Genomic DNA, 55,231 nt, shown 5'->3' with positions numbered 1-55,231 from the left:
TGATCGCACGATCTGCGGCGTCGGAACCCTCGGTCGATGCCCGCATCGGCCTTCGGCGTCCTCCTTGCAGCTCGCACGACCAGGCCGTGCTCGCGACGGCGATCTCTTGTTCGACAGGCCCTAGCTCTCGGCCTCGGCTGCTCGGGGCCTCACGTCCCGCAGAGCCTGGAGGACCAGGGTCCGCGCCGGGCTGCCCCGGCTCGAGCGGCGCCAGGCCGCCGACACGACCCGCGTCGAGACCGGATCCACGGCGGGCACGGCGACCACCGCCTCCGGCAGCGGCTCGCGGCCGAGGCGCGGCACGAGCGCCACGGCCGCCCCCGCCTCGACGAGTGCGATGTGGGTGCTGAAGTCCTCGTCGTAGTAGGCGATGTCGGGCAGGCGGCCGGTGCCGGCGAAGGTGCGCAGCAGCCAGGCGTGGCAGATGGCGCCCGCCGGGATGCTCACCCACGTCTCGTCGGCGAGGCGGCTCGGAGCGAGCGCCGGACTCGAGGCCAGCGGGTGCTCCCGGTGGATCAGGACGTCGGCCCGGTCCTCCAGCAGCGTCTCGGTCTCGATCGACGAGGGGAGATCGAGCGAGAGGCCCGGCCAGTCGTGCAGAACCGCGAGATCCGCGGCGCCGCGCTCGAGCCGCTGCGCCGCCTCCCACGGGTCGAGCTCGTCGAGCGTGATCCGCAGTCCGGGCGCGCGCCTGCGTATCACGGCCAGCGCGGGCACGAGCAGCCCGCGCATCGCGGTCGAGAACGCGGCGATGCGCAGCGTGCCGGTCACCTCCTCGGCGGGCGCGGCCCCCAGGTGCTCGAGCGCCTCGAGCTCGGCCAGGAGGCGCTCGCCGCGGTCGGCCAGCGAGCGACCGTGCTCGGTGAGGAACACCGAGCGCCCCGCCCGCTGAGCGACCGCGCCGCCCGACTGCCGTTCGAGCCGCTTGAGCTGCTGCGACACGGCGGACGGAGTGAATCCCAGCGCCTCCGCCGCTGCGGCGACGGTCCCGCAGTCGCGCACGGCGATCAGTGCACGGAGGGCGGAGGGCTCGATCATGAACGCACGCTACCGGGTCGGCGGTAGCGACCTGCGCTGGTGCTGTCGGTTCGCGTCGGACAGTCTCGAGGCATGTCCCGTCGCCACAGCCTCCTCGCCCTCGTCGTCGTCCTGCTGTGGGGGCTCAACTTCGTCGTGATCGACGTCGGTCTCGCGGACGTGCCGCCACTGCTGTTCCTGGCGATGCGCTTCACGGTGGTGGCGGTACCGGCCGTCTTCTTCGTGCCGCGCCCCGAGGCTCCGCTCCGGACCGTCCTCGTCATCGGCGCCTTCATGAGCCTGGGGCAGTTCGCCCTGCTCTACCTGGCGCTCGCCCTCGGCATGCCCGCGGGACTCGCCTCGCTCGTGGTCCAGGCGCAGATCGTGCTGACGGTGCTGATCGCTGCCGTCGTCCTGCGCGAGCGCCCGACCCCCCGTCAGCTCGCGGGTCTCGCCGTCGGAGTGGCGGGCCTGGTGATCGTCGGCATCGCCCACGGCACGACCGCGCCGTGGCTCCCGTTCGTCGTCTGCCTCGGCGGGGCACTGTCGTGGGCGATCGGCAACGTGCTCACCCGCCGCGCGAAGGGCGCCTCCGGACTCTCGCTCGTCGTGTGGTCGGCGCTCGTCGTCCCGGTGCCGGCGCTGCTGCTCTCGCTCCTCGTCGACGGCGGGCCTGCGATGGCGAGCGCGCTGTCGGGACTCTCGACGGCGGCGGTGCTCAGCACCCTCTACACGGCGGTCTTCGCCTCGCTCGTCGGCTACGGCATCTGGAACTCGCTCCTCGCCCGCTACCCGGCGGCGTCGGTCGTGCCGTTCACCCTCCTGGTGCCCGTCGTCGGGGTCCTGTCGGCCTGGGCTCTGCTGGGCGAGGCGCCCTCGGCAGGCGAGCTGATCGGAGGAGCGGTGATGGTCGCGGGGCTCGCCGTCGCGACGATCCGCCGGGTGCGCCCCGACCCCCTGCTGGCCGCTGTCGCCCCTCGGGCGTAGCGTTCCTCCCATGTGCGGCCGCTTCGCGATGGACTCCGAGACCGATGAGCTGATCCGCGAGTTCGTCGCGGCGGGCGGGAGGGCCGCCGACTGGGCGCCGGACTTCAGCGTCGCCCCCACCGACTCCGCGCCGATCGTGCGCGAGCGCCTCCACGACGGAGCGCTCGAACGCGAGATCGAACTGGCTTCGTGGGGCTTCACCCCCTCGTGGGCGAAGGGGAAGGGCCCGTCCCCCATCAACGCGCGACTCGAGTCGGTCGCCTCGAACGGGCTCTTCCGCGGCGCCTTCGCCAAGCAGCGCGCGATCGTGCCGATGCGCGGCTACTACGAGTGGGAGGCGCGCGCCGATGGCAAGCAGCCGTGGTTCCTGCACGGGGAGGAGCCGATCCTGGCGGCGGCCGGCCTCTACACGGCGCGCAAGGAGGGGGAGGCGTGGCGGGTCTCGTTCACGATCATCACCCGCGAGGCGCGCGACGCCTCGGGCGAGGTGCACGACCGGATGCCGGTCTTCCTCACCCCCGACGTCCGCGACGAGTGGCTGCGTCCCGAGCCGCTCGACTCCGCGGAGGAGATGCTCGCGACCCTCGATCGGGCCTCGGTCGCCGTGGCCTCCACCATCACGGCGTACCCGGTCGACCGGCGGGTCAACAACTCCCGCACGGTCGACCGTCACGACCCGTCGGTGCTGGAGCCGGTCGAGCTCTAGCGGGTCGGGGACTCAGGCCTCAGTCTTCATGCCGTTCCGGCACGACCCCGCGGCGCAGCCGCTGAAAGAGGATTTCCGGGTCGTGTCGGATCATGCCGTTCCGGCATGACCCCGCGGCGCAGCCGCTGAAAGAGGATTTCCGGGTCGTGTCGGATCATGCCGTTCCGGCATGACCCCGCGGCGCAGCCGCTGAAAGAGGATGTCCGGGTCGTGTCGGATCATGCCGTTCCGGCATGACCCCGCGGCGCAGCCGCTGAAAGAGGATTTCCGGGTCGTGTCGGATCATGCCGTTCCGGCATGACCCGGAAACGGCTTGCCGTTCAGGTGCACCTCGCCCGGGGGCACCTCGACGTCTCCGACGTCGTCCGGTCCGCCCGTGCCGGGCACGGCCTTGACCTCGGCCTCGCCCGAGACCTCGGTCGCGCTCTGGTCCGGAGCGCTGTCCTGCTTCGCCGCGGTCTCGCGCTCGCTGCCGGGCGACTCCGTCATGTCCTTCTCGATGGTCTCGCTCTCGCTCGACGTCGGCGCCGCGGCTCCGTCGGGCTTCCCGATGGTCGACCCCTGGTCCTCGAGGGTCGATCCGTGGTCGTCGTCGTGCGTCGATCCCTGGCCGTCGTGGTGCGTCATGCTGTTCCCTCCGTTGGATGGTCTCGACGTTACGTCCGCCCCCGGAGGCGGGGCACCCGCTTGACAGCGTCCCGTGGCCCCTACGGCCCACAGGCGCGACGTACTACCCTGGAACGACGGTCGCACCGGGGGGGCGCGGCAGAAGCCGCAGCACCCACCGCGCGAGGAGGAACCCCGTGGCATCGCACCGAACGGGCGAGACCCGTGTCGTCGGAACGACGGTCGGCGACCGGTACACGATCGAGGAGCTGATCGGCCGCGGCGGCATGGCCACCGTCTACCGCGCGCGGGACGAGATCCTCGGCCGCTCGGTGGCCCTGAAGATGTTCGCGGCCGGCATCGACGACGCGCAGGACCTGCAGCGCAAGTCCTCCGAGATCCGGCTGCTCGCGGCTCTCAACCATCCGGCGCTGGTCACCCTCTACGACGCGCACGACGGCGGCGACGACACCGGGGGCCAGGCCTACATGGTCATGGAGCTCGCCGAGGGGCCGAGCCTGTCCGAGCGCCTCGCCACCGGCCCGGTCGCTCCCAACGACGTCGCCGCGATGGCCGCCGACCTCGGTGAGGCGCTGCACACGGTGCACGCCGCCGGAGTGGTCCACCGCGACGTGAAGCCGTCGAACGTCCTGCTCGTGCCGAGCCCGCTCACGAGCCGCGAGTTCCGGCCCAAGCTCGCCGACTTCGGCATCGCCTACCTGATCGATGCGACCCGCATCACCTCGCCGGGCACCCTCATCGGCACCGCCGCCTACCTCAGCCCGGAGCAGGCCCACGGGCAGCCGCTCACCGCGGCGAGCGACATCTACTCCCTCGGACTCGTGCTGCTCGAGTCGCTCACCGGCAAGCGCCCCTTCACGGGCACCGCGATCGAGGTCACCCTCGCCCGCCTGCTGCGCGACCCCGAGGTGTCGGCGTCGCTGGGCAGCGGCTGGTCGGGGCTCCTGGGTGCGATGACGCGACGCGAGCCCGACGAGCGCCCGACCGCGCTCGAGGTGGCCGAGTCGGCGCGCAAGCTCATCGACCCCCGCCGTGACGGGCCGCCGACGGCGATCGTCCTGCCCGATGTGCCGCCGACCGCGGTGCGCACCGAGCCGGTCGGCACCACCGAGGTCATCGGCACCACCGAGCTGATCGGCACGACGGAGCTGATCGGCACGACGCCTGACGCCACCGCGGTCTACCCGGTGCACGAGGGGGCAGACGGAGCGACGTCCGTGCTGCCCGTCGGCACGGGGACGACCCCGGCGCCCGTCGCAGGTCCTCCGGCGACCGCCGCCGTCCCGCTCCGCCGCGCCCCGCAGCGCCGGGGCGGACCCAATCCGTGGCTGCTCGTGCTGGTGCTGGCCCTGGTGGCGATCGCCGTGGGCCTCGCCGTCGTGCTGCTCGGCGGCGACCAGCAGACGCCGCTCCCCGCCGTCGACGGCGAGCTCGGCGAGCACCTGCAGCGCCTGCGCGAGAGCATCCGCTCGTGATCGCGCGCCGCTCCTGGCCCGCCGCCGTCCTGGCCGCGGTCCTCGTCCTCTCGGGCTGCTCCGCGTCCGACTCCTCGATCGACGACGCCACCGCGCAGACGCTCGACGACGCGGTCGTCGCCGTCGCGGAGCGGGCCTCCGTCGACGACTTCGCCGGCGCCCTGAGCGAGCTCGAGGCCCTGCAGGCCGCTCTGAACGCCGCTCTCGAGGCGGGCAGCGTGACCGCCGAGCGCGCCTCGGCCGTGCAGGCCGAGATCGAGGTCGTGCGGAGCGACCTCGCGGCCGCGATCGCCGCGGTCCCGACTCCCGCGCCCTCTCCCGAGGAGACCCAGGAGGAGGAGCCCGCCGAGGAGGCTCCCGTGGAGGAGGCTCCCGTCGAGGAGGAGCCCGCGCCGGTCGAGACCGAGGAGGCGCCCGCCCCTGTGCCCGAGGAGACCGCTCCTGTCGAGGAGGAGTCCCCCGAGGAGGAGGCTCCGGAACCCGCGGAGTCGGAGCCCGCCGAGGAGCCGCCGGCCGAGGAGCCGCCCGCCGGCGAGACGCCGGGGAACGGCAACGGCAGCAACGGCGGCGGCAACGGCAACGGGAACAGCGGCAGCAACGGGAACGGGAACAGCGGAAGCAACGGGAACGGGAACGGCTGATCACCCCCGCCCGCTCCGGCGTCAGTCGTTCGTCGCGACCACCGCGAAGTCGGTGCCGAGGTCGACGTCCACGTCGGTGCCGTCCTCGCGCGTGACCTCGACGTCGTAGGCGTGGTCGGCGTCGTCGCTCCGCTCGGCCTCGGTCACGGTGCCCGTGCCGACGGCTGCGAGCGCGGCCTCGGAGGCGCGGGCCAGCTCGTCGCCGGTGAGGTCGTCGGCGTCGACGGCTCCCACGGCGGGTGCGTCGGGTGCGTCGGAGGCGTCCGCGCCGGTGCCCGCGGCGCCGCCCGTGACGGCGCGGCCGTCGTCGTCCGCGTCCGCGTCCGCGGACAGCACCTCGAACGAGTCGTCGAGCCGCACGTCGTACTCGAGTCCGTCCTCGCCGCGCAGCTCCAGCTCGTAGCCCGAGGCGCCGTCGTCCTCGCGCTCGGCCGACGTCACTGTGCCGCCGCCGATCTCGGCGAGCGCGGCCTCGCTCGCCCGGTCCAGGTCCGCTCCGGTCAGCCGGTCGGACCCCTCGAAGCCGTCGGTCGCGGCGTAGGCGATCCCGGTGCCGGCTCCGAGGAGCACGAGGACTCCGGCCGCTCCGGCGATGATCGTGGTCTTCTTCTGCATGATGATCGGCTCCTTCTCCGGCGCCGTTCCTCGACGCCGTGACCACTCTCGCGAGCCGCCGCTGAAGCCAGCCTGAAGCGCGGGACCGTCCGCGAGCGCCTCGGATCCCCCGAGGTGCCGTGGATCGTCCGCCGGATCCTCGATCCGCGTCCTCCTGCGAGCGCGAGTGCGAACGGACTCGAGACGGGCCCTGCCAGCACCTCGAAACCCTTTCCGCGTCGACTCGGGCCCCCGAGCCGGACCGAGTGGCCGCGGGACGGGGTCCGGCGGCACTCCCGACCCCGTTCCGCGCCCACCCGCGGACGGGCGCGACCACGTGAGCGAGCGGGCAGGCGCCGCCGCCCGCGCCGGCGCAGCCGCGACGGGCCCGAGCTCAGCGCTCCCGGGGCACCCGCACCGCCACGCGCGCCCCGCCCAGCGGCGCGTCCTCGATCGTCACGGTCCCGCCGTGCGCCCCCGCGATCTCCGCCACGATCGCGAGCCCCAGCCCCGATCCTCCGGCGTCGCGTGCGCGCCCCTCGTCGAGCCGCACGAACCGCCCGAGCACCCGCGAGCGCTCGGCCGCGGGGATCCCCGGGCCGTCGTCGTCCACCACGATCAGGGCCCCGTCGCCGTCGACCCGCGTCGCGAGAGCGATCCGCTCCGAGCGGTGCCGCACCGCGTTGTCGACCAGGTTCCGCAGCGCCCTCGAGAGCAGGACCTCGTCGGCGACGACCTGAACGGGCGAGACGCCGCTCGCGTCCACCTCGACGCCGGAGTCGCGCAGCCGCCGCACCTCGCGCAGCGCCAGGTCGTCGAGGTCGACCGGCGCACCGGCGATCGCGAGCCTCGCCTCGTCGGCCCGGGCGAGCAGCAGCAGTCCCTCGATCAGCCCGCCCATCCGCACCGACTCCTCGGCGACGGTCGTGGCGAGCCGGGCGGAGTCGAGGCGGTCGGGATGCGCGAGCGCCACCTCCGCGGTCTGCCGCAGCGCCGCGACGGGGGAGCGCAGCTCGTGCGAGGCGTCCGAGACGAAGCGGCGCTGCCGCTCCTGGGCGCTCTCGAGACGCTCGAGCATGCGGTTCAGGGTGCGCGCGAGCCGATCGATCTCGTCGCCCGAGCCGGGTTCCGCGACCCGGCGGTCGAGCTCTGCGGCGGTGACCGCCTCGGCCTCGGCGCGCATCCGGTCGACGGGGCGCAGCGCCCTCCCGACGACCACCCAGCAGAGTGCCGCGACGAAGGCGACGAGCAGCGGGACCGCCACGGCGAGCAGCGCGATCGTGGTCGCGACCGCCTCCGCCCGGCCCTCGTCCGGCACGCCGACCACCACCAGCGACCCGTCGTCGAGCTCCTGTGCGGCGACGACCAGGGGATCCTCGTCGTCGACGGCCACGGTGACGGGGTCCTCGCCCTCCTCGGTCGCCAGCGCCGGCAGGTCCTCCGCGTCCTCGCCCGCCGCGACCACCCGGCCGGCGACGACGAGCTGCAGCATTCCCTCCGACGCGCGGACCGCCTCCGCTCCGCCGCTCTCGACCAGGGAGACCGCGCGCTCGGCCTCCGTCTCGGCCGCGGTCGAGGCGCTCGACGCGAGGACCCAGGAGAGCACCAGGGTGAACACGACGCCGCCCAGCACGCCTGCGAGCGCGACCACGGCGGCGGCCGCGAGCGTGATCCGGGTGCGCACGCGCCTCACGGCGCGACCAGCGAGTAGCCGGCGCCGCGCTGCGTCCGGATGGTCTCGACTCCGAACGGCCGGTCGATCTTGTTGCGGAGCGTGCGGACGTAGACCTCGACGATGTTGGGGTCGCCGTCGAAGTCGAAGTCCCACACGGCGCCGAGGACGTCGCGCTTGGAGACCACGTCGCCGACGCGCGAGACGAGGTACTCGAGCACGCTGAACTCCCGCGCGGTCAGCGGGATCGGAACGCCGCCCCGCTCCACGCGCCGCGAGGCCGGATCGAGCACCAGATCGCCCACCACCCGGACGACGGGCCGCTCGGCCGCGCCCCGGCGGATGAGCGCCCGCAGCCGGGCGACGAGCACGGGGAACGAGAAGGGCTTGGTGAGGTAGTCGTCGGCGCCGGTGTCCAGCGCCTCGACCTGGTCCAGGTCGCCGTCCTTGGCGGTGAGCATCAGGACGGGCGTCCAGTCCTCGGCGGCGCGCAGGCGCTCGCAGACGCGGAACCCGCTGACATCGGGGAGCATCAGGTCGAGCACGATCGCCGCGTACTCCGCCTCCTGCGCGAGCCAGAGGGCGTCCGTGCCGGTGGTGGCCGTGTCGACCGCGAAGCCCTCGGCCTCGAGGCCCGTCTCGAGAGCGCGCAGCAGGTTGATCTCGTCGTCGACGACCAGGATGCGGATGGCGTCCTCCGAGCACGTCCCGCGACGCAGCGCGGCTCGGGCCAGGCTACGGCCGCTGCGCTGAAGCCCGGCTGAAGCGCGATCGGAGAGGCCGCGACACCTCCCGTTCCCCTCGGTGCTGTAGAAGTGTCCGGTGACTCCGCCCGCCTCCCTCGCCCGCCGCCTCGGAACCGGTGACGCCGTCGTCATCGGGCTCGGCTCGATGATCGGAGCCGGCGTCTTCGCCGCCTTCGCCCCGGCCGCCGCGGCCGCCGGACCGTGGCTGCTGGCGGGCCTCGCCCTCGCGGCGCTCGTGGCCTTCGCGAACGCGTCCTCGTCGGCGCAGCTCGCCGCGCAGTACCCGCGCTCGGGCGGCACCTACGTCTACGGCCGCGAGCGCCTGGGCGAGTGGCCGGGGTTCCTCGCCGGCTGGGGGTTCGTCATCGGCAAGACCGCCAGCTGCGCGGCGATGGCGCTGACCTTCGCGGCCTACGCGGCTCCGACCGGCTGGGAGCGCCTCGTCGCGGTGCTGGCCGTCGCCGCGCTCGTCGGCGTCAACGCGCTCGGCGTGACCCGCACCGCCCTCGCCACCCGGATCATCGTCACGATCGTCCTGGCGGTGCTCGCGCTCGTGGTCGTCGCCGCCCTCGCCTCCCCGCCCTCGACGGCGCCCGTGCCCGCTGGAGTCGGCACGATCGGTCCGCTCGGAGTGCTGCAGTCGGCGGGCCTGCTCTTCTTCGCCTTCGCCGGCTACGCGCGCCTGGCCACCATGGGGGAGGAGGTGCGCGACCCGGCGCGGACGATCCCGCGCGCGATCCTCGGCGCTCTCGCCCTCGCCGTCGTGGTCTACGCCGTCGTCGGCGCCGCACTGCTGCTGACGCTCGGACCGGAGCGCCTCGCGAGCTCGACCGAGCCCCTCGCCGAGGCCGCCGCGATCTGGCCGTGGACCGGACCGGTCGTCCGCATCGGCGCCGCCGCCGCATCCCTCGGAGCCCTGCTCGCCCTGATCGCCGGCATCGGCCGGACGAGCCTGGCCATGGCCCGCGAGGGAGACCTGCCCCGGATGCTCGCGCACGTGGACCCGGTGCGGCAGGTGCCCCGCCGGGCCGAGATCGTGCTCGGCGCCGTGGTGATCGTGCTCGTCCTCGTCGCCGATCTGCGCTCGGCGATCGGCTTCTCGTCCTTCGGCGTGCTGCTCTACTACCTGGTCGCCAACGTCTCGGCGCTCACGCAGGAGCGCGGATTCCGTCTCTACCCCCGCGTCGTCGCGATCGGAGGGGCGCTCGGCTGCGTCCTGCTCGTCGCGACCCTGCCGCTGCCGTCGATCCTGGCGGGCGCGGCCGTCTTCGCGGTCGGAGCGGCGTATCGGCTGGTCCGGCTCGGGATCGCCGGGCGGGCCCGCGCGGCCGGGGAGTGACTCCCGGCCGCCGCGCGCTCACTCGTCGCGGTCGGTGTACTCGCCCTCGGCGTCGGAGTCGGGCCCCGCGGTGTCGGAGTCGACGTAGCTGCCCTCGTCGGTCGACGTCTCCTCGTGCACCGAGGTGTCCACGTAGCTGCCGCGGTCGTCGGTGGCGGTGTGCGAGACGCCGTCGGTCGAGGTGTACTCGCCGTCGGGGGTCTCGGTCGTGTTCGCGGACTCGGCCGCGTGGCGGCCCCGTCGCGCCTCGGTGGCGGTGCCGGGGGTCTCGTCGTCGTGTGCCATGGCGGTTCCTCGCTTCGTCGCGTCCGAGGCGCACCGAACGGCCGCCTCGAGTCGAGGGAACTCCATCCCGCCGCGCGGTGCAAGGCGTTGCGCCTGCACATCCGTGCCGGTGCGCGCCGACCGCTCCGGCCGCACGACGACTCCGCCGTCCGGCGCAACTCCTATCCGCCCCCGGATCGCGCGCCTAGCGTGACGGGCATGAGCATCCCCACCCGCACCCGCTGGAGCGTCATCGGCCAGCTCGGCCCGCTGTTCGACGACGGCGGCCCGATGCTGCTCGTCGAGGCGCGGTCGGCCTTCGGGCGCCGGCCGATGCACCGCGCGAAGGCGCAACTGTGGCTCTCGGCGCTGCGGCACCGCGCCCGCGAGCTGGGCGACCGCGTCGAGTACGTGCGCGCCGGGACGTTCGCCGAGGCGCTCGAGGGCCGCGACGACCTCGAGGTGATCGATCCGCCCACCCGCGGCGGCCGCCGCCTGGCCCGGCGCCTGGGCATGAGCGTGCTGCCCAGCCGCGGCTTCGTGACCGAGGAGGAGGACTTCCGCGAGTGGGCGCTCGCGCGGGCCGGCTCCCGGCTCCTGCTCGAGGACTTCTACCGCTGGAGCCGCGAGCGCACCGGCGTGCTGATGCGCGGCGACCAGCCGGAGGGCGGCACGTGGAACTACGACCACGACAACCGCCAGCCGCCGCCCAAGGGCGCGGCCCGGCTCGGGCTCCCCGATCCGTGGTGGCCGGTGGAGGACGACATCGACGAGGAGGTCCGCGCCGACCTCGCCCGCTGGGAGCGCGAGGGCGCCGTGCACCTCGTCGGCGAGGACGGCCCGCGGCGCTTCGCCGCGACGCCCGCCGAGGCGCAGGAGGCGCTCGCCGACTTCGCCTCGTCGCGCCTGCAGGACTTCGGTCCGTACGAGGACGCCATGCTCTCGGGCGACTGGACGATGGCGCACTCGCTCCTGAGCGCCCCGATGAACCTGGGCCTCCTGGACCCCCGCGAGGTGATCGACACCGTCGTCGCCGAGCACGCCGCCGGAGGCGCTCCGCTCGCAGGCGTCGAGGGCTTCGTCCGGCAGATCATGGGCTGGCGCGACTACGTCTGGCACCTCTACTGGCACCTGGGCCCGGAGTACCGCACGCGCAGCAGGGCCCTCGGCGCGTCCACCCCGCTGCCCGCCGCGCTGCTCGAGCTCGACCCGTCCGGCATCGAGGCCAACTGCCTGCACGAGACGCTGGACGACGTCCGGCGCCACGGCTGGGCGCACCACATCCAGCGCCTGATGGTGCTCGGCAACTGGGGCCTCCAGCGCGGCTGGGATCCGGCGGAGCTGAACGACTGGTTCGTCGACGTCTTCGTCGACGGCACCGAGTGGGTCATGCCGGCGAACGTGATCGGCATGTCGCAGCACGCCGACGGCGGAGTGGTCGCCACCAAGCCCTACGCCTCGGGCGGCGCCTACATCAACCGCATGTCGGACTACTGCGGCCGCTGCCGGTTCGACCCGAAGGTGCGGCTCGGCGAGAACGCCTGCCCGGTGACGGCCGGCTACTGGGCGTTCCTCGACCGCGTCGAGCCGGTGCTGCGCACCAACCACCGCATGGCGCAGCCGCTGGCCGGGCTCCGCCGGCTCTCGGACCGCGCGGCCGTCGTCGATCAGGAGCGCCTGCGCGAGTCGTACTGACTCTCATCCCCGGAGGAACACCGACAGCGTCACCGCGACGGTCACCTCCGTGGGCCCCTCGAGCTCGGCCAGTACCGCGTCGAGCACCGCCGCGTCCACGTGGTGCGCGCTGGGGCCCATCAGCACCTCGGCCCGCAGCTCGGCCGGCGACATCGCCACCTCGTAGTCGAGCTCGCGGCGCTCGGCGAGCGCGAATCCGGCGAGCTGCTCGTCGAGCCGCTCGGCCTTGCCCGCGTCGATCCCGAGCATCCCGAAGACCGGGCGGATCTCGTGCAGGTGCCGCTCGCGCGGCGTGACGACGACGGCGGTCCCTCCCGGCCGCAGCACGCGGAGCATCTCGGGGGCGTTGCGCGGGGCGAAGACGGTGAGCAGCGCATCGGCGCAGCCGTCGACCAAGGGGAGGGGCTGCCAGAGGTCCGCGGTCGCGATCGCGGCGCGGGGGTGCGCCCGAGCGGCGCGGCGGGCGGCCGGCGCCGAGAGGTCGAGTCCGAGTCCGCTCGCCTCCGGATGCGCGTCGAGGACCGCCGCGAGGTACGCGCCCGTCCCGCAGCCGAGGTCGACGACGAGCCGCCCACCGCCCGGCACCGCCGCCGCGACGGCGTCCTGGATCCCCCGGTAGTGCCCGGAGGCGAGCAGCTCCTCCCGCGCCTGCACCATCGCGGCGGTGTCGCCGGACGTCGCGTGCTTCCCGCGCAGGAGCGAGACGTAGCCCTGCCGGGCGATGTCCGCGCTGTGCCCGTTCGCGCAGCGCAGGAGCGAGGGCCTGGGCAGCGCATCGGGCGCGAGTCCCGCCCCGCACACTGGGCACGCGAGCGCGGGCAGCACCGCCGATCCGGGGGTCGCGGCCGGATCGAGGGGGTGGGCGCTCACGCCGCGGTCCGCTCGCGCAGAGCGGCCGACCGGTCCCGCATCGCCGTGACCCCGGAGTTGACCGTGGCGATCACCGGCACCGCGAAGAGCGCGCCGGCCAGCCCCGCCACCTCGAGCCCGGTGGCCACGCCGAGGACGACGGCGAGCGGATGCACCTTCACCGCCGAGCCGAGGATCAGCGGCTGCAGCACGTGCCCCTCGAGCAGGTGCACCACGATCACCACGCCGACCATGACGAGCGCCGCCACCGGCCCGATGAACAGCAGCGCGACCAGCGCCGCGAGCGCTCCGGTCACGATCGCGCCGAGGAACGGCACGAACGAGCCCAGGAACACCGTCACCATGATCGGCACGACGAGGGGGAGCTGCAGGGCGAGCGCTCCGATGCCGATGCCGGTCGCGTTGATCGCGGCGACGGCGAGCTGCGCCCGCACGAACTGGGTGAGCGCCTCGAAGCCGGCCGCGGCGCCCGTGAGCAGCGGTGCCCGGGCCGGGAGCGGCAGCAGGCGCAGGGCCCACGACCAGATCCGCCGCCCGTCCAGCAGCAGGAAGATCAGCGAGAAGAGGGTGAGCAGGGTGCCGGCGAAGACCTCGGCGACCTGCGAGCCGACGGCGAGGGCTCCGGAGGCGAGCGTCGCGGCCTGCGCATCGGCCCAGGTGATCCCGCTCTGCGCCCAGTCGCTCAGCTGCACCTGCGTGAATCCGAGCTCCCGCACCCACTCCTCGACGTCGTCCACCGCGTCGAGGGTGCGCTGACCGATGCCGCCGAAGCCGGCGCGGGCCTGCACGACGACGAGGGAGATCAGGCCGGCGAGCGCCAGCAGCAGCGTGAGGATCGAGACGAGCACGGCGAGCCCGCGCGGCAGGCGCAGGCTCTCGAGCCGGTCGCGCAGAGGGGTCAGCAGCGCGGTGAGCAGCAGCGCGACGAGCACCGGCACGACGACGACCGGCACCAGCGAGACCAGCTTCACGACGAGCCAGAGGACCGCGGCGACCGCGAGCACGCGCCAGGACCAGGCGGCGGCGATGCGCAGGCCCGGGGTGACGTCGTCGGCGTCGGAGCGATCGGGTGCGGCGTCGACGGCCGGAGCCGTCGCGGACGAACCGAGACTCGGCTCGTTCCTCCGGCGTCCTCGCATGACCCCTCCCCGTTCCCTCGCAGTGTACGGCGGGGCGCGCGGGCGGGGCAGGGAGAGAGCCGAGGGCACCGCGGCGACGGGCTGATTCGACGGATCCGGTTGCAGAACCGGGTGATCACTGACTGAATGGGAGCATCATGCCCCGATCGACAACCGTTTTCGAACGCGATGCCCCCTCCTTCTCCGCGATCGACTCCTCCCTCTCCGGCTCCCGTCACGGCGTCTACTGGCTCGAGGACGCCCCGGCGTCCCGTCCGCGCCTGACCGGCGCGAGCCGCGCCGACCTCGTGATCGTCGGCGGCGGCTACACCGGCCTCTGGAGCGCGCTGCGGGCGAAGGAGCGCGAGCCCGACCGCCGCGTCGTCCTGCTCGAGGCGCGCTCGATCGGCTGGGCCGCCTCCGGCCGCAACGGCGGCTTCGTCGAGTCGAGCCTCACCCACGGACGCGAGAACGGCCTGGCCCGCTGGCCCGAGGAGGCCGAGGAGCTCGAGCGTCTGGGCGTCGAGAACCTCGACGGGATGCAGGAGACGATCCGCAGCCGCGGCATGGACTGCGACTTCGAGCGCACCGGCTCGCTCTCGGTCGCGACCGAGGAGTACCAGGTCGCCGGGCTGGCCGAGGCCGACGGGGTCGCGGGTGCGCACTTCCTCGACGCCGCCGGCATCCGCTCCCTCGTCGACTCGCCCACCTACCTCGCGGGACTGGTGGTCCCCGCCGAGCAGTGCGCGCTCGTGCACCCGGGGAAGCTCGTGCGCGAGCTGGCCCGCGTGGCCGAGGAGCTCGGTGTCGAGGTCCACGAGGACAGCCGGGTCCTGGGCCTCGAGCGGACCTCGACGGGCGTGCGGGTGCGCACCGCGGAGGGATCGGTCGACGCGGCCCGCGCGATCCTCGGCACCAGCGCCTTCCCCTCCCTTCTCGCGCGCACGCGCCTGATGACGGTGCCGGTCTACGACCACGTCCTGATGACCGAGCCGCTCGACGCCGCGGCGCTCGACGCGATCGGCTGGCGGGGACGCGAGGGCGTCAGCGATGTGGCGAACCAGTTCCACTACTACCGCCGCACCGCCGACCACCGGATCCTGTGGGGCGGCTACGACGCGGTCTACCACCCGGGCGGGCGCATCCGCTCGCGCTACGAGGACCGCCCCGAGACCTACCGCGCCCTCGCCTCGCACTTCCTCACGACGTTCCCGCAGCTCGAGGGGGTCCGCTTCAGCCACCGCTGGGGCGGGGTCATCGACACCAGCACGCGGTTCGCGGCGTTCTACGGCACGGCACTGGGCGGCCGGGTCGCCTACGCGGCGGGCTACACGGGGCTCGGAGTCGGCACGACGGCCTTCGCGGCGGACGTGCTGCTCGACCTCCTGACGGGGCGGCCGACCGCTCGGACCGAGCTCGAGATGGTGCGCTCGCGCCCGCTGCCCTTCCCGCCCGAGCCGTTCGCCACGGTGGGGATCCAGGCGACCCGCTGGTCGCTCGACCGCGCCGACCACGACGGAGGGCGCCGCAACGTGCTCCTGCGCTCGCTCGACGCGCTCGGCCTCGGCTTCGACTCCTGAGGCCCGGCCCCCGGATCCGTCGTTCCGCGACAGCACCGCGCCTGGCGCACCGCGTCGGGTAGCGTCCCGTGCGGAGCACCGGCGGCCGGTGCACGAGGAGGACGGATGCTCGCGGTGCTGCTCGCGCTGGCCGGCTGGTGCGCCGGCACCGTCCTCGTCGTCAGCGGAGCGCTCAAGCTCGGCCGGACCGAGCGGTTCCGCGACTCGCTCCGGGCCCTCGGACTGCCCGCTCTCTTCTCGCGCTCCCCGCTGTTCGCGCGCGCGGTCCCGGTCGCCGAGATCGCCCTGGGCCTGGCCGTCGTGCTGCTCCCCGCGCCGCTGCACCGCGCCGCCCTCGCCGCCGCACTCGTCCTCTACGGCGCGTTCCTCGTCGTGGCGATCCGCGCCGCTCGGGCGCCGGAGCCCGTCGAGTGCGAGTGCTTCGGCGGCCTGGGCGAGTCGCGGATGAGCGGGCGCACCGTCGCACGCAACTCCGCTCTCGCCGCCCTCGCCCTCGCGGGCCTCCTCGGTCCCCTCGCGCCCGGCACCGTGCCGGTGGTCGGCATCCCGGCCGTTGTCTCGGCGGCGCTGGCCGTCGCGCTCGTCCTGGTGCGCGACCGGCGCGCGGCCGCCTCCGTCCCGATCGACGCCTCCTCCCGGCTCGCGCTCCTCACCGCCTCGGGGGAGCGGATCCCGCTCGCCGAGTTCGCGTCACCGCCCACCCATCTCGTCGTCTTCTCGCCCTCCTGCATCTCCTGCCACGAGCTGGTCGAGCGCTTCCGCTGGTGGCCCAACGGGCTGCGCGAGGGCGAGGAGCTCGTGCCCGTCTTCCTGGGCCGTCCCGAGGACTTCGCCGCCCACGAGGTGTTCGCCCCGCTCGTCGAGCATGCGCTGTACGACCCCGACCGCTCGGTGGCGGCGGCCCTCGGGCGCGGCGCCACTCCGGGGCACGTGCTCCTCGACGCCGAGAACCCGCTCGGCTCGGGCTGGACCTCGGGCTGGTTCGAGATCGAGCGGAGCGTGCTGAGCGCGGAGTTCTTCACCGGCGTGCACCAGGGCCGCATCGTGCCGGACCCCGCGGCGCTCGAGCGCGAGGCCTCCGAGCGCGCCGCGCAGCAGGGCGATCCGGCCGCGCTCTGAACCGCGGCGACGCGTCGCTCCGGTGCCACCATGGGTGCGACCCGTCCTCGACCCAGGGAGTCCCCATGACCGCCGCCCTCGGCTCGCTCCTCCCCCTTTCCGCCTCCGAGCACTCCGAGCTGCTCCCCGCACTCGTCCTCGCCGCCGCTCGCCGCGACGGCGTGCTCGCCGACCTCGGAGTCGTCGGGATCGACCCGGCGCTCTCGGACACCGCGGCGACGAAGGCGCACTACGGCCTCGACGACGCCGATCTCGCCAACTGCGTCCTGGTCGCCGGTTCCCGGGCCGGGCAGGAGCGGATCGCCGCCTGCGTCGTGCTCGCCGACTCGCGAGTGGATGTCAACGGAGCCGTGCGGCGCCTCCTCGACGTCCGCAAGGCCTCGTTCCTGCCGATGGACCGCGCTGTCGAGGAGTCGGGGATGGAGTACGGCGGGATCACCCCCGTCGGCCTCCCCGTCGGATGGAGGGTGCTCGTGGACGCCCGCGTGCTCCTGCGCCCGCTCGTCGTGATCGGCAGCGGAATGCGCCGCTCCAAGATCGTCCTCCCGGGCTCCGCGCTCGAGCGACTGGCCGGCGCCGAGGTCGTCGAGGGGCTCGGCCTGCCGACGGCCGTCTGACACCCCCCCCCCGCACCTCCGCCGCCTCCGGGCAACCCGTACCTCCCCGAAACATGAGCGCCGTACGGTGGGCGCATGCGCGCAGAACTCACACTCGGCGCGGAGGAAGAGCTCCACCTGATCGACCTCGAGACGAAGCAGCTCTCCGCGCACGCACCCCAGGTGCTGGCGCGCCTGCCGAAGGACAACTTCTCGGCGGAGCTGCAGCGGACCACGGTCGAGACGAACACGCCGGTCGTCGACTCGCTCGACGGACTGCGCGAGCAGCTCCTCTCCCTCCGCAGGGCCGTCATCGACGCCGCCGCCCCCGACGGCATCGGCATCGCCGCCGTCGGAACGGCCCCCCGCTCCGAGCACACGGACTTCGAGCTCACGAGCACCGGCCGCTACGGCCGCATGCAGGAGCAGTACCGGATGCTCGTGGACGAGCAGCTGATCTGCGGCACGCAGATCCACGTCGGCGTCTCCGATCGCGAGCTCGCCGTGCAGATCGCGCAGCGGATCGGCCGCGACCTGCCCGTGCTGCTGTCGGCGAGCGCGAGCAGTCCGTACTGGAACGGCCAGGACACCGGCTACGCCAGCATCCGCACGATCATCTGGCAGCGCTGGCCGAGCGCCGGGGCCACCGGCCCTCTCGCCTCCGCCGCCGAGTACGACCGCCTCCTCGACGACCTGATCGCGACCGGCGTGATCGCCGACTCGAAGATGGCCTACTTCGACGTGCGCCCCTCCTCCCACGCGCCGACCCTCGAGCTGCGGGTCTGCGACGCCATGCCGCTCGTCGACGACGCGGTCCTGATCGCGGGTCTCTTCCGCGGACTCGTCCGCTCGGCCGAGCTCGACATCGAGGCGGGCCGGCCGTTCCGCTCGACCCCGCCGCCGATCCAGCGGGCCGCGACCTGGCAGGCCGCGCGCGGAGGGCTCGCCGGCCAGCTCCTGGACCACACCGAGCACCCGCGCCCCGTGCCCGCCGCGGAGGCGCTGCGCAGCCTGATCGCGCGGCTCCAGCCCGCGCTCGACGAGCTCGGCGACCTCGAGCAGGTGCGCGCGCTCGCCGAGGCGCTGATCGCCCGCGGCAACTCGGCCGACCGCCAGCGCGCGGTCTTCGCCGAGCACGGCACGCTCGAGTCGGTCGTCGACTCCGTGGTCGCCGAGACCCACGGGCCCTCCAGCGGTCCCACCCTCCCCGCGCCGAGCCTGCGCACCTACCGCGTCCGCGCGGGCGACGAGGCCGTGGCGACCGGCGGGCGTCCGCGCACGGCCTACCAGCCGATCCTCGAGCACTTCCGCGGTCTCGGGCCGGAGCGGCTCGTCGAGCTGCACGGGGCGCGCGATCAGCGCGTGCTCGACGCGGGCATCACCTTCCGCCTCGGCGACGAGGACCGCCCCTTCCCCGTCGACCTCGTCCCGCGCGTGCTGCAGGCGCACGAGTGGAACGAGCTGGCCGCCGGCCTGGAGCAGCGCGCCCGCGCCCTCGAGTGCTTCCTGCAGGACGTCTACGGCGAGGGCCGCGCCGTCCGCGACGGCGTCGTGCGCCGACCCGCGGGCACCGCGGGCTGGCGCGAGGAGGCGACCCGGCTGCCGCGCGGCGCGGTGCGCGCACCGGTCATGGGCTTCGACCTGGTGCGCAACGAGTTCGGCGGTTGGCGCGTGCTGGAGGACAACCTCCGCAACCCCAGCGGACTGGCCTACGCGATGGGCATCCGCTCCCTGCTGGACGACCTCGTGCCCGATCTGCCCCGTCCCGCCGGACTCGTCGATCCCGCCGGCGCGCTCGACGACCTGCGCCGCACCCTCGCGGCCGGATCCCGGCGCTCCGACGGCCGCGACAGCGTCCTCGCGCTGCTCTCGAGCGGCCCCGGGAGCGCGGCGTGGTTCGAGCACCGGCGCCTCGCCGAGGGTGCCGGCATGCTCCTGCTGGAGCTCGGCGATCTGGACGTGGTGGACGGCCGCGTCGTCGCCTCCGGCACGCAGGTCGACGTGCTCTACCTGCGCCTGGACGACGAGCTCGCCGACCTCGCCCTGGGCGGCCGGCCGCTCGGCCGCGAGATCGTCGACGTCGCGGCCGCGGGCGGGGTGTTCCTCGCGAACGCGCCCGGCAACGGCATCGCCGACGACAAGGCGCTGTACTGCGCGGTCCCCGAGCTCATCGGCTACTACCTCGACGAGCGCCCCCTGCTCGAGTCGGTCCCGACCTACCGGCCGGAGGACGAGGCCGAGCGCCGCATCGTCCTCGAGCGCGTCGGCGAGCTGGTCACCAAGCCGGTCGACGGCTACGGCGGTCGCGGCGTGATGATCGGCCCCTCCGCTCCCGCGGCCCGCGTCGCGGAGCGCCGAGCGGCGATCGCCGCGGATCCCGGCGGGTGGGTCGCGCAGGAGGTCGTGCGGCTCTCGTCGCTGCCGTCCTTCTCGGGCACCGAGCTGCAGCCCCGCCACGTCGACCTGCGCGCGTTCGTCTTCGTCACGGGCACCGGAGCCGCCGACGTGCGTCTCGCGGACCTGGCCCTGACCCGCGTCGCGGCCGAGGGCAGCATGATCGTCAACTCGTCCCGCGGCGGCGGCGCGAAGGACACCTGGATCGTGAGGGCCTGACATGTGCGGACTCGCGGGCGAGATCCGGCTCGACGGCCGCCGGGCCGAGGTGGCCGCGGTCGACCGGATGAGCGGATGCCTGACCCATCGCGGTCCGGACGGCGACGGCGTCTGGGCGCGCGGCCCGGTCGCCCTCGCGCACCGACGGCTGTCGATCATCGACCTGTCGGTCGCCGGCTCCCAGCCGATGGTCGACGCGGCGCTCGGGCTCTCGATCGTCTTCAACGGCTGCATCTACAACCACCGGCAGCTGCGCGCCGAGCTGGAGGCGAAGGGGCACCGCTTCTTCTCCCACTCCGACACCGAGGTGATCGGCAAGGCCTACGCGCAGTGGGGCGAGGACTGCGTCGACCGGTTCCTCGGCATGTTCGCCTTCGTGATCGTCGAGCACGAGTCGGGGCGCGTCGTGATGGCCCGCGACCGGCTCGGCATCAAGCCGCTCTACCTCGACGAGACGCGGGAGCGGATCCGCTTCGCCTCCACGGTGCAGGCGCTGCTCGCGGGTGGCGTCGCCGACACCTCGATCGACCGCACCGCCCTGATGCTCTACCTGAGCTTCCACTCGGTCGTGCCGGCTCCGCGCACGATCCTCGCCGGAGTGACGAAGCTGCCCCCCGCGACCGTCCGCGTGATCGAGCCCGACGGCACGAGCCGCGAGCACGTCTACTGGGAGCCCGTCTTCACCCGCGATCCCGAGCGCGCCGACTGGTCGGAGCGCGACTGGCAGGACGCGCTGATCGCCTCGTTCCGCACGGCGGTCGAGCGGCGGATGGTCGCCGACGTGCCCGTGGGCGTGCTGCTCTCGGGCGGCATCGACTCGAGCCTCGTGGTCGCCCTCCTGGCTGAGGCGGGGCAGTCCGGACTGCAGACCTTCTCCATCGGCTTCGACTCCGCGGGCGGCGAGTCCGGCGACGAGTTCGAGTACTCGACGCTCGTCGCCCAGCGCTTCGGCACCGATCACCACCGCATCCGGATCGACTCGTCGAGGCTCCTGCCCGGCATCGACGGAGCCGTCCGCGCGATGAGCGAGCCGATGGTGTCGCACGACGCGGTCGCGTTCTACCTGCTCAGCCAGGACGTGGCGCAGCACGTGAAGGTGGTGCAGTCCGGCCAGGGCGCCGACGAGGTGCTCGGCGGCTACGACTGGTATCCGCCGCTCGCCGGCGTCCCGCGCGCCGAGGCGGCCGAGGCCTACGCCTCGGTGTTCTTCGATCGCCGCTTCCCCGAGTTGCAGGCGCTGCTGCGGCCGGAGTGGCGGGGCGAGGACGCGGCGACCGCCTTCGTCGCCGAGCGGTTCGGCCGCCCCGGTGCCGACACCTCCGTCGACGCCGCGCTGCGCAACGACACCACCGTGATGCTGGTCGACGACCCCGTGAAGCGCGTCGACAACATGACGATGGCCTCGGGACTCGAGGGCCGCGTGCCGTTCCTCGATCACGAGTTCGTCGAGCTGGTCGGGCGGATCCCTCCGGAGCTCAAGCTCGCCGATGGCGGCAAGGGCGTGCTCAAGCGCGCCGTCCGCGGCATCGTCCCGGACGAGGTGATCGACCGCCGGAAGGGCTACTTCCCGGTGCCCGCGATCCGGCAGCTCGAGGGCCCGTACCTCGAGCGCGTCCGCGCCGCCCTCACCGATCCGTCGGCCCGTGCGCGGGGGATCTTCGACCCGGCCGTCGTCGAGGCGCGCCTGGCCGCGCCGAACGAGACCCGCACCCGGCTGGGCTCGAACGAGCTCTGGCAGCTCGCCCTCCTCGAGATGTGGCTGCAGGAGCACGGCGTCGGCTGACCCGCGCGCCGTCGACGCAGTGTTCGCGCGGCGTTCGCCCCTCGCGGAACACCCGTCGCCGCCCGTGCCGGAGGATGGAGGCCATGACCTCCACCGCGACATCCCGGCTCGTCGCCGCAGAGCACCTCGGTCTCGACCTCGTCCACGCCTGGGGCAGCTGGGGCCCGACGATGACCCCGGACGCCGCCCGCACCGCGTTCATCAGCGATCGCGGCGGCTCCCCCGAGGTCTGGGTGCAGGACGTCGTGATCGACGGCGAGCCTCCGGAGGCGCACTGCATCCGCTTCACGGAGGACCCGGTGCTCGAGGTCTCGTGGTCGGCCGACTCCGCCTGGCTCGCCTGCCTGGTCGCCACCGACGGCGGCGTGCGCACGCAGGTCTGGGTGGTCCGCCCCGACGGCTCCGACGCCAAGCGCATCGCGGGCTCGCGCGACGCTCACGCCGAGCTCGGGCCCTGGACCAGGAGCGGGCACCACGTCGTCGTGACCGTGCCGTCCGCCGAGCCGGAGCAGCCGACCCGGTCCTTCCTCGTCGATCCGGTCACCGCCGACCGCCGCCCGCTCGTCGACGGCGACCTCATCTCGGTCCTCGACCTCTCGACGGAGGAGCGGCTCGTCGTGGTCCGTGACGGCCAGCGCGGCCATCAGCGCTGCTCCGTCGTCGACCGCCTGACCGACGAGAACCACCCGCTGCTGCCCGATTCCGGCACCGGATCCACGGACGTCGCGTTCCTGCGCCCCGCTCCGCTGAACGACAACGAGAGCCCGATCGTGGCGTACCTCGCGACCGACGTCGACCTGCCGCGGCGCCAGCTCGTCGCGATGCCGCTGGGGCCCGACGGCTGGCGCGGGCGCATCCGCCGCCTCGCCGCCCGCGACGACGCCGAGCTCGAGGGCCTGGATGCGGACGACGCCGGGCACCTGCTGATGCTCGTGTGGAACGTGGCCGGGTCCAGCGAGATCGAGCTGTTCGACACCCTGACCGGTGAGCGCGTCCCCGTCTCGGGTCTGCCCGGCCTGGTCGCGACCACTCCGGTCCTCTCGCGCGACGGCAGCTCGGTGGTCCTCGGCGTCGAGGGTCCGGAGCGACCGCGCGAGCTGTGGCGGATGGACACCGCGACCCACGAGTGGTCGCGCATCACCCGGGTGCCGCCGCTCCCGGCCGCGGCGCTCGTCGTGCCCACCCTCGAGCGGTTCACCGGCCGCGACGGACTCGAGCTGTCGGGCTGGCTGTACCGCGCACCCGGTGCCGAGGGCCCCGGTCCCGCGATGCTGAGCCTGCACGGAGGACCGGAGTCGCAGGAGCGGCCGACCTTCTCGGCGCAGCACCAGGCGGTCGCCGCCTCGGGCGTCTCGGTCTTCGCCCCGAACGTGCGCGGCTCCTCCGGCTTCGGCCGCGACTTCGTGCACGCCGACGACGTCGAGCGCCGGTACGGGGCGTTCCAGGACGTGCTCGCCGCCGCCGACCACCTCGTCGACTCCGGAGTCGCCGCCCGCTCGCGGATCGCCGTCACGGGCCGTTCCTACGGCGGCTACCTCACGCTCGCCTCGCTCGCGTTCTCGCCGGGGGTCTTCGCGGCCGGCGTCGACATCTGCGGCATGTCGCACCTCCTCACGTTCTACCGCGACACCGAGCCGTGGATCGCGTCGGCCGCGGTGACGAAGTACGGCCACCCGGAGCACGACGCCGAGCTCCTCGAGGAGCTGTCGCCGCTCGGACGGGCGTTCGCCATCGATGTGCCGCTGCTCGTGGTGCACGGCGAGCTCGACACCAACGTCCCGCTGGGCGAGGCGACGCAGATCGTGGCCGCCCTCGAGGCGCTGGACCGGCCGGTCTCGTACCTGCAGCTCGACGGCGAGGGCCACGAGTACCGCCGGGCCGACTCGAAGGAGCTGCTGCTGCTCTCCCTCGTGCGCTTCCTGCACGCGTCGCTGCTGCCGGCGGACGAGTCGCTCGAGGCGGACGCGGCCCTCGGGGCGGACGCCGCCCACGAGTCGGACGAGTCGCTCGAGGCCGTCGCGGGCTGAGTCCCGGCCCGAGCGGCGATCGGAGCGGCCGCGGGGCGCGGACGGGCGTCAGCGCCGCTCGAACTCCTCGGCGAAGGAGCCGTGGATCGGCTTCTCCGGATCGTCGCCGACCGCCCGTGACGGGTCCTCGATCTCGACCGCTCGCGCGAGGTCGGGTGCGGGGGCGCGCACTGCGGCTCCGGCAGCGGCGAGGTCCTCGGGCACGTCGTCGAGCAGCTCCTCGGCGATCCGGCTCGACAGGCCGCTCCGCTCGCCCGGTCCGGGGTCGCTCACCGGATCGGCCGGAGCGTCGAGGGCCTCGCCGAGTCCCTCGCCGAGCCCTTCGCCGAAGCCCGCGCCGAGCCCCGCGGGCACCCCCTGCGGAGCGTCGTGCCCCGTGATCTCGTCCTGCATGCCCTGCTCCTGCCTCGTGCGCACCGGCCGGGCCGGGCGGCACACTCCGTCCTGGGATGAGGAGAGGATACCGCCGGCGCGATCAGTCGAGCAGGAGCCAGGAGTGGCCGCCGACCTCCACGCCGCCGACGCTCGCCGCGTCGTCGCCCAGGTTCAGCGCGAGCCGGGCGGACTCGCCGTCGGGACCCTCCGCGACGAGGAGCACCGCGGTGTTCGTCAGATCGACGGCCCGGGTGCGCGAGTGCACGAGCCACGGGTGCCGGCGCCGGAACGCGACGACCTCCTGGTGGGCCCGGTACGCCTCGCCGCCCGGCGCGCTCGCCGGATCGGCCGGGAAGGCCGGTCGGATCGCGTCGTCGCCTCCGACGCGCTCCTCCTTCACTCCCTCGAAGCCCCGCTCGTCGCCGGAGTAGATGCTCGGCACGCCCCCGACGAACCCGAGGATCGCGACCGCGTGGGCGTGGTGGCGCTCGTCCGTCACCGCGCTCGCGATGCGGGTCACGTCGTGGTTGCCGACGAAGGTGAGGGGGAGGAAGACGTCGAGGAACTCGTCGTGCCGCTTCAGCGACCAGGCGAGCTCGAAGAGGTTGAGCTCCTCGAGGGAGTTGCGCACGGCCTTCCAGAGCTCGTACTGGGTCACGGAGTCCAGGCCCGACTCCCGCACGTACCCGGCGTAGTCGCCGTGGATGACCTCGCCGACGAACCACGCCTCGGGGAACCGCTCCCGCACCGGGTCGATCGCCGCATGCCATGCGGCGGGGGCGACCGCGTACGCGGCGTCGAGCCGCCAGCCGTCGATCCCGCGCTCGAGCCAGTGCGCGAGGACGGAGGAGACGTACGCCGAGACCTCGGGGTTCGAGTGGTCGAGCTCGACCAGCGCCTCGTGCCCCTCGAAGACGTCGACGCGCAGTCCGTCGACCTCGCGGGCGGAGTCGCTCCGCGAGAACCGCGCGGCCGCCGCGGACCCGGGACCCGCCGCCACCGCCTCGCGCCACCACGGGTGCTCGCGCCCGACGTGGTTGAAGACCCCGTCGAAGAGCACGCGGATGCCGCGCTCGCGGCAGGCGGCGAGGAGCGCGTCGAGGTCGCCCTCGTCTCCCAGGCGCGGGTCGACCCGGAAGTGGTCGACGGTGTCGTACCCGTGGGTGCTCGAGGCGAACACCGGGCCCAGCAGGAGCCCGTTGCAGCCGAGGGCGAGCAGGTCGTCGAGCCAGGGCAGGAGGGCGGGGAGCCGGTGCTGCGCGGCATCGGGAGCCTCGGCGGCCGTGGTCTCGGCGCCCGTGAACCCGAGCGGGTAGACCTGCCACCAGATCGCCGTCGTGATCCAGCCGTCCGTCGTCTGCGCCATCCCTGCCGCCCTCCCGCCGCGCTCGGCTGCGCGACGTCGCGAGTGTACTGACGCCTCCTGGCCGCGCCCCGAGCCGTGGCCGGGGAGCGAGCCGTGCGCGAGGCCGGGAGGAACGACCGTGCGAGGCGTGCGCGCGCTCACGGGCGCAGGCTCCCGATCCAGGCGAGGACGGCGGCAGCGCCCTCGAGGGTGGCGGGCACCGTCACCGACGCGATCGCGAGCGCGAGGAGCGCCGCCGCGGCGCCGACCGCGCCCTGCCGCCGCTCCCCGGCGCGCAGCAGCGCCAGCACGGCCACGGCGATCGCCCCGACCGCGAGCCCGATCGACGGGACGGTCCAGAGCGGATGCACCGAGGAGGTGAGGGCGAGCAGCCCCAGGCCCAGCGCCGTGAGACCCGGCTCGCGCGGTGGACCGAGCCGCGCGAGGAGCGGGGCCCGCCGGGACGCAGCGACCGCGGACGGTCGGGCGACGGCGGTGGGGGAGGGGAGCAGGGGCAGGAGGCTGATCGACATGGCCCGATCCTCGCGAGGCGGCGGAGGGTGCGGAGCCCCTGCTCGCGGATCGGTGGAGGCGCACCGCGATCGGGCGCCTGGGGAGGGCGAGGAGCCCCCCGCGGGCCACCGGAGGCGCCGATCGGCGTGATTCCGGGGTTCTCGGCCCCGGAATCACGTGCATTGGCGGGTCGGGCTGGTAGGTTACGGACGGTCCGACCGGTTGAGGGAGTCCGTCCCCGGCCGAGGACGATCCACAACCACCAGCTGTTCCGAACAGCACGAACGTCCTGGGAGGACACTCCAATGGCTGACAAGTCGCTCAACCGCACCGAGCTCGTCGCGAAGATCGCCGCGGACTCCGGCCAGAGCCAGGCCGCCGTCAACGGCGTCCTCGACTCGCTCTTCTCCACCCTCGCCGACTCCGTCTCCAACGACGTGAAGGTCACCATCCCCGGCTGGATCGCCGTCGAGCGCACCTCCCGCGCCGCGCGCACCGGCCGCAACCCGCAGACCGGTGAGACCATCCAGATCGCGGCCGGCCACTCGGTCAAGGTCTCGGCCGGCACCAAGCTCAAGGCCGCCGCGAAGTAGCACGGCTCCACGACGAGGGCCCCGGCATCGCGCCGGGGCCTTCGTCGTCTCCGGAACCGGTGCGACGCGGCTCGCGATCAGCCGGGGAACGTAGGCTTGACGGGTGAATCGAACCGTCCGGATCGCGGGGCCCGCGCTGCTGCTCGTCGCGGCCGCGCTCCTCGCCCTCCTCGCGGCACTCGCCTTCGGCCGGGGAGCCGCGGCCCCCCTCCTGAACGACCCGGGTCCCGTGGTCCGCTACGGCCTCCCCGTGGCGAAGCTCGCGGTCAACCTCGGCGCCGCCGGGATGATCGGCGCCCTGGTGCTCGCGCTCTTCGCGCTGAGCCCGCGCGCGAGCGCGACGCGCGCCTCCCGGTCCGCCACCCCCGAGGGACCCGTCGAGCAGCGCACCGAGTACACGGTGGCCCTCGACGTCGCCGCCGCCGGCGCCGCCTTCCTCGCCGCCGCCGCCGCGGTCACCGGTTTCTTCACCTTCCTCAACGTCACGCAGACGCCGCTGAGCTTCGACCGCGACTTCGGCACCAAGCTCAGCTACTTCATCGGCAGCATCGAGGTCGGCCAGGCCTGGCTCGTCACCACGCTGCTCGCCGCCGTCGTCACGGTGCTCTGCTTCGCCGTGCGCAACCAGACGGCGCTCGTCTTCGTCACCGGGGTCGCGCTGCTCACCCTCCTGCCGATGGCGCAGCAGGGCCACGCAGCGGGATCCGCGGGGCACGACGCCGCGGTCACGGCGCTCGGCCTGCACCTCGTCTTCGCCGCGATCTGGCTCGGCGGTCTCGTCACGATCATCGTGCTCAGGCCCCTCCTCGACGGCGCGCGCCTGCTCCCCGTCGTCCAGCGCTACTCGAGTCTCGCGCTCGTCAGCTTCGTGGTCGTGGCGGCGTCGGGCTACCTCAGCGCCGAGCTGCGGCTCGCGACCCTCGACAACATCCTGACGGGCTACGGGATCCTCGTGCTCGTGAAGGTCGCCGCCCTGATCGCGCTGGGCCTCTTCGGCGTCGTGCAGCGCCGCGTCCTCATCGAGCGGATGCGCACCGCCGGCGGTGCGGGCGGACGCAGCTTCTGGTGGCTCGTCGCGGCCGAGGTCGCCTTCATGGGCATCGCGTCCGGAGTCGCGGCGGCGCTCGCCCGCACCGCCACTCCCGTCGACCAGGTCGCCGCCGCGCAGCTGACCGACCCGACCCCGGCCGAGCTCCTCACCGGCGAGCCGCTCCCGCCCGCCCCGAGCGCGCTGAACTTCGCCACCCTCTGGAACGTCGACCTGATCTGGCTGCTCGTCTGCGGCTTCGGCATCGCCTTCTACGTCGCCGGCGTCCTGCGCCTGCGCCGCCGCGGCGACTCCTGGCCGATGCTCCGGACCGTGCTGTGGATCGCGGGGATGCTCCTGCTGGCGTACATCACCAACGGCGGCGTGAACGCCTACGAGAAGTACCTGTTCAGCGCGCACATGCTCTCGCACATGGTGCTCACCATGGCCGTCCCGCTCCTGCTGGTGCCCGCGGCCCCCGTGACGCTCATCGCCCGCGCTGTCGTCCGCCGCACCGACGGCTCCCGGGGACCTCGCGAGTGGGTGCTGCTCGCGGTCCACTCGCGCTTCGGCACGATCGTGTCGCATCCGATCGTCGCCGCCCTGCTCTTCGTCGGCTCGCTCTGGGCGTTCTACTACTCGCCGCTGTTCCGCTGGGCGACCACGGACCACATCGGCCACGAGTGGATGATCGTGCACTTCCTGATCACCGGCTACCTCTTCGTGAGCGTCCTGATCGGCGTCGACCCGTCCTCGCACCAGGTGCCCTATCCGATGCGGCTGCTGCTCCTGCTGGGCACCATGGCGTTCCACGCGTTCTTCGGCCTCGCGCTGATGACCGGCGAGGGGCTGCTCCTCGCCGACTGGTACGGAGCGATGGGCTGGGGCACGAGCGCCCTCGCCGATCAGCAGGCGGCCGGCGGCATCGCCTGGAGCATCGGCGAGATCCCCACGCTCGCACTGGCGATCGTCGTCGCCGTGATGTGGAGCAGGTCCGACGACCGCGAGACCAAGCGCCGCGACCGCCAGGCCGACCGCACCGGGGACGCCGAGCTGAACGACTACAACGAGCGGCTCGCCGCGCTCGGCAAGCGCCGCTGACGCTCCTCCCCAGGGGGACGGCGCCCGGAGCCGCCTCCGTCCCCGATCACGGCCGCACCGCCGCGGGTACAGTGGACCGGTGACCCAGCCGACCCTCTCCGACGAGCAGCAGCGGGTGTTCGACCTCATCGAGAACACCCGCGAGCACCTGTTCGTCACCGGGCGCGCCGGCACCGGCAAGTCGACCCTGCTGAACCACCTCAGCTGGCACACCGGCAAGCAGATCGTCATCTGCGCTCCCACGGGGGTCGCGGCGCTGAACGTCGGCGGGCAGACGATCCACTCGCTGTTCCGACTGCCGATCGGCGTGATCGCCGACTCCGATCTCGATCAGACCCCCGAGCTGCGCAAGCTCCTCAACACCATCGACACCCTCGTGATCGACGAGATCTCGATGGTGAACGCCGATCTGCTCGACGGCATCGACCGCAGCCTCCGCCAGGCCCGGCAGCGCCGGTCCGAGCCCTTCGGAGGCGTCCAGGTCGTCCTCTTCGGCGACCCGTTCCAGCTCGCTCCCGTTCCGGGCGACCCCGAGGAGCGCGCCTACTTCGCCGACCGCTACCGCTCCCTGTGGTTCTTCGACGCCCTGGTCTGGCAGGAGGCGCCGCTGCGGATCATCGAGCTCGGCCGCATCCACCGGCAGAGCGACGAGCGCTTCAAGTGGATGCTCAACGCGGTGCGCTTCGGGATGGTGACGAAGGAGATCGCCGACGTCCTCAACGAGGCGGGCGCCCGCACTCCGCCGACCGACGGCTCCATCACCCTCGCCACCCGCAACGACACCGTCAACCGGATCAACCAGACCGCGCTCGCACGCCTCAAGGGCCCGCTCAAGACCGCGACGGCCGAGATCAGCGGCGATTTCGGCGGCAGGACCTACCCGGCCGATCAGAACCTCGAGCTCAAGATCGGCGCGCACGTGATGTTCCTCCGCAACGACGCGGAGCAGCGCTGGGTGAACGGCACGATCGGCATCGTCACGAAGGTGGCCGGCACCGTCTGGGTCGAGGTGGACGGCGAGGTGCACGAGGTCGAGCCGGCCACGTGGGAGCGCTACCGCTACTCCTATTCAGCGGCGACCAAGAAGCTCACCCGCGAGATCGTGGCCGAGTTCGCGCAGTTCCCGCTGCGCCTGGCCTGGGCGGTGACGATCCACAAGTCGCAGGGCAAGACCTACGACTCCGCGGTCGTCGATCTCGGCCAGCGCGCCTTCGCGCCCGGCCAGACGTACGTGGCGCTGAGCCGCATCACGAGTCTCGAGGGGCTGTACCTCACGCGGCCCCTGCGGCCGAGCGACATCATCGTCGACAAGGACGTGCTGCGCTTCATGTCCGAGCGGCGCACCGAGCCGGCCGCCGTCGCGACGCCGGAGGGCGACTCGGCCACCGCGTGACCCGTCGGCTCGAGCAGCGGCGGTCAGGCCGCGACGCGCGAGCGGGCGAGGTCGCGGAACAGCTCGGTGGTGAGCCGGTACGCCTCCGCCACCTCGGCGATGACGCGGTCGCGCTCGGCGTCGTCCCAGTCGACCGCGTCGAGCTGCTCGCGGTAGACGGCGCGGAACTCCGACGGCGTCGCGATCTCGCCGTAGAGGTAGAAGCCGACTCCGTTGGTCTCGAAACCGAACCGGCGCTGGAGCAGGGCGCGCACGATGCTGCAGCCCGACATGTCGCCGAGGTAGCGCGTGTAGTGGTGCGCCACGAAGCCGCCGCTCCAGCCGCTCGCGACGGTCGTGATGCGCTCGACGTAGGCCGCGGTCGAGGGGAGGGGCCGGATGCGCTCGCGCCAGTCCTCGCCGATCAGGAAGCGGAGGTCCTCGGCGATCGCGGGGAGGCGGGTGAGCTTGGCCGAGATGAACGGCGCGGCGACGGGGTCCTCGCTCATCCGGTCCGCGACGGCCTCGAGCGCCTCGTAGACGAAGTAGTGCTGCGAGACCAGCGCGATGTAGTCGTCGCGGCTGCCGGCACCCGTCATCAGGGCGGTCATGAAGGCGGCACCCTCGTCGTCGACGGCTCCGGACTGCCCGATGCGCTCGCGGAGCGCCTGCGAGAACGGGATGACGTTCGACACGACGGCCTCCGATCGGCTTCTTAGGTTGGCCTAACCTTAGCCGAGAGGGAGGGCGGAGACCAGAGTCCGCGCCCTCAGTGCCCGAGTCGGTCAGTGCCCGTGCCCGTCCTCCACCACGCCGTGCATGCCGCCCATGCCGCCGGAGTCGCCGGCCGTCGCTGCCATGGAGGGCGTCGCGAGCGCCGAGACCACCAAGGCGCCGGCCAGCAGCCCGATCACGGTGCGGCCGGCCGGGACCTGCCGCTCGGGGGCTGCGGCCCGGCGGAGGGACAGCGCGACGATCGCCGCGGCGGCGAACTGGAGGACGCCGCCCGCGAGCGCGGGGAGGGGATCGCGCAGGAGGCCGGCCGTGACTGCGAGGATCGACCCGGCCACCGTCGCCGAGACGACGACGAGTGCGATGCGCGGTACCACGATCCGTCCGCAGCCGAGGACGGCGAGGGCCCAGACGAGCTCCCCCGCCCCGAGCAGGACGAGCGGCACGAGCGCGGCGTCGTCGCGCACCGACGCGAGGGAGAGGTGGACGAGACCGGCGCCGAGAGCACCGAAGGCGGCCCAGCCGCGGATGATCGGGTTCACAGCAGCCTCCGGAACGAGAGGGGGCCCCGGATCGACACACCGCATCGTGTCGTCCGGGGCCGTGGAGTCCGTCCGCCGCGGAAAACGGCGGGCCCGCGGCGGACGGAGCTGGAGGGGGCGGCCGGAGCCGCCCGGGTCAGACGGTCGCTGAGCGCGACCTCGTCGTCTTCTTCTCGGTGCCGAGACCGACTCCGAGCAGCACGATCGCGCTGCCGAGGTGGAGGAAGTGATCGGCGGTGTTGAGGGCGAGGACGTTGACGGCCGTGTTCTCGATGAAGAAGCCGACGATGCCGAGCAGCAGGTACGCGGCTCCGACGACGGTGTTCACGGACTTCGCCGCAGGAACGCTCGACAGTCCGCCGATCAGCAGCGCGCCGCCGATGAGCAGGTGCGCGATGTTGTGCAGCGGGTTCACCTCGAAGATCCCGAGGAGCAGACCGCCCTCGGTCGCGAGGAACTCGACGCCGCCGGTCACGACGAAGCCGAGCAGTCCGACGAGCACGTAGACCGCTCCGAAGAGAGTGGCGAGCAGACGATTGGGGGATCTGCGCATGATGACTGGACCTCCTTCGCGTGACGGCCCTGTGCCGACACCCTCTCTTCGTAGCCCGCCCCCGGATGGTTTGGAAACGGGGTGGACTCCTCGCATCACGGTCCGGACACGAACGCGCAGGGCGCGCGCACTCGTCTCCTGGGCGTCGGATCGCGCCCGTACAGTGGGGTCGTTCCAGAGGATGTCCGGGGGGAGCCGAGGGTCATGGTCGTGCGTCGCAAGCGGAGACGGGTCGCGGCTGCCGTCGTGCCCGCACTGGTCCTGGCGCTCGCCGGGTGCACCGGGGGGACCCCCTCCGTCGTCGAGGACGCGCAGCCCGGCCCCGTGCCGGACGAGCTCGCGGTCGCCCTCTCGGGGTTCCTCGAGGAGGCCCGAGGAGCCGCGGGAGCGACGGGCGCGGTCGCGGGGGTCTGGTCGCCCTGGGCGGGCGGCTGGGAGGGCGCGATCGGAGTCGCCGGCGACGGCGACCCCACTCCTCTCACCACCGAGGCGCATGTGCGGCTCGGCACGGGCGGCACCGAGGCGATGACCTGCGACGTCGTCGTGGCGCTCGCCGAGGAGGGACGGGTCGAGCTCGACGCCGACATCACCGAGTCGCTCACCTCGCTCCCCGGCCTGGAGGGGCTGACCCTCCGCCAGCTCTGCTCCCACACCTCCGGGCTCGCCGACTTCCGCGCGTCGCTCTGGCCCACGATCGTGCAGAACCCCCAGCGGGAGTGGCCGACCATGGAGCTGATCTCGGCGGCGCAGGTGCACTCCCCGTCCGCCGCCCCGGGAGCCGCCTGGTCCGACTCCTCCACCGGTCCGCTCCTCGCCGGTCTCGTCGTGTCCGAGCGGACGGGCCGCAGCGTTGCCTCCCTCTACGACGAGTACCTCGTGCCCCGCTACGGCCTGCGCAGCACGACCCTCCCCTCCGCCGGCGACCTCGCGCTGCCCGCCCCCGCGCCGCGCGGCTACGCGGCCGCGATCGACCCGGGCAGCGGAGCGGTGCGGTGCGACGTGCGCCGCGATCTCACCGAGGCCTCGCCGTCGGCGCTGGGCGCCGCCGGGGGAGCGGTGACCGACCTCGAGGATCTGCGCCGGCTCGCGACGGGGATCGCCGCCTCCCCGTCGGGCGACGCGGTCTGGGCCGACGCTGTCCCGCAGGGGCAGGGGCGCCCGGAGTGGCTGCTCGCAGGACTCGGCGGCCACCAGGTCGGCCCGCTGAGGGGCTTCTCGGGCATCGCGCCCGGATTCGTGACGGCCGCCTACTCCGATCCCGTCTCGGGACTCACCGTGGCCGTGTCGTTCAACAGCTCGACCCCGGGAGCCGACTTCGCCGGGAACGCCGCGCGCGCCCTGGCCTCGATCGCGGTCGACGCGGGCGCCGCAGCGGGAGCGGCCGACCTCCCCGCTCTTCCCTGGACCGCCGAGAGCGAGCGGACCGCGACCCTCACCGCCCACCCCCGCTGCTGAGCGCGGTCGAGGGTGGCAGGAGGGCGCCGCGGCGTGACCGTCCGGCGCCGCTCGGTGTCGGCGGAGCGCCCTACCCTGGGCTCATGCCGATCACCCCCGACACCAAGGACTGGACCTGGGCCGCCGAGCGCCCCTGCCTCGAGTGCGGCTTCGACGCCTCGCTCGTCGACGCGTCCGAGGTCCCGCACCTCATCCGCGAGAACGCCGCCGCGTGGCCGTACGTGCTCGAGCGCGACGACGCCGTCGGGCGGCCCGACGACGAGACCTGGTCGCCGCTCGAGTACGCGGCGCACGTGCGCGACGTGCACCGCATCTACCGCCTGCGCCTGGGCCTGATGCTCGAGGGCGACGACCCGCTGTTCCCGAACTGGGACCAGGACGTCACCGCGGTCGAGGACCGCTACTCCGAGCAGGACCCGGCGACGGTCGGCCGCGAGCTCGTCGAGGAGGCCGGCCTGATCGCGGGTGTCTTCGAGGGCGTCCGGGGCCGTCAGTGGCAGCGCCCCGGTCGGCGCAGCGACGGCGCGACCTTCACCGTCGAGACGATGGCCCGCTACTACCTGCACGACGTGCAGCACCACCTGCACGACGTCCGCGGCTGAGCGCCCCCGGGTCCGCGCTGCTCAGTAGTCGATGAGCTGGGGATTCAGGAACGACACCGTCCGGGCGTAGGCCAGGGCGGCGGAGGAGGGGTCGACCGCCTCGCGCAGCGTCCCGTTCGCGAAGTGCCGCACCGTGCCGGCGTACGTGTGCGCGGTGACCGGGGTGCCCGCGTCCTTGAGGCGTCCGACGAACGACTCCGGGTCGTCGCCGTCCGGCCACTCGTCTCTCGCCGCGTAGTGCAGGAGGGTCGGGCAGGGCACGAGGGCGTGCTCCTCCTGCCCGAGGGTCGCGTAGTAGGCGACGACGGCGTCGACGAGCCCGGTCGCGGCGGCGAGGAGCCCGAGCCGGCCGCCGAAGCCGAACCCCACGATGGCGCTGCGCTGCGATCCCTCGGCGGCTCCGGAGCGGATCGCCTCCGCGATCGCCGCCATCGCCCGGTCCTGCGCGGTCATCGCGGCGAGATCGCGCGCGTCCTCCGGAGCGAGGGTCGCCCATCCGTCGTAGAGGTCGGGGACGAGCACGTGGTAGCCGTGCTTCGAGACGGCCTCGGCGAAGGGCTCCATCCACGGCAGCCGGCCGAACACGTCGTGGAGCACGACGACGACCGGGCGGCCGGGGCGCCCGTACTCGAGGGCGATGCCCGGCGACGGGATCTGGACGAGCTCTGTCACTCGTCCAGCCTGCACCGGTGCGGCGCGGAATCCGCGTGACTGCAGCGATCGCGTCGGCGTGTCGCCCGAGAACGGAGCCGAGAACAGCCCGGGGACGGGCGGGGAGGTGGAGCGAGTGACGGGAATCGAACCCGCGCCATCTGCTTGGGAAGCAGAAGTTCTACCATTGAACTACACTCGCGCGGCGCCTCGGAGGCGCACTCGTTCATCGTAGCAAGCCCCGCGCGCCCCCCACGTCGCGGCGGGCACCGCACGCCCTAGGATCGCCTCGTGCTGCTCTCCGATCGCGACATCCAGACCGAACTCTCCTCCGGCCGGGTCGGACTCGAACCGCACGATCCGGCCATGATCCAGCCGTCGTCCGTCGATGTGCGTCTCGACCGCTTCTTCCGGCTGTTCGACAACCACCGCTACCCCTACATCGACCCCGCCGAGGACCAGCCCGATCTGACGCGTCTGGTCGAGACCCCCAAGGGCGAGCCGTTCATCCTGCACCCCGGCGAGTTCGTGCTGGGGTCGACGTACGAGGCGGTCACGCTGCCCGACGACATCGCCGCGCGCCTCGAGGGCAAGAGCTCGCTCGGGCGTCTCGGCCTGCTCACCCACTCGACCGCGGGCTTCATCGATCCGGGCTTCACCGGACACGTGACCCTCGAGCTCAGCAATGTGGCGACGCTGCCCATCACGCTCTGGCCCGGCATGAAGATCGGGCAGATGTGCTTCTTCCGGCTCAGCTCGCCCGCCGAGAAGCCGTACGGATCCACGGAGTACTTCTCGCGGTACCAGGGTCAGCGCGGGCCGACGGCGTCGCGCTCGTCGCTGAACTTCCACCGCACCGACGTCTACGGCGACTGACGCGGCAGCGCCGGTCGACGCCCCGCTCAGCCCAACAGGCGCGGCAGCTGCAGCACGAGCCAGGGCGAGAACGCCCACGGGGCGGCGCGCACGGCGGCCAGCGTCGCCTCGGGGTCGACCCACTCGTGGTCCATGACCTCGTCCGCGCGCGGTGCCAGCGCCTCGCGGCTCGACAGGGTCGCGGTGTAGACGGGGCAGATCTCGTTCTCGACGATCCCGGAGGCGTCGACCGCGCGGTAGCGGAAGTCCGGCAGCGCGACTTCGAGCGTCTCGAGGCGGGCGCCGAGCTCGCGCTCCGCCCGACGGACGACGGCGTCCTCGATCCGCTCGCCCGGCGCCGGGTGGCCGCAGAACGAGTTGGTCCAGACGCCCGGCCAGGTGCGCTTGCCCAGCGCGCGGCGGGTCACGAGCAGAGCGCCGTCGGGCGCGAACACGTGGCACGAGAACGCCAGATGCAGGGGCGTGTCGGTGTCGTGCACCGTCGCCTTGTCGGCCACGCCGACGGCGTCGCCCGTCTCGTCGAGCAGGACGACCTGCTCGATCTCGTCCTCGCGCACGGCGATTCCTCCCGAAGTCATGGCTGTAAGTCAAGCACGACCGCGGAACTCAGCCGGCTTAGTGCTAGACAAGCGAACTTGTTAGCCTCTCAACCGTGGATACACGCGACCCCGTGGTTCTCTCCCGGAAGCGGCAGGAACACGTCGATGCCGTGCTCGACCGGTTCTTCTCCCTGGCGCGCGCCCGGGCCGAGCGGCTGGGAACGCGGTACACGACCCTCTGGCACACCCTCGAGGCCAACACCCGCGGAGGCAAGCGCTTCCGCCCCCTCATGGTCATCTCGGCGTACGAGGCGCACGGCGGACGCGACTCCGAGGCGGCCGCCCACCTCGGCGCCGCGTTCGAGCTCCTGCACACCGCGCTGATCGTCCACGACGACGTGATCGACCGCGACTTCGTGCGGCGCGGCGGCCCCAACGTCTCGGGCAGCTACCGCGACGAGGCCACCACCGCCGGTCTGTCGATCCCGATCGCCGAGCACCGCGGCACGTCCGTCGCGGTCATCGCCGGCGACCTCGCCCTCACCGGCGCCCACCGGCTCGTCGAGGGCGTCGGAGCCGACGACGCCGTGCGCGCGCGCCTGCTGACCCTGCTCGACGAGGCCGTCTTCGCCTCGGCCGCCGGCGAGCTCGCCGACGTCGACTTCTCGCTCATGCCCGGCATGCCCTCGGTCGAGGAGGTGCTCGAGATGGAGCGCCTGAAGACCGCGGTCTACTCGTTCGAGGCTCCTCTGCAGGCCGGGGCGATCCTCGCGGGCGCCTCCGACGAGGCCGTCGAGGCACTGGGCGAGTTCGGCCGGTGCATCGGCATCGCCTATCAGATCGTCGACGACCTGCTCGGGGTCTTCGGCTCGGAGGGGCAGACCGGCAAGACCACGCTCGGCGACCTCCGCGAGGGCAAGCGCACCGTCCTGATCGCGCATGCGGCCGGCACCGACTGCTGGCCCGAGATCGAGGGCCTGATCGGCGACGAGCACCTCGGTACCGAGACCGCCGAGCGCGTGCGCCGGATCCTCGAGGAGTGCGGAGCCCGCGGCTTCGCCGAGTCCCTCGCCGGCGACTTCGCGAGCCGCGCCTGGGAGGCGCTCGGAACACCCGCCGTGTCGGAGGAGTTCCGCGCCGAGGTGCGTCCGCTGGTGGCGAGCGTGCTGGGGCGCACCCGGTGATCCCCGCTCCGCCGGGCCGCCACGCGCGGCCCGCCGCCCCGATGACCGCACGCACGCCCACGACCCCTACGGTGGCACGATGACCCGGCAGAGCGAACTGTACGACCGAGTCGCGCACGAGGCGTCGGCGCAGGTGATCCGGAGCTACTCGACGTCGTTCGGGCTCGCCACGCGGCTGCTCGGCCGCGGCGTGCGCGAGCGGGTCGAGGACGTCTACGCGCTGGTGCGCGTCGCCGACGAGATCGTCGACGGGGTCGCCGAGGCCGCCGCGCTCGACCGGGCCGCCGTCGAGGAGGCGCTCGACGCGTTCGAGGCCGAGACCGATCGCGCGCTCGCCTCCGGCTACAGCTCGAACCTCGTGGTGCACGCGTTCGCCCGCACGGCCCGCGCCACGGGATTCGGCACCGAGCTCACCCGCCCCTTCTTCGCGTCGATGCGCGCGGACCTGCGCGAGACCGTGCACACTCCCGAGTCGTTCGAGCGCTACGTCTACGGCTCGGCCGAGGTCGTCGGCCTCATGTGCCTGCACGTGTTCCTCGCGGCGGAGGATGCGGGTCACGTCTCGCCGGTCGCCCGCGAGCGCCTCGTGGCCGGCGCCCGCCGCCTGGGCTCGGCGTTCCAGAAGGTCAACTTCCTGCGCGACCTCGCCGCCGACGTGGACGGCCTCGGCCGCAGCTACTTCCCGGGCATCGATCCGCGCGCCTTCACCGAGGACGACAAGGCGGTCCTGCTCGCCGACCTCGACGCCGACCTCGATGAGGCCGCCGCGATCATCCCGGAGCTGCCGCGCTCGAGCCGCCGCGCGGTCGTGCTCGCGCACTCGCTCTTCCAGGCCCTCGCCGATCGCATCCGAGAGACGCCCGCCGACGAGCTGCTGCGCGCCCGCGTCAGCGTGCCGACGGCGACGAAGGCCGCGCTCGCCGCCCGGGCCGCCGCCTCGACCCTCGCGCCCCGGCTGGGTCGGGGTCCCGCCCGGGCGAGCCGCTCGGCGACCGGGCCGCACCGCGCCGTCGTCATCGGCGGCGGTATCGCGGGACTCGCGTCCGCCGCCCTGCTCGCCCGCGACGGCTGGGACGTGACCGTCCTCGAGAAGCGCGAGGTGGTCGGCGGCCGAGCCGGATCATGGGAGCGCGACGGATTCCGCTTCGACACCGGGCCGTCGTGGTACCTCATGCCCGAGGTCTTCGACCACTTCTTCCGACTGATGGGCACGAGCGCCGACGAGCGCCTCGACCTGGTGAAGCTCGACCCCGGCTACCGCGTCTACAGCGAGGGCGTCGACGGGCCGATCGACGTCCTGGCCGATCTCGAGTCGAACATCGCCCTGTTCGAGAGCGTCGAGCCCGGCTCGGGTGAGAGGATGCGCGCCTACCTCGAGTCGGCGCGCGACACCTACGAGGTCGCCAAGCGCCGCTTCCTCTACACCAGCTTCGCCTCGTTCCTGCCGCTGCTGCGCAAGGACGTGCTGACCCGCACGGCGACGCTCGGGAAGCTCCTGCTGACTCCGCTCGACTCGCTCGCGGGCACGGCCGTCAGCGACAACCGGCTGCGCCAGATCCTCGGCTACCCGGCCGTGTTCCTCGGCTCCTCGCCGTACGACGCTCCGAGCATGTACCACCTGATGAGCCACCTCGACCTGGCCGACGGCGTGCTCTACCCGATGGGCGGATTCACGCGCCTGATCGAGGCGGTCGCCGAGGTCGGCGAGGAGGCGGGCGTCACGATCCGCACGTCGTCGCCGGCCACGCGGATCCTGACGGCCCGCGCGCCCCGAGGCGGCCGCCGCGGCGCCGAGGTCGTCGGAGTCGAGTTCGAGGGTCCGGACGGCGTCGAGCGCCTCCCCGCTGAGCTGGTCGTCAACGCGTCCGACCTCTTCACGACCGAGCAGTCCCTCCTGCCCGACGAGCTGCGCACCTTCCCGCCCGAGTACTGGGAGGACCGCAACCCCGGCCCCAGTGCCGTGCTCGTCCTGCTCGGCGTCCGCGGCGAGCTGCCGCAGCTCGAGCACCACACCCTGCTCTTCACGCAGGACTGGCACGACAACTTCGACCGCATCTTCGGCGAGACCCCCTCGGTGCCCGACCCGGCGTCGATCTACGTCTGCCGTCCGAGTGCGACCGACCCGGGCGTCGCTCCGGAGGGGCACGAGAACCTCTTCGTGCTCGTCCCCATCCCCGCCGACACCTCGATCGGGCACGGCGGCGTCGGCGGCGCGGGCGACGCCCGCGTCGAGGCGATCGCCGACGCGGCGATCCGCCAGATCGCGACGTGGACGGGAGCGACCGACCTGGCCGAGCGCGTGGTCGTCCGCCGCACCATCGGACCGGCCGACTTCGAGAGCGATCTCGGAGCGTGGCGCGGCTCGATGCTGGGTCCGGCGCACGTGCTCAAGCAGAGCGCGTTCTTCCGGGCCGGCAACGCGAGTGCCCGCGTCGACGGACTCCTGTTCGCCGGCAGCTCGACGATCCCCGGCATCGGCCTCCCGATGTGCGTGATCAGTGCCGAGGTGATGCTCAAGCGGGTCCGCGGCGACGTGTCCACCGAGCCGCTCCCGGTGCGCGGGGCGCCGGGGGCCCCCGTGGCTCCGAGCGTCCGATCCGAGGTGCGCGACGCCGTGCTCGCGGACGCGGGGGAGTAGCCGGTGGGGGTCGTCTACCTGCTCGCGCTCGCCGTCTCGATCACCGGGATGGTCGTGCTCGACAGGCGCTTCGGGCTGTTCTTCTGGAACGACGCGCGCAAGGCCGCGATCGTGCTCCCCGCGGGCGTCGTCTTCTTCCTGATCTGGGACCTGTTCGGCATCGGGCTCGGCGTGTTCTTCCGCGGCGAGACCCCGTACATGACCGGGCTCCAGCTCGCTCCCGAGCTGCCGATCGAGGAGGTCCTCTTCCTCACCCTGCTCTGCTACCTGTCGATGGACGTCTACGGGGCGCTCTCGAAGCGGGCGGAGGCGGCCGCATGACGTACCTCGTCCTGAACGCCGTCTTCCTCGCGGTTGTCCTGGTGGTCCTCGTGATCGCCCTGCGCCGCGGGCGGCTGCGCCTCGGCGCCCTCGCGGGCACGCTCGTCGTGCTGCTGGTGATGACCGCGGTGTTCGACAACGTGATGATCGGAGTGGGACTGCTCGTGGCCTACGACGACTCCCTGATCTCGGGTCTGCGGATCGGCGTCGCGCCGATCGAGGACTTCGCCTACGCGATCGCCGCGGCCGTCGCCCTGCCCGCCCTCTGGTCGATCCTCCCGGACCGCCGCCGTGCCGATCGGAGCCCCTCGTGAACCGCCTGCGCGCGCTCTTCGTCTCGAGCCGGCCGCTGAGCTGGGTCAACACCGCCTACCCCTTCGCGGCCGCGTACCTGCTGACCACGCGCGAGATCGACCTCGCCTTCGTGCTCGGCACGCTCTATTTCCTGATCCCGTACAACCTCGCCATGTACGGCATCAACGACGTCTTCGACTACGAGTCCGACCTTCGGAACCCCCGCAAGGGCGGCGTCGAGGGCGCGGTCCTCGACCGGAGCGAGCACCGCGCGACGCTGATCGCCGCGGTCGCGACGAACGTGCCGTTCCTGATCGCTCTCGTGCTGCTCGGCTCGCCGCTCTCGTGGCTCGTGCTCGCGGTCAGCGTCTTCGCCGTGATCGCCTACAGCGCGCCGGGACTGCGCTTCAAGGAGCGCCCGTTCGTCGACTCCCTCACCTCTGCGACGCACTTCGTGAGTCCTGCCGTGTACGGCATCGCATTGGCGGGAACGACGGTGACCGGGCCCCTGGTGGCGCTGCTCGTCGCGTTCTTCCTGTGGGGGATCGCCAGCCACGCGTTCGGAGCGGTGCAGGACATCCTCGCCGACCGCGCCGGGGGGATCGGGTCCATCGCGACCGTCATCGGAGCGAAGGCGACCACGCGGTTCGCCATCGGCGCCTACGCGGCGAGCGGGCTGCTCCTGCTGCTCCTGCCGTGGCCCGGCACGCTCGCGGCCCTGCTCGCGGTGCCCTACGCCGTGAGCATCTGGCCGTACCGCTCGCTGAGCGACGCGGAGGCCGAGCGGGCGAACGCGGGCTGGAAGCGGTTCCTGGCGCTCAACTTCCTGACCGGGTTCCTGGTCACGCTGCTGCTGATCGTCTTCTGGCTCGCGACCTGAGCGCGGGCCGGACGGCCGGTGCGCCTCAGAACAGCTGGTGCGGCGCGACGATGAGCGCCACGACGACCGCGAGGCCGGCGAGCAGCGCGACGACGAGGGCGGCGTAGCCGATCCGCTTCGTCGTCTTCGCGAGTCGGACCCGACGGGAGACGCGGCGCTTCTTGACGCGGATCGACGCCGGACGGTCGGCGGCGGCCTCGCGCGCGGGAGTCGCTGGGGCGACAGGCCAGTCGTCGGCAGGGCTGGTGAGGGGCGCGTCGACCGCGGGCACGGTACTGCGACTGTGCCGCTCGGGTCCGCGTCGTGCGGCGTCGTCGTCCGTGGTGCGCCGCGACATGCCGCTCCTCCGCTGGTCGGGCCGACGGAGCCGGCGCTGCGCCGTCGAGCGACGGCTCAGACACTCTAGGGGAGCGGAGCGCCCTGCCGCGCGGACGACGCGAGAGGCGCACCGGCAGGCGGCCGGCGGACGGGCAGGAGGAGGACCAGCCCGACCGCGAGCACGAGGACGAGGCCGAGGATGCCCCAGTACTGCACGTTCGACTCGTCGCCGCCGGAGGCCGCCGCGGCGATCGAGACGAAGGCCGCGAAGGCGGCCGGCGCGAGGAAGGACGCGGCGCGGCCGGTGGTCGCGTAGAGCCCGAAGATCTCGCCCTCACGGCCCTCCGGGATCAGACGGGCGAGGTAGCTGCGGCTGGCCGACTGAGCGGGCCCGACGAAGAGGCAGAGCAGCAGTCCGAAGATCCAGAAGACGGTGGCGCCGCCGTCGTGCAGGACGAAGACCGCCGTGCCGCAGACCACGAGCCCGACGAGCGAGGCCACGATCACCGTCTTGGGACCGAGCCGGTCGTCCAGGGCCCCGACCGAGATGGTGGCGACACCCGCGACCACGTTCGCGGCGATCGCGAAGAGGATCACCTCGCCGGCGCTGAAGCCGAAGGTGCCCTGGGCGAGCACGCCGCCGAAGGTGAAGACGCCGGTCAGGCCGTCGCGGAAGACCGCGCTGGCGATCAGGAACGCGACCGTGCTGCGGCTCTCGCCCCAGAGAGCCCGGATCTGGCGGAACAGCGCGCGGTAGGAGGCGATCACGCCGATCCGCTCGCGCCCGCCGGCCCGCGCCGGCAGCTCGGGGACCGAGACGAGCACCGGGACCGCGAAGACCGCGAACCAGACTCCCGCGAGCAGGATCGAGACGCGGACATCGAGTCCGTCCTCGCCGGTGACCCCGAAGAGCCCCACCTCGGGCGAGATGAAGCCGAAGTAGACGATCAGCAGGAGCACGATGCCGCCGACGTAGCCCATGCCCCAGCCGAAGCCCGAGACGCGGCCGATCGTGGCGCGCGTCGAGACCTGGCTGACCATGGCGTTGTAGTTGACGCTCGCGAACTCGAAGAAGACGGTGCCGACGGCGAGCAGTCCCAAACCCAGCCAGAGGTACGCGGGGTCGGGGCGCACGAAGAACATCAGCAGGATGCACGCGACGACGACCGCGGAGTGGATCCCGAGCCAGAGACGGCGGCGTCCGCCCAGATCGGCCCGGCGTCCGGTGAGCGGCGCGATGAGCGCGACCACCAGTCCCGCTCCGGCGAGCGACCAGCCCAGCGCGGCCGAGACCCCGCTCGGAGTGCCGAACAGGCCGTCGGTGGTGAGGTAGACGGTGAAGACGAAGGTCGTCACGACGGCGTTGAAGGCGGATCCGCCCCAGTCCCACAGTCCCCACGCGAGGACTGTCCTGCGGCCGGTGCGTTCGGTCATGCGCTCACCGTAGGGCGTCCGGGTGAACGGCGGGAAGCGGGCCCTGAGAGTTGAGCCGACTCGACTCAGGTTCTCGGCTCCCGGCTTGACTCCAGGATCGACCTGCGTAAACTTGAGTGTGCGGGGCTCAAGTCCCGCGGAGGTTTGCACCACTCACGTCAGCACCACTCACGACAACTGATCGACCCCCTCACGGACGGCCGGTCGCGAAGGAGAAACACGCTATGTCCCGTGCCGTAGGCATCGATCTGGGAACCACCAACTCGGTCGTGGCCGTCCTCGAGGGCGGCGAGCCCACCGTCATCGCGAACGCCGAGGGCTTCCGCACCACCCCCTCCGTCGTCGCGTTCACGAAGGACGGCGAGGTGCTCGTCGGCGAGACCGCGAAGCGCCAGGCCGTCACCAACGTCGACCGCACCCTCGCCTCGGTCAAGCGCCACATGGGCACCGACTGGACCTTCGGGGTCGAGGACAAGAAGTACACGCCGCAGGAGATCTCGGCCCGCATCCTGGGCAAGCTCAAGCGCGACGCCGAGCAGTACCTGGGCGAGAAGGTGACCGACGCGGTCATCACCGTCCCGGCGTACTTCAACGACGCCGAGCGCCAGGCCACGAAGGACGCCGGCGAGATCGCCGGACTGAACGTCCTCCGCATCATCAACGAGCCCACCGCGGCCGCCCTCGCGTACGGCCTCGACAAGGGCAAGGAGGACGAGCTCATCCTCGTCTTCGACCTCGGCGGCGGAACCTTCGACGTCTCCCTCCTCGAGGTGGGCAAGGACGACGACTTCTCGACCATCCAGGTGCGCTCGACCTCGGGCGACAACCGCCTCGGCGGCGACGACTGGGACCAGCGCGTCGTCGACTACCTCGTCAAGCGCTTCAAGGACTCCACCGGCGTCGACGTGTCGAAGGACAAGATCGCCCGCCAGCGCCTGAAGGAGGCCGCGGAGCAGGCCAAGAAGGAGCTCTCCTCGAGCACCTCGACCAGCATCCAGCTGCCCTACCTCTCGCTCACCGAGAACGGCCCGGCGAACCTCGACGAGACGCTGACCCGCGCCAAGTTCGAGGAGCTCACCAGCGACCTCATCGAGCGCACCCGCAAGCCGTTCACCGACGTCATCGCCGAGGCGGGCGTGAAGGTCGACGACATCGCGCACGTCGTGCTCGTCGGCGGATCGACCCGCATGCCGGCCGTGGCCGAGCTCGTCAAGAAGCTCACGGGCGGCAAGGAGCCCAACAAGGGCGTCAACCCGGACGAGGTCGTCGCCGTCGGCGCCGCGCTGCAGGCCGGCGTCCTCAAGGGCGAGCGCAAGGACGTCCTCCTCATCGACGTCACCCCGCTCTCGCTGGGCATCGAGACCAAGGGAGGGATCATGACCAAGCTCATCGAGCGCAACACCGCGATCCCGACCAAGAGGAGCGAGACCTTCACCACGGCCGACGACAACCAGCCGTCCGTCGCGATCCAGGTCTTCCAGGGCGAGCGCGAGTTCACCCGTGACAACAAGAACCTGGGCACCTTCGAGCTGACCGGCATCGCGCCGGCGCCGCGCGGCATCCCGCAGGTCGAGGTCACCTTCGACATCGACGCCAACGGCATCGTGCACGTGTCCGCGAAGGACAAGGGCACCGGCAAGGAGCAGTCGATGACGATCACCGGCGGCTCGTCGCTGCCGAAGGACGACATCGAGCGCATGGTGCGCGAGGCCGAGGAGCACGCCGCCGAGGACAAGGCCCGCCGCGAGGCGGCCGAGATCCGCAACAGCGCCGAGACCCTCGCGTACTCGATCGACAAGCTGATCAAGGACAACGAGGACAAGCTGCCCGAGGACGTCAAGTCCGAGGTGCAGGGCGACGTCGACGCGCTGAAGACCGCGCTCGCCGGAGACGACGACGCGGCCGTCAAGACCGCGTTCGACGCCCTCAACGCCTCGCAGACCAAGATCGGCCAGGCCATCTACTCGCAGGACCAGGCCGCGCAGAGCGCCCCGCAGGACGCGCCGGCCGAGGACGAGAAGAAGGACGACGAGGACATCGTCGACGCCGAGGTCATCGACGAGGACGAGCCGAAGGACACCAAGTAGCGATGGGCAAGCACAACCAGGAGCCGACCGAGGGCGTGCCCGAGGACGAGCCGACCACCGGAGCCGAGGCGGCCGAGTCCGCCCAGGACACCGAGGGTCTGATCGAGGCCGAGGGCCCCGACGTCGAGACGACGCTCTCGGACGCCGACCTCTCGTTCCTCTCGGGCCAGTCCGACGCCGAGACGCTCGCAGCGGAGCACCTCGCCGACCTCCAGCGGGTCACCGCGGAGTACGCGAACTACCGCAAGCGCACGGAGTCGAACCGGCAGGTCGAGAAGGAGCGGGCCATCGGCGACGCGGTGAAGGTCATCCTCCCCGTGCTCGACGACCTCGACCGCGCCGAGAAGCACGGCGACCTGCAGGAGGGCGGTCCGTTCACCGCCATCGCGCAGAAGCTGCGCGGCGGGATCGAGAAGCTCGGGCTGGTGAAGACCGGAGCCGTCGGGGACCTGTTCGACCCGAACATCCACGAGGCGATCTTCCAGCAGCCCACTCCGGGCGCCGAGACCTCCACGGTCGCGGACGTCGTCGAGGCGGGCTACTACCTCGGAGGCTCGCTGCTGCGGGCCGCCAAGGTGGTCGTGGCCGTCCCCGCCGACTGACACCCTCCCGCACCACCGCGAGGGACCCCGCCCCGCACCTGGTCCGCCCCTTCGGGCGAGGCCCGGTCGGGTCGGGGTCCCCCGCCGCACTCGACACAGGAAGAGGCACATGGCCAGCCAGGATTGGTTCGAGAAGGACTTCTACAAGGTCCTCGGCGTGTCCAAGGACGTCTCCGCGGCGGATCTGAAGAAGACCTACCGCAAGCTCGCCCGGCAGTTCCACCCGGACTCCAACCCGGGGGACGCCCGGGCGGAGGCGCGCTTCAAGGAGATCAGCGAGGCGTACACCGTCCTCTCGGACGCGGATCAGCGCAAGGAGTACGACCAGATCCGCGCGATGGGCGGCGGCGCGCGCTTCACCGCCGGCGGCCAGCCCGGCGGATTCGACGACGTCTTCGGCGACGTGTTCGGCCAGGGCGGGCGCCCCGGCGCCGGCAGCAGGCAGGGCCCCCCTCCCGGATTCGAGGACCTCCTCGGCGGGATGTTCGGGGGAGCGCCGGGCGGCAGCCGCTTCGGCCAGCCCACGGGCGGCTTCCGCGGGTTCGGCGGACCGCAGAAGGGGTCCGACGTCACCGCCAGCACGACCATCGACTTCCGCACCGCGACCCGCGGCGACACGGTGCAGCTGCAGACGGGCGAGGGCCGACCGCTCTCCGTCCGCATCCCCGCCGGCGTCGCCGACCAGCAGAAGATCCGCGTGCGCGGCAAGGGGCGCCCCAGCCCCGACGGCGGCGAGCCGGGCGATCTCGTGCTCACCGTGGCCGTCCGCAAGCACCCGGTCTTCGAGCGCGACGGACTGAACCTCCGCGTGAACGTCCCGGTCACCTTCGTGGAGGCCGTGTTCGGCGCCACGATCGAGGTGCCGACGCTCGGCGGCGATCCCGTCAAGCTGCGGGTGGCGCCCGGCACGCCGAGCGGTCGGGTGCTGCGGGTCAAGGGCCGCGGCGTCGAGACCGGCAAGGGCACCGGCGACCTGCTCGCCGTCATCCAGGTGGCGGTGCCCGATCACCTGTCCTCGGCCGCTCGGGCGGCGCTCGAGGCCTACGCGGCCGCGGAGCCCGCCGAGAACCCGCGCGAGGACATCCTGGAGAAGTCCCGCTACTAGGCGCGGGCGCGACGACGTCCCTGCGGATGCGACAGGCCCGACTGGCCGGAGAGGAGGCGACGATGGACGAGAACACCCCCGTGTTCGCGATCGCCGTCGCCGCCGACCTCGCCGGCATGCACCCGCAGACGCTGCGCCAGTACGACCGGCTCGGACTCGTCCGACCGACGCGGACCGCGGGCAAGTCGCGCCGCTACTCGATGCGCGACGTGGTGCAGCTGCGCGAGGTCGCCCGGCTGTCCTCCGAGGGCGTGTCCCTCGAGGGCATCGCGCGGATCCTCCAGCTCGAGAACCAGGTCCAGTCGCTGTCCGCCCGCGTGCGCGAGCTCGAGTCGGCCCTCGCCGACGAGCTGCTCAACCGTCCGGGCCGCCGCGTGTTCGCCGCGGGGCTCGAGGGCGACGTCGTCACGCTCCGCCACGGCACGCGTGCTCAGCGGCGCACGGAGGTCGTCGTCTGGCGCCCGATGCCCCGCCGGAGCGACGCGGACGAGCTCGACGCCCCGTGACCGGGGTACGCTGACCCTCGCGCCCGGCACCGTCGCCGGTCCGCCCGCTCCGTCGCCACGGCAGCGGTGACACGAGGAGGACCGATGGCCCAGCCCAGCGAGCACGACGAGCCCGTCCGGAGCGACGCCTCGACCGAGCGCACGACCCGCGCCGAGCACCGCTCGCCGGTCGTGCCGGACAACGGCTACAGTCGCGAGTCGTACGCGATCCACGCCACGCGCACGGAGCTCCCGCTCTTCTCGAACGCCCTGCACGGCAGCCGCGACGACGCGCGGTGGCTCTCCTCGCTCTCGGGCGTGCTCTCCTCGGGCGACCCCGAGGCCGCGGCGACGGCCGCCCAGGCCGCCATCGAGCGCCGCCGTCGCCGGTCGGGCGACTCCGACTCCGACTCCTAGCCCGAGCGACCGCGATCGACCCGGGCGTTCCGCGCCGGCCGGAGCGTTCGCCGCAGACGCGGGTCAGTCGCGTGCGCGGACGCTCGCGTAGCGGCGGTCCAGCCGCGTGCCGAGGCGGCCGCCCGTCGACCGCTGCAGCAGATCGGACCCGCGCGACACGAGCTCGCCGCCGAACGGCAGCCCGCGCACGAGCCCGCGCACCGCGACGCGCTCCGAGTCGGTGTAGCCGAGCAGCACGTAGAGGCCCACGACCGCCATCGCGGCGATCGTCGCGACCCTGCCCGGCAGCTGATCGAGGATCCCGCCGTTGCCCTCGACCGGCTCCGCGAGGGTCACGCACATCAGGAAGATCGTCGCGTACACCGCGAGGTGCACGTGGACGCTCCGCCACGGACGCGCGAGGGCGGCGATCGGCAGGATCCAGAGCGCGTACCAGGGGTGGATCGCGGAGGACGCCGTGACGAACGCCAGCAGCGCCGTGGAGAGCCGCGCCAGGGGGTCGATCGCCCGGCGGGTCAGCAGGAGCCAGGCGGCCACGGCGCCGGCGAGCGTCAGCGCGAGCAGCTTCACGAGCGTCACGGCCGCCGCGGGGTCGTGCCCCGTCAGCTCGACCGACGACGAGACCAGCACCGCGACGAGCGACATCGGCGCGTACCAGTGCAGGATCGTGCCGGGCACGATCATCGCGGCGACCCAGCCCACTCCGACGCCCGCCGCGAAGCCGAGCGCGACGACGAGGCCCAGCGCTCCGAGCCCTGTCCAGAGCCAGCCGCGCAGGCGCTCGCGCACTGTCGCGTCGTGCCGGAGCCAGAGCAGGGCGAGCACCGGCAGTGCGATCACGGCGACCGGCTTCACCGCGATCGCAGCGCCCATGAGCACGACCGCGAGGACGCGACGGTCGGTGCAGCCGTAGTAGAGCGAGGCGAGGATGAGCGCCAGCATGAGCGAGTCGTTGTGCCCGGCCACGACGAACAGGATCAGGGTCAGCGGATTCGCCACGACGATCCAGGCGGTCAGCGGAGTCGACAGGCCGCGCAGTCGGGCCAGTCGCAGCGCGTAGACCGCGAGGGCGATCACCCCGGCCACCGAGACGGCGCGCAGCATCGCGACCGAGAGCTCGGGCGAGGACCAGCCCGCGAGCTGCACGGCCGTCCGCTCGATCACGAGGAACAGGGGCCCGTAGGGGGTCGGCGTGTCGGCCCAGACCGGGTCGACGCCGAGGAGGAACCAGCCGGGCAGGGTGGCCACCCCGTGGGAGTACGGATCGATGCCCTGGGACATCAGCCGGCCCTGAGCCACGTACGAGAACATGTCGCGGCTGAACAGCGGCACCGTGATCAGCAGCGGTGCGCACCACGCGGCGGCCGCGACGAGGATCGTGCGCAGCGCACGGGGGTCCTCGCTCCGGGCGAGCGTGCGCAGCCGGAGCCAGGCGAGCAGGAGCAGCAGTCCGCCGCCGAGCACGAGGATCGCGCTGATCTCGGTCAGCGATGCGGTCGAGCGGATGGCGGCGATGAGCGGCCACTCGCGCAGCGGCGAGTCGCCGGGCAGGTAGCCGACGCCGAGCGAGCCGAGGAGGATCGCGCTGGTCGCGACCGTGCCCATCGCCAGGGGCGCCACGCGGACGGCCCGCTCCACGAGGCGGCGGGCCCGGAGGGGCACGCGTCGCGCCCGCTCCGACGCCAGGACCGTGTCCGGTCGTTCCGTCGTCAGCTGAGCAGTCATCGACGGCCACGCTAGGCGACCGCACTCCGAAACGGATGGACGTGGCGTGAACGGTTGACCTCTCCGCTTCTCAGGCGCTAGTCGGCTCCGGCACGGCTTCCGCGAAGCGGAGCTGATTGCCGAACGGGTCGATCACCTCGAGCGAGAAGCCGAACGGCGAGCGCGTGATCCGCGGATTGAGATAGGGATAGGCCTTGGCGTCGAGCTCAGCGTGCAGCTCGCGCACGCCGCGGAGCGACACGTGCAGCGCGGCTCCCGGGCTGCCGTCGCGGTGGTGCTCGCTGAGGTGCAGGCGCAGTCCCGAGCGCGACACCTGCAGGTAGAGCGGAGCGTCTCGGCCCGCGCGGTGCTCCCAGTCGACGGTGAAGCCGAGGTAGTCGACGTAGAACTCGCCCGCCTTCGCGACCGAGAAGATGCGCAGGATCGGCACGGCCGCCTCCATCCGCACGGCCTCGAGCCGCAGGGGCTCTCCCGGCAGCGGCTGGTCCCTGGCGCGTCGTCTCGTCTCCACGGCACGAGGGTAGCCGCCGCCGCGCGGCGGGCGCCGGAGCCGCCGTCAGTCGGCGCGACGCCGCCGACGGTCCGGGCGCGTCGCCGGGTCAGTCGATCAGGTCGAGCCCGCGGAGGTGCTCGAGGACGGCGACGCCTGCGGGAGGGCAGCGGTGGGCCTCGGCGGTGCCGATCCAGTGCAGCGAGTCGATCTCGCCGCTCGCCGACGGCTCTCCGGCGAGCTCGGCGAGGAAGACGCGCATGTGCACCTCGCGCCCCTCCGGCTCGCCGTGGGCCTGAGTGCGGACGACGACGAGCTCCTCGAGCCGCGTGGTCGCGGTGCCGAGCTCCTCCTCGGCCTCGCGCGCCGCCGCCGCCCTGCCCGTCTCGCCCGGATCGACCTTGCCGCCCGGCAGGTAGAGCACCTCGCGGCCCCGCGCCGTCACCATCAGGACGCGGCGCTCCCGGAGGACGACGACGGCGGAGACGACGATCGGCGGCAGACTGCTCATCCGGCCATCCTGCCCGCTCCCCGGTGCCCCGGCCGCCTCCCGGCACGGCTCGGCGTCCTCGACCCGCGGCTACCATGGGTGCACACATCACAGGACGCGCGCAGCCGGTGCGCGTCGGGGCCCCGTGCGCCCGAACAGCTGAGGAGCAACCCGTGGCAGAACCCACCACCCTCGACAAAGTCGTCACCCTCGCGCAGCACCGGGGGTTCGTCTTCCCCTCGGGTGAGATCTACGGAGGAACGCGCTCGGCGTGGGACTACGGGCCGCTCGGGGTGGAGCTCAAGGAGAACATCAAGCGCCAGTGGTGGAAGGCGTTCGTGCAGGGCCGCGGCGACGTGGTGGGCCTGGACTCCGCCGTGATCCTCCCGACCGCGATCTGGAACGCCTCCGGCCACGTCGGAGTGTTCTCGGACCCGCTGACCGAGTCGCTGATCACCCACAAGCGCTACCGCGCCGACCACCTCTTCGAGAAGTACGAGGAGGTCAACGGCCACCCGCCGGTGAACGGCCTCGCGGACATCCCGGATCCGGAGCACCCCGACAAGGTCGGCCAGTGGACCGAGATCAAGCAGTTCTCCGGGCTGATGAAGACCTACCTGGGCGTCGTCGACGACGAGTCGGGACTCCACTACCTCCGCCCCGAGACCGCGCAGGGCATCTTCACCAACTTCGCCAACGTGCTCCAGAGCGCCCGCAAGAAGCCGCCGTTCGGCATCGGCCAGATCGGCAAGGCGTTCCGCAACGAGATCACCCCCGGCAACTTCATCTTCCGCACCCGCGAGTTCGAGCAGATGGAGCTCGAGTTCTTCGTCGAGCCCGGCACGGACGAGGAGTGGCAGGAGACCTGGATGAAGCTCGCCTGGGACTGGTTCGTCGACCTCGGGATCGACCCCGAGAACATCCGCCAGTACGAGCACCCGAAGGACAAGCTCTCCCACTACTCCAAGCGCACGGTCGACATCGAGTACCGCTTCTCGTTCGCCTCGGGCGAGTGGGGCGAGCTGATGGGAGTCGCGAACCGCACCGACTTCGACCTCAAGACGCACATGGAGCACTCGGGCAAGGACCTCTCGTTCTTCGACCAGACCCGCAACGAGCGCTTCGTGCCGTTCGTGATCGAGCCGTCCTTCGGTCTGACGCGCGCCCTCATGGCGTTCCTCGTCGACGCGTACGAGGAGCAGGAGCTGCCGCCGAACGCCAAGGGCAAGGTCGAGACCCGCACCGTGCTGCACCTGGACCCGCGCCTGGCGCCGGTCAAGGTCGCCGTTCTGCCGCTCTCGCGCAACGAGGCGCTGTCGCCGCTGGCCCGTCAGGTGGCCGACCGGCTCCGTCAGCTCTGGAACGTCGACTTCGACGACTCCGGAGCGATCGGACGCCGCTACCGCCGCCAGGACGAGATCGGCACGCCGTTCTGCGTGACGGTCGACTTCGACTCGCTCGAGGACGACGCCGTGACCGTGCGCGACCGCGACACGATGAAGCAGGAGCGCATCCCGCTCGACCGGCTCGAGGCGCACCTGTTCGCAGGGCTGCGCGGAGCGTAAGTCCGCCTGCCTGCTGGTCGAGTAGCCGCGGAGCGGCGTATCGAGACCCCCGTCCTCAGGGGTGGTGGATCTCGATACGCCCGCTGCGCGGGCTGCTCGATCAGCAGGGCCGCGGCTCGATCAGCCCGCGGTGCGGTGCTCCCGCGCCAGAAGCGCGTAGACGAGGGTCGAGGTCCACTCGTCCTTGCAGTACTCGTCCTCCACGTGGTGCGCCTCGCGCCGCATGCCCAGGCGCTCGCAGAGGCGGGCGGAGGCGGTGTTGCGGTCGTCGAGCTGCGCGATCGCGCGGTGAGCGCCGAGCCGGTCGAACGCGAGGTCCAGCAGAGCGCGCCCCGCCTCGGTCGCGAGTCCCGCTCCCTGCGCGTCCGGGTGCAGCACCCAGCCGATCTCGACGGCGCCCTGCTCGAGCGAGGACGCGATGAGGGTGAGGTCGCCGACGACGTGCCCGGAGAGCGGACCCTCGCGCGGCACCATCGCCAGGACGACCACGTCGCCGTCGGCGGCCAGCCGCGCCGAGGGCAGCCGGGTGAGCAGGTGCGCACGCGACTGCTCGGGGGTGCGCACCGGCCAGCGGAGGTAGCGCACCGCCTCGGGGTGACCCTGGTAGCGGGCGTGGTCGGCGGCGTCCTCGACGCGCAGCGGCCGGAGCAGGAGCCGGTCGGTGAGGATCGGCTCTGCGTCGTAGGGGAGCCTCAGGCGCACGACCGGCTCAGGCCGTGGCGGCGGAGTCGTCGCTCTGCGGCCGCGCGACGGCGGGCTCGGCGGGCACCTCGATGCCGAAGAGCGCCTCGAGGCCCGTGAGGTACGCCTCCTGAGCGCCGGCGCGGGCGTAGTCGCGGGCGCGGACGCTCGGAGTGTGCAGCAGGACGCCGGCGAGGTGGCGCAGCGCCTGCTCGGTCCGTCCGTCGTCGTCGCCGCGCGAGCGGGCGCGCTCGATCTCGGCGTCCAGGGCGTCGAAGACGTGCGCGCGGAGGGCGACGACGGCCGGAGTGAGGCTCTTCTCGTCGGCGACGTCCGAGAACTTGCGGGCGGCCTTGTCGACGAGCGCCCGCGCCTTCTCGGAGGCGTCGAGCACCTCGAGCGGGGCGTGCAGGCTGATGGTCTCGAGGTCGAGGAGCTCGACGCCCGAGACGCTCGTCACGTCGGCGGCGACGTTGCGGGGCAGGCCCAGGTCGATGACGAGCTGGCGCTCGCGGGCGGCCGCGTGCAGGCGCCCGTCGATGAGGAGGGCCGCGTCGAGCACGGGCGTCTCGGTGGTGGTGCAGGTGATCACGACGTCGGCGGCGACCGCCTCGGCGGCGAGGTCGGCGCCGTCGATCGGGCGCAGGGCGCGACGGACGGCGAAGCCCTCCGCGCGGCCGGAGGGGGAGTGCACGGCGATGTCGACGACGCCGCGGTCGCGCAGGGCGGCGACGGTGGCGCGCGCGTAGCTCCCGGTGCCGATCAGGAGCACCCGGGTCGCGCGCCAGTCGGTGACGCGGCTGGAGGCGAGGTCGAGGGCGAGCCGGACGATGGAGCGGCCGGCGCTGCCGAGGCCGGTGCGGTTCTTGATGCCGCGGGAGGTCTGCGAGGCGCGCTGGAACAGGCGCTCGAGCTCGGAGGAGGTCGTGCCCAGGCGGCGGGCCTCCTCGAGGGAGCGGCGCACCTGGCCGGCGATCTCGCCCTCGCCCACGACGACGGACTCGAGTCCGCTCGAGACGGCGAACAGGTGCTCGGCGACGCGATCGCCCGAGACGACGTCGACGCTGCCGCGCAGCTGCTCCTGCGCGACGCCGGTGGCGGCGCTGACCGCGGCCGTGGCGGCCTCGACGGCGACCGCGCGGGCGGCCGTCAGCGGCTCGTCGATGTCGAGGTAGGCCTCGAAGCGGTTGCAGGTGGCCACGACGACGGCCCCCGAGACGAAGTCGATGCCGTCCGCCAGGGCCGAGGCGACGGCGGAGGAGTCGACGGAGAGCTTCTCGAGGAGATCGAAGCTGGCGTTCTTGTGCGACGCCGTCAGACACAGAAGCACCCCAGCAGTCTACGCGCCGTCCCGGGGCGGTGGGCCCGGGATCCGGGAGGAACGCTCGGGGAAGCCTGGAATAATGCCGCGGTGACCTCCCCCCTCGACGGCCTGCTCGATCCGCTGCACCCCCTCTCCGCCGGGCGCACCGCCGATTCCGCGCTCGTGCGCGCCTACCGCTCCGAGCGCCCCGAGCGCACGCCGGTCTGGTTCATGCGCCAGGCCGGGCGGAGCCTGCCGGAGTACCGGGCGCTGCGCACCGACACCAAGATGCTCGACGCCTGCCTCGACCCGGCGCTGGCGAGCGAGATCACGCTCCAGCCGGTGCGCCGGCACGGCACGGACGCGGGCATCTTCTTCAGCGACATCGTGATCCCGCTGCGACTCGCAGGGGTCGCGGTCGACATCGTCCCCGGCCGGGGCCCGGTGCTCGAGAAGGCCGTCCGCACGGCGGCGGACGTCGAGGAGCTGACCGCGATCGATCCGGCCGTGCTCGACGAGAGCCTCGAGCCGATCCGCGAGGGCGTGCGCCGCACCGTCGCGGGCCTGGGCGGCACCCCGCTCATCGGCTTCGCCGGAGCCCCCTTCACCCTCGCCGCGTACCTCGTCGAGGGCGGCCCGTCGAAGGACCACATCCGCGCCCGCACTCTCATGCACGCCGATCCCGACGCGTGGGCCCGCCTGATGGAGTGGACGGCCGAGGTCACCGGCCGCTTCCTCCGCGCGCAGGTGCTCGCAGGCGCCAGTGCCGCGCAGCTGTTCGACTCCTGGGCCGGAGCGCTCTCGCTCGCCGACTACACGGCCCGCGTCGCCCCCGCCTCCGCCCGCGCCCTCACCCACGTGCGCGATCTGGCCTTCGACGCGGGAGGCGTCCGCCGCAACGTGCCGATCGTGCACTTCGGCGTCGGCACGGGGGAGCTGCTCGGCGCCATGCACGCCATCGGCGCCGACGTCGTCGGAGTCGACTACCGGATCCCGCTCGACGAGGCGAACCACCGGCTCGGCGGCTTCGTGCCGGTGCAGGGCAACGTCGACCCGGCGCTGCTCTCGGCCCCCTGGGAGGTGCTGGCCGCGCACGTCGACGACGTCCTCCGCCGCGGTCTCAGCGCCCCCGCCCACGTGCTCAACCTCGGCCACGGCGTGCCGCCCGAGACCGACCCGGACGTGCTGACGCGCCTCGTCGCCTTCGCGCACGACTGGCGGCCGTGACCTCCCGGCGGGGTCCCGTCGACCACGACGTCGCGGTCGTCGGCGGAGGAGTCGCGGGTCTCGCCGCCGCGGCGGAGTGCCTCCGTATCGGACTCCGGGTCGTCGTGCTCGAGGCGGGGGAGCGCGTCGGCGGCTCCGTCGCCCCGCTCCCGCTCGCGGGGACCGTGCTCGACGCCGGTGCCGAGAGCTTCGCCACCCGGGGCGGTCATGTCGAGAAGGCGCTCGCCGCCCTGACCCTGG

Annotated in this window: 54 protein-coding genes and 1 tRNA gene (1 of these 55 only partly in view); 31 read left to right on the top strand and 24 right to left on the bottom strand. The window is 73.1% G+C overall.

The window, feature by feature from the left end; genetic code table 11:
* Positions 1-120: 120 nt before the first annotated feature.
* Positions 121-1,038, bottom strand: a complete 918-nt coding sequence (locus tag IOC53_RS04200; RefSeq protein WP_207403126.1) for a LysR substrate-binding domain-containing protein — start codon at positions 1,036-1,038, stop codon at positions 121-123.
* Between the two features lie 72 nt (positions 1,039-1,110).
* Here IOC53_RS04200 and IOC53_RS04195 point away from each other — a divergent pair, with 72 nt between their 5' ends.
* Together IOC53_RS04195 and IOC53_RS04190 are read left to right on the top strand one after the other, a co-directional pair.
* Entirely contained in the window at positions 1,111-2,004 is an 894-nt protein-coding gene (locus IOC53_RS04195) for an EamA family transporter (protein WP_207403125.1), read from the top strand.
* 10 nt (positions 2,005-2,014) lie between these two features.
* A complete protein-coding gene (locus IOC53_RS04190; protein WP_207403124.1) occupies positions 2,015-2,710 on the top strand; it encodes an SOS response-associated peptidase in 696 nt (231 codons plus the stop codon).
* A gap of 282 nt (positions 2,711-2,992) precedes the next feature.
* On the opposite strand, the gene IOC53_RS04185 is transcribed toward IOC53_RS04190, so the two are convergent.
* A complete protein-coding gene (locus IOC53_RS04185; RefSeq protein ID WP_207403123.1) occupies positions 2,993-3,337 on the bottom strand; it encodes a hypothetical protein in 345 nt (114 codons plus the stop codon).
* A 176-nt stretch (positions 3,338-3,513) separates the two neighbouring features.
* Here IOC53_RS04185 and IOC53_RS04180 point away from each other — a divergent pair, with 176 nt between their 5' ends.
* Both IOC53_RS04180 and IOC53_RS04175 read left to right on the top strand, forming a co-directional pair.
* The gene (locus IOC53_RS04180) at positions 3,514-4,812 is read left to right on the top strand and encodes a serine/threonine-protein kinase (RefSeq protein WP_207403122.1); all 1,299 of its coding nucleotides are present in this window, start codon (positions 3,514-3,516) and stop codon (positions 4,810-4,812) included.
* Positions 4,809-5,453: a hypothetical protein gene (locus IOC53_RS04175; protein WP_207403121.1), complete on the top strand. Its 645-nt coding sequence runs from the start codon at positions 4,809-4,811 to the stop codon at positions 5,451-5,453. The genes IOC53_RS04180 and IOC53_RS04175 overlap by 4 nt, the downstream gene beginning before the upstream one ends.
* 21 nt (positions 5,454-5,474) lie before the next feature.
* On the opposite strand, the gene IOC53_RS04170 is transcribed toward IOC53_RS04175, so the two are convergent.
* From IOC53_RS04170 to IOC53_RS04160, 3 genes are all read right to left on the bottom strand, one after another.
* Complete coding sequence (locus IOC53_RS04170) at positions 5,475-6,068, bottom strand: PepSY domain-containing protein (protein ID WP_207403120.1); 594 nt, start codon at positions 6,066-6,068, stop codon at positions 5,475-5,477.
* Between the two features lie 373 nt (positions 6,069-6,441).
* Entirely contained in the window at positions 6,442-7,740 is a 1,299-nt protein-coding gene (locus IOC53_RS18780; protein ID WP_207403119.1) for a HAMP domain-containing sensor histidine kinase, read from the bottom strand.
* A complete protein-coding gene (locus IOC53_RS04160) occupies positions 7,737-8,408 on the bottom strand; it encodes a response regulator transcription factor (RefSeq protein WP_207403146.1) in 672 nt (223 codons plus the stop codon). Before IOC53_RS04160 ends, IOC53_RS18780 begins: the two co-directional genes overlap by 4 nt.
* A gap of 133 nt (positions 8,409-8,541) precedes the next feature.
* Here IOC53_RS04160 and IOC53_RS04155 point away from each other — a divergent pair, with 133 nt between their 5' ends.
* Positions 8,542-9,804, top strand: a complete 1,263-nt coding sequence (locus tag IOC53_RS04155; protein WP_207403118.1) for an APC family permease — start codon at positions 8,542-8,544, stop codon at positions 9,802-9,804.
* Positions 9,805-9,822: 18 nt separating this feature from the next.
* On the opposite strand, the gene IOC53_RS04150 is transcribed toward IOC53_RS04155, so the two are convergent.
* A complete protein-coding gene (locus IOC53_RS04150) occupies positions 9,823-10,089 on the bottom strand; it encodes a hypothetical protein (RefSeq protein ID WP_207403117.1) in 267 nt (88 codons plus the stop codon).
* A gap of 198 nt (positions 10,090-10,287) precedes the next feature.
* Between IOC53_RS04150 and IOC53_RS04145 the strand changes: the two genes are divergently transcribed.
* Entirely contained in the window at positions 10,288-11,763 is a 1,476-nt protein-coding gene (locus tag IOC53_RS04145) for a cryptochrome/photolyase family protein (RefSeq protein ID WP_207403116.1), read from the top strand.
* A gap of 3 nt (positions 11,764-11,766) precedes the next feature.
* Here the strand turns inward: IOC53_RS04145 and IOC53_RS04140 are convergent, their stop codons facing one another.
* Together IOC53_RS04140 and IOC53_RS04135 are read right to left on the bottom strand one after the other, a co-directional pair.
* On the bottom strand, positions 11,767-12,633 hold the full coding sequence (locus IOC53_RS04140) for a methyltransferase domain-containing protein (RefSeq protein ID WP_207403115.1): 867 nt from the start codon (positions 12,631-12,633) through the stop codon (positions 11,767-11,769).
* Positions 12,630-13,772 (bottom strand): AI-2E family transporter, encoded by a 1,143-nt coding sequence (locus IOC53_RS04135; RefSeq protein ID WP_207403114.1) that lies wholly within the window; start codon positions 13,770-13,772, stop codon positions 12,630-12,632. Before IOC53_RS04135 ends, IOC53_RS04140 begins: the two co-directional genes overlap by 4 nt.
* Before the next feature lie 137 nt (positions 13,773-13,909).
* On the opposite strand from IOC53_RS04135, the gene IOC53_RS04130 reads away from it, so the two are divergent.
* The 6 genes from IOC53_RS04130 (at position 13,910) to IOC53_RS04105 (ending at position 23,469) form a co-directional block, all read left to right on the top strand.
* Positions 13,910-15,331, top strand: a complete 1,422-nt coding sequence (locus tag IOC53_RS04130; RefSeq protein ID WP_207403113.1) for an FAD-binding oxidoreductase — start codon at positions 13,910-13,912, stop codon at positions 15,329-15,331.
* Positions 15,332-15,436: 105 nt separating this feature from the next.
* Positions 15,437-16,450: a MauE/DoxX family redox-associated membrane protein gene (locus IOC53_RS04125; RefSeq protein ID WP_207403112.1), complete on the top strand. Its 1,014-nt coding sequence runs from the start codon at positions 15,437-15,439 to the stop codon at positions 16,448-16,450.
* Between the two features lie 65 nt (positions 16,451-16,515).
* On the top strand, positions 16,516-17,067 hold the full coding sequence (locus IOC53_RS04120; protein ID WP_207403111.1) for a YbaK/EbsC family protein: 552 nt from the start codon (positions 16,516-16,518) through the stop codon (positions 17,065-17,067).
* A gap of 75 nt (positions 17,068-17,142) precedes the next feature.
* Complete coding sequence (locus tag IOC53_RS04115) at positions 17,143-19,659, top strand: carboxylate--amine ligase/circularly permuted type 2 ATP-grasp protein (protein WP_207403110.1); 2,517 nt, start codon at positions 17,143-17,145, stop codon at positions 19,657-19,659.
* Position 19,660: 1 nt separating this feature from the next.
* Positions 19,661-21,442 (top strand): N-acetylglutaminylglutamine amidotransferase, encoded by a 1,782-nt coding sequence (locus IOC53_RS04110; RefSeq protein WP_207403109.1) that lies wholly within the window; start codon positions 19,661-19,663, stop codon positions 21,440-21,442.
* 83 nt (positions 21,443-21,525) lie between these two features.
* Positions 21,526-23,469 carry a prolyl oligopeptidase family serine peptidase gene (locus IOC53_RS04105; protein ID WP_242682889.1) on the top strand — a complete coding sequence of 648 codons (1,944 nt, stop codon included), beginning with the start codon at positions 21,526-21,528 and terminating at the stop codon, positions 23,467-23,469.
* Positions 23,470-23,517: 48 nt separating this feature from the next.
* On the opposite strand, the gene IOC53_RS04100 is transcribed toward IOC53_RS04105, so the two are convergent.
* The 3 genes from IOC53_RS04100 to IOC53_RS04090 form a co-directional block, all read right to left on the bottom strand.
* Positions 23,518-23,862 carry a hypothetical protein gene (locus tag IOC53_RS04100; RefSeq protein WP_207403107.1) on the bottom strand — a complete coding sequence of 115 codons (345 nt, stop codon included), beginning with the start codon at positions 23,860-23,862 and terminating at the stop codon, positions 23,518-23,520.
* 82 nt (positions 23,863-23,944) lie between these two features.
* Entirely contained in the window at positions 23,945-25,210 is a 1,266-nt protein-coding gene (locus tag IOC53_RS04095; RefSeq protein WP_207403106.1) for an alpha-amylase family glycosyl hydrolase, read from the bottom strand.
* A gap of 137 nt (positions 25,211-25,347) precedes the next feature.
* Positions 25,348-25,722: a hypothetical protein gene (locus IOC53_RS04090; protein WP_207403105.1), complete on the bottom strand. Its 375-nt coding sequence runs from the start codon at positions 25,720-25,722 to the stop codon at positions 25,348-25,350.
* 285 nt (positions 25,723-26,007) lie between these two features.
* Between IOC53_RS04090 and IOC53_RS04085 the strand changes: the two genes are divergently transcribed.
* From IOC53_RS04085 to IOC53_RS04075, 3 genes are all read left to right on the top strand, one after another.
* On the top strand, positions 26,008-26,295 hold the full coding sequence (locus IOC53_RS04085) for an HU family DNA-binding protein (RefSeq protein ID WP_055786347.1): 288 nt from the start codon (positions 26,008-26,010) through the stop codon (positions 26,293-26,295).
* A 103-nt stretch (positions 26,296-26,398) separates the two neighbouring features.
* The gene (locus IOC53_RS04080) at positions 26,399-28,423 is read left to right on the top strand and encodes a cytochrome c oxidase assembly protein (protein ID WP_207403104.1); all 2,025 of its coding nucleotides are present in this window, start codon (positions 26,399-26,401) and stop codon (positions 28,421-28,423) included.
* Positions 28,424-28,502: 79 nt separating this feature from the next.
* Positions 28,503-29,816: an ATP-dependent RecD-like DNA helicase gene (locus tag IOC53_RS04075; RefSeq protein WP_207403103.1), complete on the top strand. Its 1,314-nt coding sequence runs from the start codon at positions 28,503-28,505 to the stop codon at positions 29,814-29,816.
* A 23-nt stretch (positions 29,817-29,839) separates the two neighbouring features.
* Here the strand turns inward: IOC53_RS04075 and IOC53_RS04070 are convergent, their stop codons facing one another.
* The 3 genes from IOC53_RS04070 to IOC53_RS04060 form a co-directional block, all read right to left on the bottom strand.
* Positions 29,840-30,490: a heme oxygenase (biliverdin-producing) gene (locus IOC53_RS04070; protein ID WP_207403102.1), complete on the bottom strand. Its 651-nt coding sequence runs from the start codon at positions 30,488-30,490 to the stop codon at positions 29,840-29,842.
* 90 nt (positions 30,491-30,580) lie between these two features.
* Entirely contained in the window at positions 30,581-31,069 is a 489-nt protein-coding gene (locus IOC53_RS04065) for a hypothetical protein (RefSeq protein WP_207403101.1), read from the bottom strand.
* A gap of 136 nt (positions 31,070-31,205) precedes the next feature.
* Complete coding sequence (locus IOC53_RS04060; protein WP_207403100.1) at positions 31,206-31,622, bottom strand: DUF4383 domain-containing protein; 417 nt, start codon at positions 31,620-31,622, stop codon at positions 31,206-31,208.
* Positions 31,623-31,868: 246 nt separating this feature from the next.
* Between IOC53_RS04060 and IOC53_RS04055 the strand changes: the two genes are divergently transcribed.
* Together IOC53_RS04055 and IOC53_RS04050 are read left to right on the top strand one after the other, a co-directional pair.
* On the top strand, positions 31,869-33,077 hold the full coding sequence (locus IOC53_RS04055; protein WP_207403099.1) for a serine hydrolase: 1,209 nt from the start codon (positions 31,869-31,871) through the stop codon (positions 33,075-33,077).
* Positions 33,078-33,160: 83 nt separating this feature from the next.
* Positions 33,161-33,679: a DinB family protein gene (locus IOC53_RS04050; protein WP_207403098.1), complete on the top strand. Its 519-nt coding sequence runs from the start codon at positions 33,161-33,163 to the stop codon at positions 33,677-33,679.
* A gap of 21 nt (positions 33,680-33,700) precedes the next feature.
* On the opposite strand, the gene IOC53_RS04045 is transcribed toward IOC53_RS04050, so the two are convergent.
* On the bottom strand, positions 33,701-34,351 hold the full coding sequence (locus tag IOC53_RS04045) for a dienelactone hydrolase family protein (protein WP_207403097.1): 651 nt from the start codon (positions 34,349-34,351) through the stop codon (positions 33,701-33,703).
* A 107-nt stretch (positions 34,352-34,458) separates the two neighbouring features.
* Positions 34,459-34,532, bottom strand: a tRNA-Gly gene (locus tag IOC53_RS04040).
* Positions 34,533-34,621: 89 nt separating this feature from the next.
* Here IOC53_RS04040 and dcd point away from each other — a divergent pair.
* Positions 34,622-35,206: a dCTP deaminase gene (dcd, locus tag IOC53_RS04035; RefSeq protein ID WP_207403096.1), complete on the top strand. Its 585-nt coding sequence runs from the start codon at positions 34,622-34,624 to the stop codon at positions 35,204-35,206.
* Between the two features lie 26 nt (positions 35,207-35,232).
* Here dcd and idi read toward each other — a convergent pair whose 3' ends face one another.
* Positions 35,233-35,784 (bottom strand): isopentenyl-diphosphate Delta-isomerase, encoded by a 552-nt coding sequence (idi, locus tag IOC53_RS04030; RefSeq protein ID WP_207403095.1) that lies wholly within the window; start codon positions 35,782-35,784, stop codon positions 35,233-35,235.
* 92 nt (positions 35,785-35,876) lie between these two features.
* Between idi and IOC53_RS04025 the strand changes: the two genes are divergently transcribed.
* The 5 genes from IOC53_RS04025 (at position 35,877) to IOC53_RS04005 (ending at position 41,062) form a co-directional block, all read left to right on the top strand.
* Positions 35,877-36,929, top strand: a complete 1,053-nt coding sequence (locus IOC53_RS04025; RefSeq protein ID WP_207403094.1) for a polyprenyl synthetase family protein — start codon at positions 35,877-35,879, stop codon at positions 36,927-36,929.
* A gap of 79 nt (positions 36,930-37,008) precedes the next feature.
* Positions 37,009-39,567, top strand: a complete 2,559-nt coding sequence (gene crtI / locus IOC53_RS04020; RefSeq protein ID WP_207403093.1) for a phytoene desaturase family protein — start codon at positions 37,009-37,011, stop codon at positions 39,565-39,567.
* A 3-nt stretch (positions 39,568-39,570) separates the two neighbouring features.
* Positions 39,571-39,888, top strand: coding sequence for a lycopene cyclase domain-containing protein (locus IOC53_RS04015; protein WP_207403092.1), 318 nt, complete (start codon positions 39,571-39,573; stop codon positions 39,886-39,888).
* Positions 39,885-40,202 carry a lycopene cyclase domain-containing protein gene (locus IOC53_RS04010; RefSeq protein ID WP_207403091.1) on the top strand — a complete coding sequence of 106 codons (318 nt, stop codon included), beginning with the start codon at positions 39,885-39,887 and terminating at the stop codon, positions 40,200-40,202. Before IOC53_RS04015 ends, IOC53_RS04010 begins: the two co-directional genes overlap by 4 nt.
* Positions 40,199-41,062, top strand: coding sequence for a prenyltransferase (locus tag IOC53_RS04005; protein WP_207403090.1), 864 nt, complete (start codon positions 40,199-40,201; stop codon positions 41,060-41,062). Before IOC53_RS04010 ends, IOC53_RS04005 begins: the two co-directional genes overlap by 4 nt.
* Before the next feature lie 25 nt (positions 41,063-41,087).
* Here the strand turns inward: IOC53_RS04005 and IOC53_RS04000 are convergent, their stop codons facing one another.
* Both IOC53_RS04000 and IOC53_RS03995 read right to left on the bottom strand, forming a co-directional pair.
* Positions 41,088-41,399, bottom strand: a complete 312-nt coding sequence (locus IOC53_RS04000) for a hypothetical protein (RefSeq protein ID WP_207403089.1) — start codon at positions 41,397-41,399, stop codon at positions 41,088-41,090.
* Between the two features lie 65 nt (positions 41,400-41,464).
* Entirely contained in the window at positions 41,465-42,814 is a 1,350-nt protein-coding gene (locus IOC53_RS03995) for an MFS transporter (protein ID WP_207403088.1), read from the bottom strand.
* A gap of 224 nt (positions 42,815-43,038) precedes the next feature.
* Here IOC53_RS03995 and dnaK point away from each other — a divergent pair, with 224 nt between their 5' ends.
* The 5 genes from dnaK to IOC53_RS03970 all read left to right on the top strand — a co-directional run bounded on the left by dnaK (position 43,039) and on the right by IOC53_RS03970 (position 47,510).
* Positions 43,039-44,901, top strand: coding sequence for a molecular chaperone DnaK (gene dnaK, locus IOC53_RS03990; RefSeq protein WP_207403087.1), 1,863 nt, complete (start codon positions 43,039-43,041; stop codon positions 44,899-44,901).
* A gap of 2 nt (positions 44,902-44,903) precedes the next feature.
* Positions 44,904-45,503 carry a nucleotide exchange factor GrpE gene (locus tag IOC53_RS03985; protein WP_207403086.1) on the top strand — a complete coding sequence of 200 codons (600 nt, stop codon included), beginning with the start codon at positions 44,904-44,906 and terminating at the stop codon, positions 45,501-45,503.
* A 109-nt stretch (positions 45,504-45,612) separates the two neighbouring features.
* Positions 45,613-46,608, top strand: a complete 996-nt coding sequence (locus IOC53_RS03980) for a DnaJ C-terminal domain-containing protein (protein WP_207403085.1) — start codon at positions 45,613-45,615, stop codon at positions 46,606-46,608.
* Positions 46,609-46,670: 62 nt separating this feature from the next.
* Positions 46,671-47,114 carry a heat shock protein transcriptional repressor HspR gene (locus IOC53_RS03975; protein WP_207403084.1) on the top strand — a complete coding sequence of 148 codons (444 nt, stop codon included), beginning with the start codon at positions 46,671-46,673 and terminating at the stop codon, positions 47,112-47,114.
* A gap of 84 nt (positions 47,115-47,198) precedes the next feature.
* Entirely contained in the window at positions 47,199-47,510 is a 312-nt protein-coding gene (locus IOC53_RS03970; RefSeq protein ID WP_207403083.1) for a hypothetical protein, read from the top strand.
* A gap of 63 nt (positions 47,511-47,573) precedes the next feature.
* Here the strand turns inward: IOC53_RS03970 and mptB are convergent, their stop codons facing one another.
* From mptB to IOC53_RS03955, 3 genes are all read right to left on the bottom strand, one after another.
* A complete protein-coding gene (mptB, locus tag IOC53_RS03965; protein ID WP_207403082.1) occupies positions 47,574-49,235 on the bottom strand; it encodes a polyprenol phosphomannose-dependent alpha 1,6 mannosyltransferase MptB in 1,662 nt (553 codons plus the stop codon).
* 70 nt (positions 49,236-49,305) lie between these two features.
* A complete protein-coding gene (locus IOC53_RS03960; protein WP_207403081.1) occupies positions 49,306-49,746 on the bottom strand; it encodes a glyoxalase superfamily protein in 441 nt (146 codons plus the stop codon).
* A gap of 88 nt (positions 49,747-49,834) precedes the next feature.
* The gene (locus tag IOC53_RS03955; RefSeq protein WP_207403080.1) at positions 49,835-50,236 is read right to left on the bottom strand and encodes an NUDIX domain-containing protein; all 402 of its coding nucleotides are present in this window, start codon (positions 50,234-50,236) and stop codon (positions 49,835-49,837) included.
* 152 nt (positions 50,237-50,388) lie between these two features.
* Here IOC53_RS03955 and IOC53_RS03950 point away from each other — a divergent pair, with 152 nt between their 5' ends.
* Complete coding sequence (locus IOC53_RS03950) at positions 50,389-51,780, top strand: glycine--tRNA ligase (RefSeq protein ID WP_307786065.1); 1,392 nt, start codon at positions 50,389-50,391, stop codon at positions 51,778-51,780.
* A 120-nt stretch (positions 51,781-51,900) separates the two neighbouring features.
* Here IOC53_RS03950 and IOC53_RS03945 read toward each other — a convergent pair whose 3' ends face one another.
* Together IOC53_RS03945 and IOC53_RS03940 are read right to left on the bottom strand one after the other, a co-directional pair.
* Positions 51,901-52,482: a GNAT family protein gene (locus IOC53_RS03945; protein WP_307786064.1), complete on the bottom strand. Its 582-nt coding sequence runs from the start codon at positions 52,480-52,482 to the stop codon at positions 51,901-51,903.
* 7 nt (positions 52,483-52,489) lie between these two features.
* Positions 52,490-53,791: a glutamyl-tRNA reductase gene (locus IOC53_RS03940; RefSeq protein ID WP_207403078.1), complete on the bottom strand. Its 1,302-nt coding sequence runs from the start codon at positions 53,789-53,791 to the stop codon at positions 52,490-52,492.
* Between the two features lie 81 nt (positions 53,792-53,872).
* Here IOC53_RS03940 and hemE point away from each other — a divergent pair, with 81 nt between their 5' ends.
* Positions 53,873-54,991: a uroporphyrinogen decarboxylase gene (hemE, locus tag IOC53_RS03935; RefSeq protein WP_307786063.1), complete on the top strand. Its 1,119-nt coding sequence runs from the start codon at positions 53,873-53,875 to the stop codon at positions 54,989-54,991.
* A protein-coding gene (locus IOC53_RS03930; RefSeq protein WP_307786062.1) for an FAD-dependent oxidoreductase crosses the window boundary here: on the top strand, positions 54,988-55,231 show its beginning. 1,262 nt of this gene lie beyond the right edge of the window; the window shows 244 of its 1,506 coding nt (coding positions 1-244); its start codon is at positions 54,988-54,990; its stop codon lies off the right edge, out of view. Before hemE ends, IOC53_RS03930 begins: the two co-directional genes overlap by 4 nt.

The organism is Rathayibacter sp. SD072, from assembly GCF_017355185.1.
GTDB lineage: Bacteria > Actinomycetota > Actinomycetes > Actinomycetales > Microbacteriaceae > Rathayibacter.
The sequence above is the reverse complement of the archived record's forward strand: the minus strand, read 5'-3'. Positions and strand labels throughout refer to the sequence as shown.

What these genes read in the sequence shown, in the direction of transcription:
- IOC53_RS04200 (WP_207403126.1), bottom strand. Translation starts at nt 1,038, where the DNA reads ATGATCGAGCCCTCCGCCCTCCGTGCACTGATCGCCGTGCGCGACTGC.
- IOC53_RS04195 (WP_207403125.1), top strand. Translation starts at nt 1,111, where the DNA reads ATGTCCCGTCGCCACAGCCTCCTCGCCCTCGTCGTCGTCCTGCTGTGG.
- IOC53_RS04190 (WP_207403124.1), top strand. Translation starts at nt 2,015, where the DNA reads ATGTGCGGCCGCTTCGCGATGGACTCCGAGACCGATGAGCTGATCCGC.
- IOC53_RS04185 (WP_207403123.1), bottom strand. Translation starts at nt 3,337, where the DNA reads ATGACGCACCACGACGGCCAGGGATCGACGCACGACGACGACCACGGA.
- IOC53_RS04170 (WP_207403120.1), bottom strand. Translation starts at nt 6,068, where the DNA reads ATGCAGAAGAAGACCACGATCATCGCCGGAGCGGCCGGAGTCCTCGTG.
- IOC53_RS04150 (WP_207403117.1), bottom strand. Translation starts at nt 10,089, where the DNA reads ATGGCACACGACGACGAGACCCCCGGCACCGCCACCGAGGCGCGACGG.
- IOC53_RS04145 (WP_207403116.1), top strand. Translation starts at nt 10,288, where the DNA reads ATGAGCATCCCCACCCGCACCCGCTGGAGCGTCATCGGCCAGCTCGGC.
- IOC53_RS04135 (WP_207403114.1), bottom strand. Translation starts at nt 13,772, where the DNA reads ATGCGAGGACGCCGGAGGAACGAGCCGAGTCTCGGTTCGTCCGCGACG.
- IOC53_RS04130 (WP_207403113.1), top strand. Translation starts at nt 13,910, where the DNA reads ATGCCCCGATCGACAACCGTTTTCGAACGCGATGCCCCCTCCTTCTCC.
- IOC53_RS04125 (WP_207403112.1), top strand. Translation starts at nt 15,437, where the DNA reads ATGCTCGCGGTGCTGCTCGCGCTGGCCGGCTGGTGCGCCGGCACCGTC.
- IOC53_RS04120 (WP_207403111.1), top strand. Translation starts at nt 16,516, where the DNA reads ATGACCGCCGCCCTCGGCTCGCTCCTCCCCCTTTCCGCCTCCGAGCAC.
- IOC53_RS04115 (WP_207403110.1), top strand. Translation starts at nt 17,143, where the DNA reads ATGCGCGCAGAACTCACACTCGGCGCGGAGGAAGAGCTCCACCTGATC.
- IOC53_RS04110 (WP_207403109.1), top strand. Translation starts at nt 19,661, where the DNA reads ATGTGCGGACTCGCGGGCGAGATCCGGCTCGACGGCCGCCGGGCCGAG.
- IOC53_RS04105 (WP_242682889.1), top strand. Translation starts at nt 21,526, where the DNA reads ATGACCTCCACCGCGACATCCCGGCTCGTCGCCGCAGAGCACCTCGGT.
- IOC53_RS04100 (WP_207403107.1), bottom strand. Translation starts at nt 23,862, where the DNA reads ATGCAGGACGAGATCACGGGGCACGACGCTCCGCAGGGGGTGCCCGCG.
- IOC53_RS04095 (WP_207403106.1), bottom strand. Translation starts at nt 25,210, where the DNA reads ATGGCGCAGACGACGGACGGCTGGATCACGACGGCGATCTGGTGGCAG.
- IOC53_RS04090 (WP_207403105.1), bottom strand. Translation starts at nt 25,722, where the DNA reads ATGTCGATCAGCCTCCTGCCCCTGCTCCCCTCCCCCACCGCCGTCGCC.
- IOC53_RS04085 (WP_055786347.1), top strand. Translation starts at nt 26,008, where the DNA reads ATGGCTGACAAGTCGCTCAACCGCACCGAGCTCGTCGCGAAGATCGCC.
- IOC53_RS04060 (WP_207403100.1), bottom strand. Translation starts at nt 31,622, where the DNA reads ATGCGCAGATCCCCCAATCGTCTGCTCGCCACTCTCTTCGGAGCGGTC.
- IOC53_RS04050 (WP_207403098.1), top strand. Translation starts at nt 33,161, where the DNA reads ATGCCGATCACCCCCGACACCAAGGACTGGACCTGGGCCGCCGAGCGC.
- idi (WP_207403095.1), bottom strand. Translation starts at nt 35,784, where the DNA reads ATGACTTCGGGAGGAATCGCCGTGCGCGAGGACGAGATCGAGCAGGTC.
- crtI (WP_207403093.1), top strand. Translation starts at nt 37,009, where the DNA reads ATGACCCGGCAGAGCGAACTGTACGACCGAGTCGCGCACGAGGCGTCG.
- IOC53_RS04010 (WP_207403091.1), top strand. Translation starts at nt 39,885, where the DNA reads ATGACGTACCTCGTCCTGAACGCCGTCTTCCTCGCGGTTGTCCTGGTG.
- IOC53_RS04000 (WP_207403089.1), bottom strand. Translation starts at nt 41,399, where the DNA reads ATGTCGCGGCGCACCACGGACGACGACGCCGCACGACGCGGACCCGAG.
- IOC53_RS03995 (WP_207403088.1), bottom strand. Translation starts at nt 42,814, where the DNA reads ATGACCGAACGCACCGGCCGCAGGACAGTCCTCGCGTGGGGACTGTGG.
- dnaK (WP_207403087.1), top strand. Translation starts at nt 43,039, where the DNA reads ATGTCCCGTGCCGTAGGCATCGATCTGGGAACCACCAACTCGGTCGTG.
- IOC53_RS03985 (WP_207403086.1), top strand. Translation starts at nt 44,904, where the DNA reads ATGGGCAAGCACAACCAGGAGCCGACCGAGGGCGTGCCCGAGGACGAG.
- IOC53_RS03980 (WP_207403085.1), top strand. Translation starts at nt 45,613, where the DNA reads ATGGCCAGCCAGGATTGGTTCGAGAAGGACTTCTACAAGGTCCTCGGC.
- IOC53_RS03975 (WP_207403084.1), top strand. Translation starts at nt 46,671, where the DNA reads ATGGACGAGAACACCCCCGTGTTCGCGATCGCCGTCGCCGCCGACCTC.
- IOC53_RS03970 (WP_207403083.1), top strand. Translation starts at nt 47,199, where the DNA reads ATGGCCCAGCCCAGCGAGCACGACGAGCCCGTCCGGAGCGACGCCTCG.
- mptB (WP_207403082.1), bottom strand. Translation starts at nt 49,235, where the DNA reads ATGACTGCTCAGCTGACGACGGAACGACCGGACACGGTCCTGGCGTCG.
- IOC53_RS03955 (WP_207403080.1), bottom strand. Translation starts at nt 50,236, where the DNA reads ATGAGCAGTCTGCCGCCGATCGTCGTCTCCGCCGTCGTCGTCCTCCGG.